Origin of the sequence: Pseudomonas sp. 58 R 12, from assembly GCF_900005865.1 — a bacterium.
GTDB lineage: Bacteria > Pseudomonadota > Gammaproteobacteria > Pseudomonadales > Pseudomonadaceae > Aquipseudomonas > Aquipseudomonas tritici.
This window is the reverse complement of the sequence record NZ_CVTP01000003.1, coordinates 1-56416: the sequence shown is the minus strand read 5'-3', so window position 1 is coordinate 56416 and position 56416 is coordinate 1. Positions and strand designations below refer to the sequence as shown.

Below are 56416 nucleotides of genomic sequence, written 5' to 3'. Positions count from 1 at the left end.
TTGGTATTTTTCTGAGTGCCGTAATTAGTTATAAGTTTTTTGTGTTTTTAAAGTGTTAGAGCAAGTTTCACGCTCAGGAATTTTGTCATTTTATCTAGCAGTTTCAAATTTCCCGACATTCGAGTTCGTTCAAGCGCCCACAAAAAAGCCGATGCAATGCATCGGCTTTTTTAGCTCGGTATAAACCGCAGGCAGCACTTACACGTTGAAGCGGAAGTGCATCACATCGCCATCTTTAACGATGTATTCCTTACCTTCCAAGCGCCACTTACCGGCTTCCTTGGTACCGGCTTCGCCCTTGTACTGGATGAAGTCGTTGTAGGCGATCACTTCGGCGCGGATGAAGCCCTTCTCGAAGTCGGTGTGGATCACGCCGGCAGCCTGTGGCGCGGTGGCGCCGACTTTGACGGTCCAGGCGCGGACTTCTTCGACACCGGCGGTGAAGTAAGTCTGCAGGTGCAGCATTTCGTAGCCAGCGCGGATCACACGGTTCAAGCCAGGCTCTTCCAGGCCCAGGGCCTCGAGGAACATGTCTTTTTCTTCGCCGTCATCCAGCTCGGCGATTTCTGCTTCGATCTTGTTGCACACCGGAACCACGATCGCGCCTTCTTCGTCGGCAATGGCCTTGACCACGTCCAGCAGCGGGTTGTTCTCGAAGCCGTCTTCAGCAACGTTGGCGATGTACATCACAGGCTTGGTCGTCAGCAAATGGAAGCCCTTGATCACCGCTTTTTCGTCGGTGCTCATGTTCTTCATCAGGCTGCGCGCAGGCTTGCCTTCGGTGAAGTGAGCAATCAACTGCTCCAGCAGGCCTTTCTGGACCACTGCGTCCTTGTCGCCGCCCTTGGCGTTACGCGCGACTTTTTGCAGTTGCTTTTCGCAGCTGTCGAGGTCGGCGAAGATCAGTTCCAGGTCGATGATCTCGATGTCACGCTTCGGGTCAACGCTGTTGGAGACGTGAATCACGTTCTCGTCTTCGAAGCAGCGGACCACGTGGGCGATCGCATCGGTTTCGCGGATGTTGGCCAGGAACTTGTTACCCAGGCCTTCACCTTTCGACGCACCGGCTACCAGGCCGGCGATGTCGACGAATTCCATGGTGGTCGGCAGGATGCGCTTGGGATTGACGATGGCCGCCAATGCCGCCAGGCGCGGGTCCGGCATAGCCACGATGCCGCTGTTGGGCTCGATGGTGCAGAAGGGGAAGTTCTCCGCTGCAATACCGGACTTGGTCAGGGCGTTGAACAGGGTGGATTTGCCGACGTTGGGCAGGCCGACGATGCCGCAATTGAATCCCATGGTGTTTCCCCTCGGTAAGAGTCAAGCCTTCTGGCTGTGCAGGTTTTTCATCGCGCGGTTCCATTCACCGGCGAAGATATCCGGCAGCACGCCGAGGGCAAAATCGATGCTGGCATCGAGTTTTTCCTGTTCGGCGCGTGGCGCACGACCCAGGACGAAATTTGAAACCATACTGGCAACGCCTGGGTGGCCAATGCCGAGCCGCAGACGGTAGAAATTATTCTGATTACCCAGCTGCGCGATGATGTCGCGCAGGCCATTGTGCCCGCCATGCCCGCCGCCGAGCTTGAGCTTGGCAACGCCGGGTGGCAGGTCCAGTTCGTCATGGGCCACCAGGATTTCCTCGGGTTTGATCCGGAAGAAGCCCGCAAGCGCCGCGACAGACTGGCCGCTGCGGTTCATGTAGGTGGTGGGAATCAGCAGACGAACATCCTGACCCTGATGCGAGAAGCGCCCGGTCAGGCCAAAATATTTGCGATCGGCCGCAAGGTTTACACCTTGTGCGTGGGCGATGCGCTCAACAAAAAGGGCCCCCGCGTTATGCCGGGTCTGTTCGTATTCGGCGCCTGGATTTCCCAGGCCAACGATCAGTTTAATGGCAGTCACGACAGGGGCCCTTCCTTTGGAGTTGTGGATAACATCGCCGCAACCTGGTTGCGGCGAAAGTGGACGACAGAAGCTAACTTATCCAGAGATAAACTTCGCGTTATCGCCCGCTTTCTCGCTACGTTTCGGTCCGCGATGTTTCCTCAAGCTCCGACGTTACAGAGCAAATTACTCTGCAGCGGTTTCGCCTTCTTCATCTTCTGCTACTACACGTGGCGCGTGGACGTTGGCAACAGCCTTGTCGTCGTCGTGAGCCAGTGCTACGAACTCAACGCCTTTAGGGGCTTTGAGGTCGGACAGGTGGATGATGGTGCCGATTTCAGCAGCCGACAGGTCGACTTCGATGAACTCAGGCAGGTCTTTCGGCAGGCAGCTTACTTCCAGCTCGGTGGCGGTGTGGGAAACAACGCCGCCTTTCTTGACTGGAGCTTCTTCACCGATGAAGTGCACAGGCACGATAGCGGTCAGCTTTTGACCGGCTACAACGCGGATGAAGTCAGCGTGCAGCACGTGGCCTTTGGCTGGGTGGCGTTGCAGAGCCTTGATGATGACGTTCTGCTTTTTGCCACCGACGTTCAGCTCGATGATGTGGCTGTAGGCCGCATCGTTTTCGAGCAGTTTGGCAATTTCTTTAGCCAGCATGCTGATGGATTCAGGGGCTTTTTCGCCACCGTAAACTACAGCTGGAACCAGGCTTGCGAGACGACGCAGGCGGCGGCTCGCACCTTTCCCCAGGTCGGAACGCACTTCAGCATTCAGAGTAAAATCGTTCATGTTGTATCTCCAAAATAACCACATTCGCCCCAGCGTTTGCGACCAGCGCTAAAGGCGATATGGGCAAAAAAGCCCCGCCCCAACAGTATGCTGAGGCGGGGCGCTTTTCGTCAGTGAGGTGTACCGAAGGTTTGACCCTTAACGGAACATCGCGCTGATCGATTCTTCGTTGCTGATACGGCGAACCGCTTCGGCAACTACCGGTGCGATATCCAGTTGACGGATACGCGAACAGGCTTGAGCAGCAGCGGACAACGGGATGGTGTTAGTCACCACCAGTTCGTCCAGCATGGAATTCTCGATGTTCTCGATCGCTCGGCCCGACAGCACAGGGTGTGTGCAGTAGGCGAAGACTTTAGCTGCACCGTGCTCTTTCAAGGCTTTGGCCGCGTGGCACAGGGTGCCGGCGGTGTCGACCATGTCATCAACCAGAATACAGGTACGCCCTTCGACATCACCGATGATATGCATCACTTCAGAGTGATTGGCTTTCTCGCGGCGTTTGTCGATGATCCCGAGGTCAACGCCCAGGGATTTGGCAACAGCCCGTGCGCGCACGACGCCACCAATGTCCGGGGACACGATCATCAGGTTTTCAAAGCGCTGGTCTTCAATGTCATCCACCAATACTGGGGAGCCGTAGATGTTATCTACCGGAATATCGAAGAAGCCCTGGATTTGGTCAGCGTGCAGGTCAACCGTGAGAACACGGTCGATACCTACCACGGTCAGCATGTCAGCAACGACTTTCGCGCTGATAGCCACACGTGCGGAACGCGGACGGCGATCCTGACGGGCATAACCAAAGTAAGGGATTACAGCTGTGATTCGAGTCGCTGAGGAGCGGCGGAAGGCATCAGCCATCACGACGAGTTCCATCAGGTTATCGTTGGTCGGAGCGCAGGTCGGCTGAATAATGAAGACGTCTTTACCGCGGACATTTTCATTGATCTCGGCTGTAATTTCGCCGTCGGAGAATTTACCGACAGAGATGTCACCGAGAGGGATATGCAGCTGACGTACGACACGTCGAGCCAGATCGGGGTTGGCGTTCCCCGTAAAGACCATCATCTTGGACACGCGCAGTACCTAGAGGCTGAGGGTAACCTGGATGAGTATAGGAAAATGGCAGGGGCGGCTGGATTCGAACCAACGCATGGCAGGATCAAAACCTGCTGCCTTACCGCTTGGCGACGCCCCTGTATCTGTTGCAACGAGTGCCTAACACTCGATTCCTTTTAGAGCAGACTTTGCAGCTTGCGATGCAACATCGAAACGTTGCTTCCTTTTGCTACAAACCCTGTAAGGGTCTCTGTAAGAAGGGCCGAGACTTTATCAGCTTCAGCTTTGCTTGGGAAGCCCCCAAACACACAACTTCCAGTTCCGGTTAATTTTGCTTCGGTAAATTTACCTAACAAATTCAAAGCGTTACGTACCTCTGGATAACGCCTTGCTACAACCGGTAAGCAGTCATTTCGACTGTTTCCCTTGGGAACGGGGCGCACTTTAATGGGAGGAGAGTTACGTGTCAACAGCGGATCTGAAAAAATTTCTGCTGTACTTACAGATACTTGCGGAACAAGCACAACGTACCACGGCTCTTCGGGGTATTCCGGGCTGAGTTTCTCCCCCACACCCTCGGCGAAAGCCGCGTGCCCGCGCACGAAAACCGGGACATCAGCACCCAGCGTCAAACCCAGCGCAGCCAGGCGATCATGGTCCCAACCCAGTTGCCACAAATGATTCAGGCCCAGCAATGTGGTTGCGGCATTCGAGCTGCCGCCACCGATACCACCGCCCATGGGCAGGATTTTATCGATCCAGATATCGATGCCGAGCGGGCAGCCGGATTGTTCCTTTATTTTTTTGGCGGCCTTCACAATCAGGTTGCTGTCGTGAGGAACGCCGTCGAACTCGGTGTGCAACTGGATCACGCCGTCGTCGCGCACGGCAAAAGTCAGCTCATCGCCGTAGTCGAGAAATTGAAACAGCGTCTGCAACTCGTGATAACCGTCTTCGCGGCGACCCAGAATATGCAGCATCAAATTGAGTTTGGCCGGGGAGGGCAAGGTCAGCGTTTGTACGGTCACGTTATTGCCCCAGCTTGCGCGGTTGCCAGTCCTTGATCACCAGCGTGACGTCAAGGTCGGTACCGTGCAGTTTGATGCGCTCGGGCAACCAGTAACCGCTTTGTTCTACGTAGCTTAGGTATTCGACTTGCCAGCCATCCTGTTCCAGGGTAGCCAGGCGGCTGTCGCCATTCAGGCTCAGACGGCTTTTGCTGTCAGGCGCTGGCAGGCCGCGTACCCACCATACCAGGTGGGAAACCGGCAGCTTCCAGCCAATCTGTTCTTCAAGCAGTACTTCCGGCGAGGTCGCCTCATAGCGCCCCTGGTTGGCCACTTCAAGGCTGACTTGCCCCGGTCTGCCGGTCAGGCGTGCGGCACCCCGGCCCAGCGGGCCGGAGAGACGAATGTCGTAGTAATCCTGGCGTTGCAGCCAGAACAACGTGCCGCTGCCGGAATCTTTGGGGGCGCGAACCCCGACTTTGCCTTCGATCTGCCAGCCATCGATGCTGCTGAGCTGGTCTTTGTGTTGTTTCCATTGCGCCGGGTTGCCCTGGCCCTCAACGGATTCACGGGCACCGAAACCCGCGCAACCGGCGAGCAGGGCGATAAAACTGAACACTACGATGTGGCGCAAGAACATAAGCTTAAAGGGTCTCGGAACCGGTCAGGCGCTTGATGGTGCTGCGCAGGATGGGGCTTTCGGGTTGTTCCTTGAGGAATTTTTCCCAGATTTGACGTGCTTCGCGCTGTTTGCCATTGGCCCACAGCACTTCGCCCAGGTGCGCGGCGACTTCCTGGTCGGGGAAGCGTTCCAGCGCCAGGCGCAGCAAGCGTTCGGCTTCGTCCAGGTTGCCCAGGCGGTAATTCACCCAGCCCAGGCTGTCGAGTACGGCCGGGTCTTCCGGGTTGAGCTTGTGGGCTTGTTCGATCAGTGCCTTGGCTTCGTCGTAACGCGTAGTACGGTCGGACAAGGTGTAGCCCAAGGCATTGAGGGCCATCGCATTGTCCGGGTCGCGCTTGATGATCAGGCGCAGGTCTTTTTCCATCTGCGCCAAGTCATTGCGTTTTTCCGCTTGCATGGCGCGGGTGTACAGCAGGTTCAAATCGTCAGGGAATTGCAGCAACGCTTGTTGCAGCAATTTCCAGGCGCGCTCACCCTGATTGTTGGCCGACAAAGTCTCGGCCTGGATCAGGTACAGCTGGATCGCATAGTCCGGCTCGGCATCGCGGGCGGCGGTCAGGCGTTTTTCCGCCTCATCGGTGCGGCCGTTGCTCATCAGGATATCGGCCTGGCGCAATTGGGCTGGCAGGTAGTCATTGCCGGGGCCGACCTGGGCATATTCGAGCAAGGCGGCCTGTGGGTCGTTGCGTTCTTCGGCGATACGGCCGAGGTTCAGGTGCGCCGAATCCACATGGCTTTCGCGCTGGATCAGCTCTTCCAGATAACCCTTGGCCTCGTCCCACGCCTTGGCTTCCAGGCATACCAGCGCCAGGGAGTAACGCAGCTCGTCGTCGTCCGGGTATTGCTGCACCAGGTTGGCGAACTGCACCTTGGCGTCTTCCATGCGGTCCTGTTCGACCAGCATGCGTGCGTAGGTCAGGCGCAGGCGCTTGTCATCCGGATACTTCTTGATACTTTTTTCCAGCAGAGGAATGGCTTCCTTGCCGCGATTGAGGTTCTGCAGCAGGCGTGCGCGCAGCAGGATCGGGGCGATTTCGCCTTCTTCCGACGGGTTCTGCTCCAGCAGCCTCAGCGCTGCGTCGGCTTCGTCATCCTGCTGCAGCAACAAGGCCTTGCCGAAAATCAGCTGGCTGTTCTTTGGATGTTTTTGCAGCAGGCGGTCGAAACTCTTCATCAGGCCATTGCGCGTGTCCTGGTCGGTGTCGGCAGCTGACAGCGCGAGGAAGTCGAAATGGGTGTCGCCTTTGCCCTGCAGGACTTTCTCCATGTAGACCATGGAGTCGTCATAGCGCCCGGCGCGCGCCAGTTGGATCGCCGCGGCTCGCTGTGCTTCCAGGTCGTCCGGTGCGTTTTTCGCCCAGATCAGCGACGTGTCCAGCGCAGCCTGGTCGGCGCCCAGGTACTCGGCGATGCGAAACGCCCGCTCGGAAATCCCCGGATCCTGGGTGTTGATGGCCTGGGTCACGTAATTGTCCAGCGCAATATCGAAGCGATTGCGCTGGCCGGCCAGCTCCGCGCTCAGCAGGCTGAACACCGTTTCTTCACTGAACGAGGAATAAACCTTGGGCTTTTCAGGGGCGGGGGTGCTGTCTTCTACGGGCGGTGTACCGTCCGGCGACACGGGTGCCATGGCCTGGCAGCCGCTGAGGAAGACAAAAGCAAGGAGCAACGCGGAAGATCTATTCATATAGGAAGAGGACGACTAACCTGCGGTCGGATCATCATGACACAAGCCTTCGGCCAAACATAACCGAGACTCAGCGGACGCCTTTCATAGGCACAACATATAGGGACAATAGACGACGGTGGTTGTTCTGAATCTTTCGAAGTAGGACAATTGTCGGCTTCCCGACATCATCAGCGATCTTGAATGGCCTTCCTCGCACTCGGTATTAACCACAAGACTGCCTCCGTAGACGTGCGCGAGCGCGTGGCGTTTACGCCAGAGCAGTTGGTTGAGGCCTTGCAGCAGCTCTGCCGGCTCACCGACAGTCGCGAAGCTGCGATCCTTTCAACCTGCAATCGCACCGAGCTTTATATAGAGCAGGAACATCTTTCAGCGGATGTAGTGCTGCGCTGGCTGGCCGATTTTCACCATTTGAGCCTCGATGACCTGCGTGCCTGCGCTTATGTGCATGAAGAGGATGCGGCAGTTCGTCACATGATGCGTGTGGCGTCCGGTCTCGATTCGCTGGTGTTGGGTGAACCGCAGATCCTCGGCCAGATGAAGTCCGCCTACGCCGTAGCGCGCGAGGCCGGAACCGTCGGCCCGCTGCTGGGGCGCTTGTTCCAGGCCACGTTCAATTCCGCCAAGCAGGTACGCACCGACACCGCCATTGGTGAAAACCCGGTGTCCGTGGCGTTTGCTGCGGTCAGCCTGGCCAAGCAGATTTTCAGTGATTTGCAACGCAGCCAGGCCTTGTTGATCGGCGCGGGGGAGACCATTACCCTGGTCGCCCGTCACCTGCATGACCTGGGGGTCAAGCGGATCGTGGTCGCCAACCGCACGCTTGAGCGCGCCAGCATCCTCGCCGAACAGTTCGGCGCGCATGCCGTGTTGCTGTCTGACATCCCGGCCGAACTGGTGCGCAGCGATATCGTCATCAGCTCTACCGCCAGCCAGTTGCCGATCCTTGGCAAGGGCGCGGTCGAAAGCGCATTGAAGCTGCGCAAGCACAAACCGATCTTTATGGTGGATATCGCCGTTCCCCGCGATATCGAACCCGAAGTCGGCGAGTTGGACGACGTTTACCTCTATAGCGTTGACGATCTGCACGAAGTGGTCGCCGAAAATCTCAAGAGCCGCCAGGGTGCAGCCCAGGCTGCTGAGGAAATGGTCAGCACCGGCGCCGAAGATTTCATGGTGCGCCTGCGTGAATTGGCGGCGGTGGATGTGCTCAAGGCGTATCGTCAGCAAGGCGAACGCCTGCGCGACGAGGAGCTGGTCAAAGCCCAGCGCTTGCTGGCCAATGGCAGCAGCGCTGAAGAGGTGCTGATGCAACTGGCCCGGGGCCTCACCAACAAGTTGCTCCACGCCCCCAGCGTACAATTAAAAAAGCTTACTGCCGAAGGCCGCCTCGATGCGCTGGCCATGGCCCAGGAACTCTTTGCCCTCGGTGAGGGCGCGTCAGAAAGCTCTTCGGATAAAAAACCGCAATGAAAGCGTCACTGCTCAATAAACTGGACGTGCTCCAGGACCGTTTCGAAGAACTGACCGCCTTGCTCGGCGATGGCGAGGTCATTTCCGATCAGACCAAGTTCCGCGCCTATTCCAAGGAATACGCCGAAGTTGAGCCGGTTGTGGCCACCTATAAAAACTTGCTGAAAGTGCAGGCCGATCTTGAAGGCGCCCAGGCGCTGCTCAAGGACAGCGACCCGGACATGCGTGAAATGGCCGTGGAAGAGGTCCGCGAGGCCAAGGAAAAGCTGGCCGAGCTGGAAGGCGACCTGCAACGCATGTTGCTGCCCAAGGACCCGAACGATGGGCGCAACGTGTTCCTTGAAATCCGTGCCGGCACTGGCGGTGACGAGGCGGCGATCTTTTCCGGCGACCTGTTCCGCATGTATTCGCGTTATGCCGAGCGTCGCGGCTGGCGGGTCGAAATCCTATCCGAGAACGAAGGTGAACACGGCGGCTATAAAGAAGTCATCGCGCGGGTTGAAGGCGATAACGTCTACGGCAAGCTCAAGTTTGAGTCCGGTGCACACCGCGTGCAGCGCGTTCCGGCGACTGAATCCCAAGGCCGCATCCACACCTCGGCGTGCACCGTCGCCGTGTTGCCTGAGCCGGACGAGCAGGAAGCCATCGAGATCAACCCGGCTGACTTGCGTGTCGATACTTACCGCTCGTCGGGCGCCGGTGGTCAGCACGTCAACAAGACTGATTCGGCGATCCGTATCACCCACTTGCCGTCGGGTATCGTGGTGGAGTGCCAGGAAGAGCGTTCCCAGCATAAAAACCGTGCGCGGGCGATGTCGTGGCTGTCGGCCAAGCTCAATGACCAGCAGACCAGCGCCGCCGCGAACGCGATTGCCAGCGAGCGCAAGTTGCTCGTGGGTTCGGGCGACCGTTCCGAGCGTATCCGTACCTACAACTTTGCCCAGGGCCGGGTCACCGACCACCGGGTTAACCTCACCCTTTATTCCCTTGACGAAATTCTCGCGGGTGGCGTCGACGCGGTGATCGAGCCGTTACTCGCCGAGTATCAGGCCGATCAATTAGCGGCGATAGGTGAATAAATGACCATCATTGCCAGCCTGCTGCGCGCCGCTGATCTGCCCGACTCGCCCACCGCGCGCCTGGATGCCGAATTGCTGCTGGCGGCTGCGCTGGGCAAGTCCCGCAGCTACCTGCACACCTGGCCGGAAAAAATTGTCAGCAGTGAAGACGCGTTGACCTTTGCCGGCTACCTGCAACGCCGTCGCGGCGGTGAGCCGGTGGCGTATATCCTCGGCCAGCAAGGCTTCTGGAAGCTGGACCTGGAGGTCGCGCCGCACACGCTGATCCCGCGTCCGGACACCGAACTGCTGGTGGAAGCCGCCCTGGAATTGTTGCCAGCCACGCCCGCCAAGGTCCTCGACCTGGGGACCGGCAGCGGGGCCATCGCGTTAGCCCTGGCCAGCGAGCGCCCAGCCTGGCAGATCACCGCTGTCGACCGTGTATTGGAAGCTGTGGCCCTGGCCGAGCGCAATCGCCAGCGCCTGCACCTCGATAACGCAGCGGTGCTGAACAGCCACTGGTTCAGCGCGTTGCAGGGTCATACCTATGACCTGATCATCAGTAACCCGCCGTATATTGCCGACAATGATCCACACCTGGTGGCCGGTGACGTGCGCTTCGAGCCGGCCAGCGCATTGGTGGCCGGTCATGATGGCTTGGACGACCTGCGCTTGATCATCAAAGAAGCCCCCGCTCACCTGAACGTCGGTGGCCGGCTGTTGCTGGAGCACGGTTACGACCAGGCCCCGGCTGTGCGCGATCTGCTGCTGAGTGAAGGCTTTGAAGAGGTACACAGCCGTATCGATCTCGGCGGACACGAGCGCATCACGCTGGGACGCCGGCCGTGCTGACCGATCAGGAGCTGTTGCGCTATAGCCGACAGATTCTGTTGCAACATGTCGACATCGACGGCCAGTTGCGCCTGAAAAACGGCCGTGCATTGATCGTGGGGCTTGGTGGCCTGGGCGCACCCGTTGCGCTTTACCTGGCGGCCGCGGGCGTGGGCGAGTTGCATCTGGCGGACTTCGACACGGTCGACCTGACCAACCTGCAACGCCAGATTATCCATGACACCGACAGCGTCGGGCAGACCAAGGTCGATTCAGCCCTGCGCCGCCTGAGCGCCATCAACCCCGAAATCAAGCTGATTGCCCACCGCACGGCGCTGGATGCCGACTCCTTGGCTGCCGCGGTAGGTGCGGTCGATGTTGTGCTCGATTGCAGCGACAACTTCTCCACGCGCGAGGCGGTCAACGCTGCTTGCGTTGCCGCCGGAAAGCCATTGATCAGCGGCGCGGCGATTCGCCTTGAAGGCCAATTGTCTGTGTTCGACCCGCGTCGCGCCGAAAGCCCGTGTTACCACTGTTTATATGGGCACGGCAGCGACACCGAACTTACCTGCAGCGAAGCCGGCGTGGCCGGCCCGCTGGTGGGGGTGGTGGGCAGCCTGCAGGCGCTGGAGGCCTTGAAGCTGCTGGCCGGTTTCGGCGAACCCTTGGTAGGCCGCCTGTTGCTTATCGATGCCTTGACCACGCGTTTTCGCGAGCTACGCGTCAAGCGTGACCCTGGCTGCAGCGTGTGCGGGACCCAACATGGTTAAGGGCGCGCCAATCGGTGTGTTCGATTCCGGTGTTGGCGGCTTGTCGGTACTGGCCGAAATCCAGCAATTGCTGCCCCATGAGTCGCTGCTGTACGTGGCCGACTGCGGGCATATCCCCTATGGCGAGAAAACCCCGGCGTTTATTCGTGAGCGCTCGCGGCAGGTCGCGGCGTTTCTCCGCGACAAGGGCGCCAAGGCATTTGTGATTGCCTGCAACACCGCGACCGTCGCGGCCGTCGCCGACTTGCGCCAGGACTATCCCGACTGGCCACTGGTGGGCATGGAGCCCGCTGTCAAACCTGCTGCCGCCGCCACCCGCAGCGGCGTGGTCGGTGTGCTTGCCACCACCGGCACGCTGCAAAGCGCCAAGTTCGCTGCGCTGCTGGACCGCTTCGCCACTGATGTTCGGGTCATCACCCAACCCTGCCCGGGCCTGGTGGAGCTGATTGAAACCGGCGACCTGAACAGCCCCGCCCTGCGCCAGTTATTGCAGGGTTACATCGAACCGCTGCTCAGCGCCGGTTGCGACACCATCATCCTCGGCTGCACCCACTATCCCTTCCTCAAGCCGCTCCTGGCGCAGATGCTGCCCCCCAGCATCATCCTTATCGACACCGGTGCCGCCGTGGCCCGCCAGCTCAAGCGTTTACTGAGTGAGCGCGATCTTCTGGCCGTCGGCGACCCTGAACCTGCACCTGCACAGTTCTGGACCAGTGGCGATCTGCAACATTTCAGAAACATCCTACCTACACTATGGAAATCTTCCGGAAATGTGAGTAATTTCAGTTTGTGAAAAAATCGTGAAAAAATCACGGTTTTTGACTGAACTTCTGCATTAATGGCGACTTCTATAGCACGTTAGCCTGTACATAAAATCTTACAACGTCGTTTGAAGGGATGTTTCATATGAAGCGTTTTCTCTGTTTGGCTGCGCTTGCGGCCGCGGTAATGGGGCACTCTTTTTCGGCGCAAGCCGCCGGGTTGGAGTTTGGTCTGGGGGCAACCAGTGATTCAACGCTGACCTATCGGTTGGGGTTGACGTCGGATTGGGACAAGAGCTGGATGCAGAGCGATACCGGTCGCCTGACGGGCTATTGGAGCGGCGCTTACACTTACTGGGAAGGTGACGATCGCGCTGGCGCCAGTAGCCTGTCGTTCTCGCCCGTGTTTGTGTATGAGTTTGCCGGGCAGTCGGTCAAACCCTACATCGAAGCCGGGATCGGCGTAGCGGTGTTCTCCCGTACCAAGTTGGAAGACAACAACATTGGCCAGGCCTTTCAGTTCGAAGACCGCCTGGGTTTTGGTCTGCGGTTTACCGGTGGGCATGAAGTGGGCATTCGTGCCACGCACTATTCCAACGCCGGGATCAGCAGCAATAACGATGGGGTAGAGAGCTACTCGCTGCATTACACCATGCCGCTGTAGTCTTCAGGCCGCTGAAGATATCCCCTGTGGGAGCGAGCAAGCCCGCTCCCACATTTAGATCCCCACTCATTTCACGATCAGCGATACGCCGTCGCAATCCCTTCGCGTTCGGTCAAGCACTCCGGAGCGCCCATCTCGAACTCCCGGCAAATCAACGGCCGTCGCTCATAGATCGTGCACATCATCGTGTCCCGATCCAGCGCTGCGCACCAGCCGTCGTCCAGGCGCAGCATCACTTCGCCGCCCCAATCGTCGGTATCGATATAGCGCTCCGGCACGCCGGTGTCGGTAATCAGCATGACTTCCAGCTGGCAGCAGCAGGCCGCGCACGTCGAGCAGGTGACGGCGGGTTCAGCGATTTGGGTGTGGGGGATGTTGGTCATAGGTGCGCAGTGTAAGGCAAGCGGGTCACGCAGATGTGAAACGGCTGACGGACGTCAACGCGCCAAACGGTGTAACCCCACGAAAACCAAGGCCCACAACAGCGCCAACGCAATCAGGGTGGGCGCCACACTAAAACCAAACTGCACGCCCGCCAATTGGCTGCCTGCGTAATAAGAGAGCGGCCCGCCCCCTGCACCGAGCACGGCCGCCCGCCACCAGGGGCGTGCACTCCAGGCCAGGCAGTGGCGCAATGTGGTGGCCAGCAGGGCCCATAGCATGATTAGCCAGAGGGGAATCAGCGGGCCAGGCTCAGTAAACTGAAATACCCCCAGCGCGCGCAACGCGGTATCCAGTAGTGTGCCCAGGATTGTAACGCTGAGGATCAGCTTGCCCTCACTGGCCCATGAACTTATCCACAGCAGATGAATGCCCAATACAGCCAGCCCTACCAGTAACCATAAGCTGTCACCGCCGAGCACGCAGGCGAACCAGCCGCACTGAAAAAGCACGGCATTGGCCAATGTCTTAAGCACTGAAGCGTCCGAGCAGCGGCGGGTTAATCGCTGACGGTTTGGCCAGCAGCAATTGCGCCGTGCCAATGGTGCGCTCCATAAAGCCGCCTTCGCAGTAACACAGGTAAAACTCCCACAGCCGCAGGAAGTATTCGTCGTAGCCCAATTCGGCGAGGCGGCCATGGGCGCGGCGAAAATTCTCATGCCACAGGCGCAAGGTTCGCGCGTAGTGCAGGCCGAAATCCTCCATGTGCAGCAGGTTCATATCGGTGTCTCGGCTGACGATGTGCAGCATGTTTTGCACACTGGGCAAAGCGCCGCCGGGGAAGATATAGCGCTGGATGAAATCCACGCTGCGCTTGGCCTGTTCAAAGCGTTGCTCACGAATGGTGATGGCTTGCAGCAACATCAGGCCGTCACTTTTGAGCAGGTGCGCGCACTGTTTGAAGTAGGTCGGCAGAAAACGATGGCCCACTGCTTCGATCATCTCGATGGACACCAGCTTGTCGTACTGGCCGGTCAGGTCGCGGTAGTCCTTCAGCAACAGGGTGACCTGGCTTTGCAGCCCCAGGGCCTCTATGCGTTTTTCGGTGTAGGCAAACTGTTCCTTGGACAAGGTCGTGGTGGTGACCTTGCAACCGTAATGCTGCGCCGCATACAGCGCCATGCTGCCCCAGCCGGTGCCGATTTCTAGCAGGTGGTCGCTGGGTTTGAGCGCAAGCTTCTGGCAGATGCGCTCAAGCTTGTTCAGTTGTGCTTGCTCCAGGGTGTCGTCGGGGGTCAGGAATTGCGCCGCCGAGTACATCATGGTGGGGTCGAGGAATTCTTCGAACAGGTCGTTGCCGAGGTCGTAATGGGCGGCGATGTTTTTTTGCGAACCCTTGCGTGTGTTGCGATTGAGCCAGTGCAGGCCCTGGGTGAACGGCCGGGCCAAGCGTGCCAGGCCGCCTTCCATCGCATCCAGCACATCCAGGTTGCTGACCATCACGCGCACCACGGCGGTCAGGTCCGGGCTGCTCCAGTAACCGTGAATAAATGCCTCGCCAGCGCCAATAGAACCGCTGGCCGCCACCAGGCCCCACACGGCGGGGTCGAGGATCTGGATCTCCCCCAACAAGTGCGCTTCGCGTGCGCCGAATACTTGCCGCTCGCCATCCTCGATCACCACCAATTGGCCATGGCGCAATTGGCTGAGTTGGCGCAGCACGCCTTTGCGCAACAGTGCGGTGGTCATGCCGTTGACGTTCAGGCGGTTGGCCTTGACCGATACGTTAGGGGATTTCATGGCGGCGATCCTTGGAATAACCGACTGCGGTGCGGGAGGCGCCATCGGCGGCCCGGTGGGGAAAAATCGGTGTGCGTTTGAGCAACAGGCGCATGGCTTGCCAGTAGATCGCCAAGCAAGTCTTGGCAGTCATCCAGGGGAAGCGCCATAGGTATCGATGCAAACTGGTGCGGTTCAGCGTTTCCTTGTGCAGGCTCAAGGTGGCGTCGAACACTTTCAACTCGCCCTGCCAGTCGGCCATGTGCACGCCGAGTTTGTCGGCGGGTGGGCTGAAGCTCATGCGGTATTCCAGGTCGCGCGGCAAAAACGGCGACACATGGAAGGCCTTGGCCACGGCGAAGTGCTGGTGTTCATCCGCGCCGAGGGCCTGGGCGGGCAGCACGTAGTGATAGCGCTCGCGCCATGGGGTGTTGGTCACTTCACACAGGATCGCGGCCAGACGTCCGTCGGCCTCGAAGCAGTAGAAGAAACTCACAGGGTTAAAAGCCAGGCCCCAACTGCGGGCCTGGGTCAGTAGGCAGATAACGCCCTGGGGCGTACGCCCCAGCGCCTTGCCGACTTCCTGGCGCACGGCATCGCTCAAGCTCATGCCGGTACGCGTCAATTCACGCAGGTAATCCTGTTGGCGAAAACCAAAGGGCGCCAGCCAGCTGCGCCCGGCCAAGGGCGACAGCCCTAGCACTTCGTGTTCTTCGCTCAGATCCAGGTACAACAGGCCGATGCGGTAGCGAAAGGCGTGGGCCTTGGGCGCAAATCGGCGATGGGCAATCCAGCCGCTGTACAGGGCGCTGTTCACAGGGTTTCCCCAAACGCTTGGGCCACGCGCAAGGCGCTGACCACGCCGTCTTCGTGGAAACCGTTGGCCCAGTAGGCACCGCAATAGAAGGTGTTACGCACGCCAGAAACTTCTTCCCAACGGCCTTGGGCCGCGACCGCTGCCAGGCTGTATTGCGGATGGGCGTAGGTGTAGCGGGCCAGCACCTTCAGCGGGTTGATCATCGACGTCTGGTTCAGGCTCACGCAAAAGGTCGTGGCGCTGTCGATGCCTTGCAGGATGTTCATGTCATAAGTCACCGCCGCCGGCGCCTGCCCATTGCCGGTCAGCCGATAATTCCAGCTGGCCCAGGCCAGTTTGCGGTCGGGCAGCAGGCGGGTGTCGGTGTGCAGCACCACTTCGTTATCGGCATAAGGCAGGGCGCCGAGGACCGCTTGTTCGGCTGGGCTTGGATCGGCCAGCAGCGCCAGGGCCTGGTCGCTGTGGCAGGCGAAGACCACCCGATCAAATGCCTCGCTGCCGGCCGGGCTGTGGATAACCACGCCGTCGTCGGTACGCTCAACGTTATGCACAGGGCAATTGAGGCGGATCTGTTCGCGGAAGCTGCGGGTCAGCGGTTCGATATAACGGCTGGAGCCTCCCTCGATCACGCACCATTGCGGGCGGTTACTCACCGAGAGCAAGCCGTGATTCTTGAAGAAGCGCACAAAGAACTGCAACGGGAAGCCAAGCATGTCGGCCAGGGACATCGACCAGATCGCCGCGCCCATGGGCACGATGTAGTGCCGGATAAACCGCTCGCCGTAGTGACCGGCGTTGAGATAGTCACCCAGGGTCATTTCGGCGCTGATGCGTTGGTCTTGCAGGTCCAGCGGTGCCTGGCGATTGAAGCGCAAGATGTCGCGCAACATGCCCCAGAAGCCCGGCGAAAGGATATTGCGACGCTGGGCAAACAGGCTGTTGAGGTTGTTGCCGTTGTACTCGAACCCCGTCTGCTCATCGCACACCGAAAAGCTCATCTCGGTGGGCTTGAACGTTACTCCTATCTGCCCCAGCAGGCGGATGAAGTTGGGGTAGGTCCAGTCGTTAAACACGATGAAGCCGGTGTCTACCGCGTAGCTTTTGCCCTCGACGGTCACGTTGACCGTGTGGGTATGCCCGCCAATACGGTCACTCGCTTCGAACAGCGTAATTTCATGCTGGCGGCTGAGCAGGTAAGCACTGGTCAGTCCCGCGATGCCGCTGCCGATGATGGCGATCTTCACAGGTCGTCCTTTTTCGGCGGCGGGCTGCGCAACATGCGTTTACCGATGATCAGCTGCGCGCGGTTTGGCAGTTTCGACAGCGGCCAGAGGGTGGCGATAAACAGTGCAGGAAAGGCGATTTCCAGCGGGCGTTTTTCCAGCTTGGCGAAGATGTGCCGCGCGGCTTTGTCCGCCGACCAACTGAGGGGCATGGGGAAGTCGTTGCGTTCGGTCAGCGGCGTGTCGACAAAGCCTGGGCTGATCACGGTAACGTCGATGTTTTCCGGCGAAAGGCTGATGCGCAGGGCCTCGAACAGGTAGCGCAAGCCGGCCTTGGACGCGCCATAGGCTTCGGCGCGAGGCATCGGCAGATAAGTCACGGCGCTGGCGACACCCACCAAGTGGGGGGTGCGCCCGGCCCGCAAAAGCGGCAGGGCTGCTTCGATGCAATAGCTGCTCGCCAGCAGGTTGGTGCGCACCACGTGCTCGATGATCGATGAATCAAACTGCTTGGCGTCCACATATTCACAGGTGCCGGCATTGAGGATCACCGTGTCCAGGGAACCCCAGACCACGCCGATGTGCTCGCCGATCTCGCGCACGGTCTGGCTGTTGGTCAGGTCGCCGGCCACCACCAGCACTTGGCCGGGGTAACGTTGCGCGAGCGCTTCCAAAGGCCCCTTGGTGCGGGAGCTGAGTGCGACGTGGGCGCCGCTGTTGAGCAACTCCACGGCCAGCGCGGCACCGATACCACTGCTGGCGCCGGTCAGCCAATAACGACGGGGCGGTACTGCGTTCATCCCACTCTCCTTTTCAGCCAACTCACGACGCTGCCCAGCACGGGCACGTGTTCGTACAGCATGGCGCCGGCATCGAAATAGTCACGGTGGCGGTACACCTTGTCACGCCACATCAAGTGCGAGCAGCCTTCCACGCGAATCACCTTGCCGTTGGCCAGGCGCGGGTGGCTGAAACTCATCTTCCAGCGCAGGTAACCTTCGCCTTCGGCCACTTGGTCGAAACCGTGGAAGTCGAAGCGTAGCTGGCTGACGTTGCTGTACAACTCGCCGAAGTAGCGGTGCAGGGCGGGCAGCCCATGCACTTCGTGGAGCGGGTCGGTAAAGGCGATGTCCTTGCTGTACAAGCTGTCGAGCAGGTGCAGGTTGTGCTTGTCCAGCGTGGCGAAGGCCTGGGCGAAGCGTCGCAGGAAGTCACTCATATTCACCCCCTGCGGCGTGTCGCGAGGGCAGGCTGCGGAAAGCGGCCAGGGCGCGTTCGCGGGATTTCTTCAGGTCGACAATCGAGCGTGGGTAGTCGGCCACGCCGAACAAACCACCGGCGGCTTCGGGGTTGTGCACATCCTTTTTATTCAGCGTGGCGAGTTCCGGCAGCCAGTGCTTGATAAAGACGCCTTCGCTGTCGAATTTTTCCGACTGGCTCAGAGGGCTGAAAATCCGGAAGTACGGCGCCGAGTCGGTGCCGGTGGATGAGCTCCACTGCCAGCCGCCGTTGTTGGCGGCCAGGTCGCCATCGATCAGGTGACGCATGAAGAAGCGCTCGCCTTCACGCCAGTCGATCAGCAGGTTCTTGGTCAGGAACATCGCCACGACCATACGCAGGCGGTTGTGCATCCAGCCGGTCTCCAGCAGTTGGCGCATGGCGGCGTCGATGATCGGCAGGCCGGTGCGCGCTTCCTGCCACGCGGCGAGATCCTTGGGCGCGTTGCGCCAGGCCACGGCTTCGGTTTCGGGGCGGAACGCACGGTGGCGCGACACCCGTGGGTAACCCACCAGGATGTGCTTGTAGAACTCGCGCCACAGCAATTCATTGATCCAGGTGATGGCGCCCATGTCGCCACTCTCGAACTCGCCACCGTTGGTTTGTAACGCGGCGTGCAGGCATTGGCGCGGCGAAATGACCCCCGCAGCGAGGTAGGCAGAGAGCTGGCTGGTGCCGGGCTTGGCCGGGAAGTCACGCTCGTCCTTGTAGTAGCTGATCTGCTGGTCGGCGAAGGCGTCGAGGCGGCGCCGGGCTTCGTCTTCACAGGCGGGCCAGAGGGCGCGCAGCGTGTCGCTGGGCGGCTCGAAACCTTCGACCGTCTTCGGGATGGGGTCGCTTTTCAGCTTGAGCGCAGCCTGGGCCTTTGGCGCTGCCACCATCTGCGGTAACGCGCTGTGCAGGCGGGTGTAGCAGACCTTGCGGAACTGGCTGTAGACCTGAAAGTAAGTGCCGGTCTTGGTGAGCACACTGCCAGGCTGGAAGAACAGTTGATCCAGATAGCTGTGGAAAGTGACGCCTGCCGCTTGCAATGCCTTGGACACTGCCGCATCGCGACGGCTTTCATGAATGCCGTATTCCTCGTTGACGTGCACCGACTCCACCGAGAGTTCGCGGCACAGCATGCTCAGCACGCTGGGCGCCTGGTCCCAGGTGGCTGCGGTGCGAATCAGCAGGGGAATGTTCAACTCGCCCAGCGTTTTACTAAGCGCCTGCAGGTTGCGCAGCCAGAAATCCACTTTGCACGGCGCATCGTCGTGGGCCAGCCACTGCTCGGGTGTAATCAGATACACGGCCGCCATCGGACCCCGCTGGCTCGCGGCGGTCAGGGCGGTGTTGTCGTGTAGGCGCAAGTCGGTGCGCAGCCAGATCAGATGCATTTAAAGAAGTCCACGCTGGATCAGTAGCTGATGGGCCGACAACGGCTCTTCGGCGACGAGCAACTCAGGGATGTCATGGGTTAATACCGCCAACTCCGCCTGGTGGATGCACACCGTTGGTCCGACGATCAACTTAGGGCAACTGATGCCGCCCAGCAGCTTCGCGAACGTCGACAACTGCAGCGCCTTGCTCGAATACAGCAACACGGCGCGCGGTCGCAGGTGTTCCACCGCCAGGGCCAGCTCGCCGACGGGCAGTGGCCAATCGAACACTTCCACCGGGCAGTCGGCACTGCTGGCCAGCCAGGCGCTGAGCCACAAATGCGGTTCCAGCGGCAGGGCGGACTGGTTGACCAGCAGCAATGGCGCACCCTGCAATTGGCGATTGTTGTGGTAGATGCGCGCACCAAACTTGCTGCGCAGCCAGGACAAGAAAAATACCCGTTCCATCTGCGCGCCGAATTGACCTTGCCAACGCTGTTCCAGCTCCTGCAACAGCGGTAACAGCAGTTGCTCGCACAAGGTGCGTGGCGGGTACAGTGCCATGGCCTGGTTGAAGGCGTCGTCGACCCGGCGCTCAGTCAATTCACTGATGGCGTGCACCAGGTTCTGGCGCAGGGTTTGCCATTCATTTTCCACGGCATCGGGACTGGCCTGGGCGGAGTCGATCAGGCCTTTGACTTGGCTGACCGGCACGCCACGATTGAGCCAGGTGAGAATGGTGTGGATGCGTTGCACATGCTCGGCGCTGAACAGCCGGTGGCCCTTGGGCGTGCGCTGAGGCACGATCAGGCCGTAGCGGCGCTCCCAGGCGCGAAGGGTCACGGCATTGACGCCGGTCTGGCGCGCCACTTCGCGGATCGGCAGCCAGCCGTCCTGGAGGGCTTGGGCGATGTCTTCGCCGGGTTCGTCTAGCAGGGCAGCTCTCATGGTCTAGATCGCATTTCGCAGGCTGAGGTTTTCCGGGTGCGGTTGCAGGTAGGCCTGCTGAGCGATGTAGCGGTCCGGGTGTTGGCGAAAGTGGTGCTTTAGCAGGGTCAACGGCACCACCAACGGTACGATGCCGTGGCGGTATTGGCCGATGACGGTTTGCATTTCCTGTTTGTCATCGGCGCTGATGGCCTGCTTGAGGTAGCCGCTGATGTGTTGCAACACATTGGTGTGGGTGCCACGGGTCGCGCATTTGCTCAGGCCGGTCATCAGGTCGCTGAAGTAACAGCTGGCCAATTCGTCGAGGTTGGCGCCCTTGGTCATGCTGCCCAGCAGGTGCCCAAGGCTTTTGTAATGCGCCGGGCTGTGGGCCATCAACAAGTATTTATAGCGCGAATGGAAGGCCAGCAAACGGTGGCGGGTCAGACCTTCGGCCAGCAGTTGTTGCCAACTGGCGTAGACGAACACACGGGCCAGGAAATTTTCCCGCAGCACGGGATCATTCAGCCGACCGTCTTCTTCCACCGGCAGGTCGGGGTGGCGTGCACAAAATGCCTGTGCGTAGATGCCACGCCCGCCGCCGTCCACCGGGGTGCCGTTGTCGCGGTACACCTTGACCCGCTCCAGGCCACAGGACGGCGACTTCTGCATAAAGATGTAGCCACACAGGTCGGTGTGTTCCGCGGCCATTTGCTGGCCGTAGTCGTCCAGCGGTCGGGTCACATTCAGTGCGCGATTAACGGTGCCGACGGCTTCCGGATGGGCCGGGTCGCCCACCAGGCGGATCGGTTCGCGGGGGATACCCAGGCCGATCGCCACTTCAGGGCACAACGGCACAAAGTCGAAATAGTCAGCGAGGGTCTGACTGCACAGCAGCGATTGTTTATGGCCGCCGTTGAAGCGCACGTTTTCGCCCAACAGGCAGGCGCTGATGGCGATCTTCGGTTTGGTGGTGCTGGACATAAACCAACCCTCTGCAAGATTCCTGTACAAGATATAAATCTTGTACAACTAAATTTCATCATAGGTTCGATGCTGTACAAGTACAAATTATTTGTACAAGTTTCGCGTGCGGTCTATTTCCAGCCGATTTTCCAGGCGTCGATATCTTGCAGGGTTTGCCAGGGCAGGCGTTCGCTGCGCCGGGTCATGACGGCTTGCAGTTCGATTTCCAGTACGGTGCCCTCATCGTCGCGAAACAACTCGGTGACCAGAAAGTGTTTTTCTTTGTTTCGGGGGCGCGCTGCTGTCCACTTCGACAGCAGCAATTTGGCGGGATTGATACGGTTCATTGCAGGTGTTCGATCAAGCGTCGCGCGGCTTCCTGGCCGCTGAGCCATGCGCCCTCGACGCGGCCCGACAGGCACCAGTCGCCACACACATACAGGCCCAGGTCTGCATCCGCCAGCACGCCGAATTCGTGGCTGCTGGACGGTCGTGCGTAGAGCCAGCGGTGCGCCAGGCTGAACGACGGCGCGGGCATGGCACTGTGCAACAGTTCGGCGAAAGCACCGTGCAGGTGCTCGATCACGTCCTCTTTGGACAGGTCCAGGTGGGCCTTGCTCCAGGCACTGGTGGCGTGCAGTACCCAGGTGTCGAGTGTGGCGTCGCGCCCTGGTTTGCTGCGGTTGCGCGCCAGCCAATCGAGGGGGCTGTCTTGTACAAAGCAGCCTTCCATGGGCGTATCCAGGGGTTTGTCGAACGCCAGGGCGATGGCCCAGGTCGGGTCCATTTTCACCCCGGCGGCGGCGCTCGCCAGCTTGGGAGCGGCGGCCAGCAGCGCGGTGGCTTGCGGAGCCGGGGTGGCGATGATCACGTGGCTGAACGGGCCGTGGTTCTCGCCGTCGGCGTCCAACAGGTTCCAGTGTTGTTTGCCCTGGAACACTTCGGTGATGCGGCAACCAAACTCCACCGGCAGGTCGTCGAGCAGCGCGCGGGTGATCGCGCTCATGCGGGGTGTGCCGACCCAGCGGATCTGTTCATCGGGGGAGGGTGTGAGTTGGCCGGACTTGAAGTTGTACAGCTGGGGCTTCCATTGCTCGGCCCAACCGTTACTTTGCCAGCGCTGGACTTCGTTGACGAAGCGCCGGTCGCGGGCGGTGAAGTACTGCGCACCCATGTCCAGGGCACCGGCATCGCTGCGCTTGCTGGACATGCGGCCACCGCTGCCGCGGCTTTTATCGAAGAGTTGCACAACGTGCCCCGCGTCTTGTAACGCTCGGGCGGCGGAGAGACCGGCGATGCCGGTGCCGATGATCGCGATGGGAACAGTCATGGGAGGCCTCGTTTTACCGTTGGGTACAGACTACGCCGACACTAATAGCTGTACAATATTGTTTTTTGGTATAAGTTTTGGCTTACCTGTTCTTACGGCGTGACCTATGGTTAAACCAGAGGCTTAATCCAACGTTACGCCCGTTCAAATTGATCCCTGCTTATAAAATAGACCAGTGATCGGCGGCGAACGTTACATGAGGAGCGTCCCATGCATATTTTGCTGACCGGCGGTACTGGCCTGATCGGCCGCCAACTCTGCCAACACTGGCTTGCACAGGGCCATCGCCTGACCGTGTGGAGTCGTCATCCGGACCAGGTCGCCAAGTTATGTGGCGACCAAGTGTCTGGGGTTGGTCGCCTGCAAGAGGTTATCGGCCCGGTGGATGCGGTCATTAATCTCGCCGGCGCCGCCATCGCCGATCGCCCCTGGACCCACAAGCGCAAGGCGTTGCTGTGGAGCAGTCGTATCAGCCTCACCGAAACCTTGCTGGCGTGGCTTGAAGGCCTGGCGCAAAAACCAGCGGTGTTGATTTCCGGTTCGGCGGTGGGCTGGTATGGCGATGGCGGTGAACGCGAATTGACCGAAGCCAGCGGCCCGGTGCAGGACGATTTCCCCAGCCAGCTGTGCATCGCCTGGGAAGAAACCGCCCAGCGCGCTGAAGCCTTGGGCATTCGCGTAGTGCTGGTGCGTACCGGGCTGGTGCTGGCGGCTGAGGGCGGCTTTTTGTCGCGGCTGTTGCTGCCGTTCAAACTGGCGCTGGGCGGGCCTATCGGTAATGGTCGGCAGTGGATGCCGTGGGTCCATATAAAGGATCAAATCGCCCTGATTGATTTTCTTCTGCACAAGCCTGACGCGAGCGGTCCTTATAATGCCTGCGCGCCACACCCGGTGCGCAATCGCGAATTTGCGAAAACCCTGGGCCAGGTGCTGCACCGCCCGGCGTTCATGCCGATGCCGGCCTTTGCGTTGAAGGTGGGCCTGGGCGAGTTGTCCGGCCTGTTGCTGGGTGGGCAGAAGGCGGTGCCCGAACGGTTACTGGCCGCTGGTTTCACTTTCCAGTTCACTGAGTTGCGCGCGGCTTTGGACGACTTGTCCAGCCGCCTCTAGAGATAGGATGTTGCATGACGGATCACGCGTTGTTACTGGTCAATCTGGGCTCGCCAAAGTCCACTTCGGTGGCCGATGTGCGCAGCTACCTCAATCAGTTCCTGATGGACCCTTATGTGATCGACCTGCCGTGGCCGGTGCGGCGCTTGCTGGTGTCGCTGATCCTGATCAAGCGCCCCGAGCAGTCGGCGCACGCCTACGCCTCCATCTGGTGGGACGAGGGCTCGCCGCTGGTGGTGCTCAGCCGCCGTCTGCAACAGCAGATGACCACGCAGTGGACCCAAGGGCCGGTGGAGTTGGCGATGCGCTACGGCGAGCCGTCCATTGAAACGGTGCTGACGCGCCTCGCCGCCCAAGGCATCCGCAAAGTGACCTTGGCGCCGTTGTATCCGCAGTTTGCCGACAGCACCGTGACCACGGTGATTGAAGAGGCCAAGCGGGTTGTGCGCGATAAAAAGTTGGACGTGCAATTCTCGATCTTGCCGCCGTTCTACGATCAGCCGGAATACCTTGATGCTCTCGCGGCGAGCGTCCGCTCCTATGTGGAGCAGGATTACGATCACCTGCTGCTGAGTTTCCACGGCCTGCCTGAGCGCCATCTGACCAAGCTCGACCCGACGGGCCAGCATTGCTTCAAGGACGCCGATTGTTGCAAGAACGCATCGGCTGAGGTGCTGAAGACGTGCTACCGCGCGCAATGCTTCAGCGTCGCCCGCGATTTCGCCGAACGGCTGGGCTTGCCGGAGGGCAAATGGTCGGTGGCCTTCCAATCGCGCCTGGGCCGGGCGAAGTGGATCGAACCCTACACCGAAGCCCGCCTGGAAGCCTTGGCCCAGCAAGGTGTGAAAAAGCTGCTGGTGATGTGCCCGGCGTTTGTCGCCGATTGCATCGAGACGCTGGAAGAGATCGGCGATCGCGGGCTGGAGCAGTTCCGCGAGGCCGGGGGCGAGGAGTTGGTGCTGGTTCCGTGCCTGAATGATGATCCGCAGTGGGCGGCGGCGCTTAATACCTTGTGCGAACGCGCGCCGGTTGCGCTGTAACTGAACCTTACACGCTCCAAATGTGGGAGCGGGCTTGCCCGCGATAACGGTGTATCTGTCAACGAATGTATTGACTGACACGCCCTCATCGCGGGCAAGCCCGCTCCCACATTTTTATCGTGTTTACAGGTTAAGGGTCAGGCTAACCGTGAGATTGCGCGGTTCACCGGGGTTGATCCAATAGCTGCTGTAGGACCGCTCGTAGTACTTTTCATCAAACAAGTTGTTGAGGTTCAAGCCCACGGTGACGTTCTTCGTAGCCTTGTAATGGGCCAGCAAATCGACGGTGTGGTAGGCGGGTAGCTCGAAACGCGTACCTGCCTCACCAGAGCGATCCCCTACATAAGTGAACGCCGCACCAAGGTCCGAACCCCGCAACGCGCCATCCTGAAACTCATACACCCCCAACAAACTGCCGCTGCGCTTGGCCACGCCGAGAATCCGGCTGCCGGCTGGAATGGCTTTGTCGCCCTTGGTGACTTCGGCGTCGATGTAGGCAAAGGCGCCGATCACGCGTACGGCATCGGTCACCTGCCCGGTCAGTTGCAGGTCAAGGCCCTGGCTGCGCGCTTTGCCCATGGCGCGATTCAGGTTGGTGGCAGGGTCCAGGGCCAGCACGTTTTCCTTTTCGATATGGAACGCGGCGAGGGTGGCGCTGAGGCGGTCGTCGAACAGCTCGCTCTTGATCCCCACTTCATAACCCACGCCTTCTTCCGGCTTGAAGGTTCTGCCGTTGGCATCCAGGCCGCTGTTGGGTTTGAACGAAGTAGAGGCGTTGGCGAACACGCCGACTTCGGGCGTTAGCTGGTAGAGCAGGCCAGCGCGTTGGGTAAATGCGTCGTGGGTTTGCCGGCTCTTGGCGTGATTGCGTGTGAAGTCGTCGGTGCTTTGTTCGAAATGCTCGAAGCGCGCGCCAACCATACCGCGCAAGCGATCGGTGAAGATGATCTGGTCTTGCAGGTTCAATGCCTGGCTTTTGGTCTGTTCGAAGAAGTCGGTGCCGGAGCGCACGCCGTTGGGTTTGGTCTTGCCGTAGACCGGGTTATAGATATCGATGGCATAGTCGCTGCCGCCGATAGCCGTCACGCGCTCCTTCTTGCGGTAGTCCTCGTATTCAGTGCCGACCAGCAGCTCATGCTGCCAGCTGCCAATGTCGAACAACCCACGCAGTTCAAGCTGGGTAATGCTGTCGTGCCAACCCATGGAGCGTTCGCGATAGCGGCGGTTGATAGTGTGGCCGTCGGGATTCAGTGTGCGGTTTTCCGAAGCGTCGCCCCACAGGCTGCCTTGTTTGTAGTGGCTGGCCAGGCGCAGTTTCCAGGCATCGCTGAGGTGATGTTCCAGCGTGGCCTGGATGCGGTTGTTGTGGTTGTCGATGTCGCCATCGTTGGGCTCGCCGAGGAAGGTGGAGCGCGATACGCCACTGGCGTCGACGATGCCGCGGTCGAAGGTAGAGCTGTGGCGGACGAATTCGCTTTCCACCAGCAAGCTCGTGTCCGGGTCCAGTTGCCAACTGAACGAGGGCGCGACGAATACCCGCTTGCTGTGCACGTGATCGCGGAAGCTGTGGTTGTCTTCCACGGCCAAGTTGACCCGCGATAGCACGTTGGCTTCGCTGTCCAGCGGGGTGTTCACATCCACGGCGGTGCGGTAGCGGTCCCAACTGCCGGCGCTGGTTTGCACGGTGGTGAAGGCTTCCGGTTGGGGCTTCTTGGTGACGATATTCACTGTGCCGCCGGGGTCGCCACGCCCATACAGGCTGGCGGCGGGACCCTTGAGCACTTCAATGCGTTCGATATTGGCCGTATCCGGTGTGCTCGGGTAGCCGCGATTGGCGCTGAAGCCGTCCTGGTAGAACTCTGACGTGGTGAAGCCGCGCACGCTGTATTCGTAGAGGGTGAGGCCGCCGAAGTTGTTTTGCTTGGACACGCCGCCGGCGAATTCCAAGGCGCGCTCCACGTTGTTGCTGCCCAGGTCCTTGAGCACTGTGGCTGGAATCACGCTGATGGATTGTGGGATGTCACGAATGGCAGTGTCGGTTTTTGTCGCGCTGGCGGAGCGGGTGGCGCGGTAGCCTTTGACCGGGCCGGTGGCGGATTCATAGGCGTCGGTGGTGATACTGATGGTGTCGAGTTCCAGGGTGTTTTCTTCAGCGAAAGCGGGGTCGAGCAGCAAGCCTAAGGCCAGGCCAGCCAAGGGCACGATTTTTCGAGACGGCATGATAGAGCGTTCCAATAGCGATATTGAAACAATATAACATGACCAATGAGAATGGATTGCTTTGAAACATAAGCTTACAGGTGCCCGCGAACGGACACCCGGATGAGTCGGCTTATTCCTCTTCTTTAACCGGCGCGGGCGGTGGGCGCAGGCCTATTTCTGCCAGCAGCTTGATCTCTTTGCCGTTGCGCATCACCTGGATCGCCACCTTGTCGGTCGGCTTGATCCGCGCGACCTGGTTCATCGACTTGCGGCCATCGCCTGCCGGTTCGCCGTTGATGCTGAGAATCACATCGCCCAGCTGCAGGCCGGCTTTCTGCGCCGGGCCATCGCGGAAGATCCCCGCGACCACGATGCCTGGGCGCCCGGTCAAGCCAAACGACTCGGCCAGTTCCTTGGTCAATGGCTGTACTTCAATGCCCAACCACCCGCGAATCACTTGGCCGTGTTCGATGATTGACTTCATCACTTCCATCGCCAGCTTCACCGGGATCGCAAACCCGATGCCCTGTGAACCGCCAGACTTGGAGAAAATCGCCGTGTTGATGCCGGTCAGGTTGCCATTGGCATCCACCAGTGCACCGCCGGAGTTGCCCGGGTTGATCGCGGCGTCGGTCTGGATGAAGTCTTCGTAACTGTTAAGCCCCAACTGGTTTCGCCCGGTGGCGCTGATAATGCCCATGGTCACGGTCTGGCCCACCCCGAACGGGTTGCCGATGGCCAGCGCCACGTCACCTACCCGCAAGCCGTCGGAACGGCCGAGGGTGATGGAGGGCAGGCTTTTCAAATCGATCTTCAGGACCGCGAGGTCGGTTTCCGGGTCGCTGCCCACCACGCGCGCCAGGGTTTCACGGCCGTCACGCAGGGCCACGACGATCTGGTCGGCGCCGGTGGTCACGTGGTTGTTGGTGAGGATGTAGCCTTCCGGGCTCATGATCACCCCGGAACCCAGGCTGGATTCCATGCGGCGTTGCTTGGGCCCGTTGTCACCGAAATAGCGGCGGAACTGTGGGTCTTCAAACAGTGGATGCGCCGGTTTGTTGATGACCTTGGTGGTGTACAGGTTAACCACGGCAGGGGCGGCAATAACCACCGCATCGGCATAAGTCACCGGACCTTGCACAACCGCGTTGGTTTGCGGCGCCTGTTGCAGGTTCACATCAAGGCTGGGTAGACCCACCAGCTCGGGGAAACGCTGAATAATCAGCATCGCGATCAGCACGCCAGCCAACAATGGCCATCCAAAAAAACGCAGCGCCTTGAGCATCAAGTAAGTCCTGACAGGTTGCAGGGGGCGGGAGAGCGCCCATAATGTCGCGCATTATACGAGGCTGCGAGCGCCTTCGAACGGGATATTTAGGAGTCTTTTATGGCCGTCCCCCTTACCACCCTCGTCGAGGAAGCAGACCGCTACCTCGGCAGCGCAAAAATTGCCGATTATTGCCCCAATGGCCTCCAGGTCGAGGGCCGCCCGCAGGTGATGCGCATCGTCAGCGGCGTGACCGCAAGCCAAGCCCTGCTGGACGCGGCGGTCGAAGCCCAAGCCGACCTGATCCTGGTGCATCACGGCTATTTCTGGAAAGGCGAAAACCCTTGTATCACCGGCATGAAACAGCGCCGCTTGAAGACGCTGCTCAAGCACGATATCAGCCTGTTGGCCTACCACCTGCCACTGGACCTGCACCCCGACGTCGGCAACAACGTGCAGTTGGCGCGTCAGCTCGACATCACCGTCGAAGGCCCACTGGACCCGAACAACCCCAAAGTCGTCGGCCTGGTCGGCTCCCTTGCCGAGCCCCTGTCGGCCCGCGACTTTGCCCGCCGGGTGCAAGAAGTCATGGGGCGCGAGCCGCTGTTGATCGAAGGCAGCGAAATGATCCGCCGCGTCGGCTGGTGCACCGGTGGTGGCCAGGGCTATATCGACAACGCGATTGCTGTCGGCGTCGATCTGTTCCTGAGCGGCGAGGCCTCGGAACAAACCTTCCACAGCGCCCGCGAAAACGACATCAGCTTCATCGCCGCGGGCCACCATGCGACTGAGCGCTATGGTGTACAGGCGCTGGGCGATTACCTGGCGCGGCGCTTCGCGTTGGAACATCTCTTCATCGATTGCCCCAATCCGATCTGAAGAATGCCGCTAAACAAATGTGGGAGCTGGCGGGCCTGCGATAGCATCGCTGCGGTTTACCTGACTGACCGCGGTGCCCGCATCGCAGGCAAGCCAGCTCCCACACTTGGCCGCATTCCAAGCCAAACTATGGGGCATATTCATATACCGTTTCGATCTAGCTGGCGCCCTGAATAGAAGCAGGTGCTGTGCTAGCATGCCCCGCTCGAACACGGCCCGCTGGCCGTCCACAAGATCGTTTTTCCGTGAGTAACCATGGTCGACAAACTGACGCATCTGAAACAGCTGGAGGCGGAAAGCATCCACATCATCCGCGAGGTCGCCGCCGAGTTCGACAACCCGGTGATGCTCTACTCGATCGGTAAAGACTCCGCCGTGATGCTGCACCTGGCACGCAAGGCCTTCTTCCCGGGCAAACTGCCATTCCCAGTGATGCACGTCGACACCCGCTGGAAATTCCAGGAAATGTACACGTTCCGCGACAAAATGGTCGAAGAGCTTGGCCTGGACCTGATCACCCACATCAACCCGGATGGCGTGGCGCAGGGCATCAACCCGTTCACCCACGGCAGCGCCAAGCACACCGACATCATGAAGACCGAAGGCCTCAAGCAGGCCCTGGACAAGCATGGTTTCGACGCAGCGTTCGGCGGTGCCCGTCGCGATGAAGAGAAATCCCGTGCCAAAGAGCGCGTGTACTCGTTCCGCGACAGCAAGCACCGCTGGGACCCGAAAAACCAGCGCCCGGAGCTGTGGAACGTCTACAACGGCAACGTCAACAAGGGCGAGTCCATCCGCGTGTTCCCGCTGTCCAACTGGACCGAGCTGGACATCTGGCAGTACATCTACCTGGAAGGCATCCCGATCGTACCGCTGTACTTCGCCGCCGAGCGCGACGTGATCGAGAAGAACGGCACGTTGATCATGATCGACGACGACCGCATCCTCGAGCACCTTTCCGACGAAGACAAAGCCCGAATCGTCAAAAAGAAAGTCCGTTTCCGTACCCTTGGCTGCTACCCGTTGACGGGCGCGGTGGAGTCCGAAGCCGAGACGCTGACGGACATCATTCAGGAAATGCTCCTGACGCGAACTTCCGAGCGCCAGGGCCGTGTCATCGACCACGATGGCGCAGGCTCGATGGAAGATAAAAAACGTCAAGGCTATTTCTAAGGGGCTGTCATGTCGCATCAATCTGATTTGATCAGCGAGGACATCCTCGCTTACCTGGGCCAGCACGAGCGCAAGGAAATGTTGCGCTTCCTGACCTGCGGCAACGTCGACGACGGCAAGAGCACCCTGATCGGGCGCCTGCTGCACGACTCCAAGATGATCTACGAAGATCACCTGGAAGCCATCACCCGCGATTCGAAGAAGTCCGGCACCACCGGTGACGACGTCGACCTGGCGTTGCTGGTCGACGGCCTGCAGGCTGAGCGTGAGCAAGGCATCACCATTGATGTCGCCTACCGCTACTTCTCTACCGCCAAGCGCAAATTCATCATCGCCGACACCCCCGGCCATGAGCAGTACACCCGCAACATGGCCACCGGTGCGTCCACCTGTGACTTGGCGATCATCCTGATCGACGCCCGCTACGGCGTGCAGACCCAGACCCGTCGCCATAGCTATATCGCCTCGTTGCTGGGCATCAAGCACATCGTGATCGCCGTCAACAAGATGGACATCAATGGCTTTGACCAAAGCGTATTCGAGTCGATCAAGGCCGATTACCTGAAGTTTGCCGATGGCATCGCCTTCAAGCCGAGCACCATGGCCTTCGTGCCGATGTCGGCGCTCAAGGGCGATAACGTGGTCAACAAGAGCGAGCGTTCGCCCTGGTACACCGGGCAGTCGCTGATGGAGATCCTCGAAACCGTCGAGATCGCCAACGACCGCAACTACACCGACCTGCGTTTCCCGGTGCAGTACGTCAACCGGCCGAACCTGAACTTCCGTGGTTTCGCCGGCACCCTGGCCAGCGGCATCGTGCACAAGGGCGACGAAGTCGTGGTGTTGCCGTCGGGCAAGAGCAGCCGCGTCAAATCCATCGTCACCTTTGAAGGTGAGCTGGAACACGCCGGCCCTGGTCAAGCGGTGACGCTGACCATGGAAGACGAGATCGATATCTCCCGTGGCGACCTGCTGGTACATGCCGACAACGTGCCGCAAGTGACCGACGCTTTCGACGCCATGCTGGTGTGGATGGCCGAAGAACCGATGCTGCCGGGCAAGAAATACGACATCAAGCGCGCCACCAGCTACGTGCCGGGTTCCATCACCAGCATCGTGCACCGTGTGGATGTGAACACCCTGGCCGAAGGCCCGGCGAGTTCGCTGCAGTTGAACGAGATTGGCCGGGTCAAGGTCAGCCTCGACGCGGCCATCGCCCTGGACGGTTACGACAGCAACCGCACGACCGGTGCGTTCATCGTCATCGACCGCTTGACCAACGGCACTGTGGCCGCGGGCATGATCATCGCACCGCCAGTCACTCACGGCAGCGCGTCGCAGCACGGCAAGCTGGCCCACGTGGCCACCGAAGAACGTGCCCTGCGCTTCGGCCAGCAGCCGGCCACCGTGTTGTTCAGCGGCCTGTCCGGCGCCGGCAAGAGCACCTTGGCCTACGCGGTTGAGCGCAAGCTGTTCGACATGGGCCGTGCGGTGTTTGTACTGGACGGCCAGAACCTGCGTCACGACCTGAACAAGGGCTTGCCGCAGGACCGTGCCGGGCGCACCGAGAACTGGCGTCGTGCCGCTCACGTGGCGCGTCAGTTCAACGAAGCGGGCCTGCTGACCCTGGCCGCGTTTGTGGCACCGGATGCCGAAGGCCGTGAACAGGCCAAGGCGCTGATCGGTGGCGACCGTCTGCTGACGGTCTACGTGCAAGCGTCACCGCTGGTGTGCGCCGAGCGTGACCCGCAAGGCTTGTACGCGGCGGGCGGGGATAACATCCCTGGCGAGTCGTTCCCGTATGACGTGCCGTTGAATGCCGATCTGGTCATCGACACCCAGGCCCTGTCGCTGGAAGACAGCGTCAAGCAAGTGCTGGAGTTGTTGCGTCAGCGCGGCGCGATCTAAGCCTCGCCGCCACAAAAAAGCCCGCCACCGAGCAATCGGTGGCGGGCTTTTTACATTCTTCAGTCGGAGTGCGGTCAAAAATGTGGGAGCGGGCTTGCTCGCGAATGCGGAGTGTCAGCCAATACATAGGTAACTGATCCACCGCCTTCGCGAGCAAGCCCGCTCCCACATTTTGATCATCGGTTGTCTGGGAAATCTGTGTGCAATTTAGCGAGCAACTGATCCTTCTCTTCCCACAACCGATTGATCCACCCCTGGAACGCCAACCGATACTCCCCATCCTGCTCATAATTCTTTCCAATGAACTCAGCCGGGATCTGCACCTCTTCAAACTGCACCACCACGTCCTTCACATTCCCGCACAGCAAATCCCAATACCCAGGGCGTCCGGCAGGGTAGTGAATGGTCACGTTGACCAATGACTTCAACTGCTCACCCATCGCGTCCAGCACAAACGCGATGCCACCGGCCTTGGGTTTGAGCAGGTAGCGAAACGGCGAGTTCTGCTGCGCATGCTTGCCGGGGGTAAACCGCGTGCCTTCGGCAAAGTTGAAAATTCCCACCGGGTTGTCGCGAAACTTCGCACAGGTCTTGCGCGTAGTTTCCAGGTCCTTGCCCTTTTTCTCCGGGTGTTTTTCCAGATAAGCCTTGGTGTAGCGTTTCATGAACGGAAAGCCCAGCGCCCACCACGCCAGGCCGATTACCGGCACCCAGATCAGCTCCTGCTTGAGGAAGAACTTCAGCGGGCGGATCCGACGGTTCAGCACATATTGCAGCACCATGATGTCGACCCAGCTCTGGTGGTTGCTGGTCACCAGGTACGAGTGCTGGTAATCCAAGCTTTCCAGGCCTTTAAGGTGCCAGCGCGTGCGCCGGACCAGGTTCATCCAGCCCTTGTTGTTGGTGACCCAGGCCTCATGCGTGTGGTTCATCAGCCATTCGCTGAAACCCTTGGCAAACGGCAGCGCCTTGAACAGCGCGACGATAAACAAGAACGAGCACAGCAGGATCGTGTTCAGCGCCAGCAACAGCGATGCGATCACCCCGCGCACGGCGGCAGGTAGAAAATCCAGCATTTAGATATCCATAGGTCGGTTGGCGGCTTGGATCGCGGTGAGCGCGATGGTGTACACAATGTCGTCCACCTGAGCGCCACGCGGCAGGTCGTTGACCGGTTTGCGCAGGCCTTGGAGCATCGGCCCCAGGCTCACGCAATCGGCGCTGCGTTGTACCGCTTTGTGGGTGGTGTTGCCGGTGTTCAGGTCGGGGAACACGAACACCGTGGCCTTGCCGGCAACCAGGCTGTCGGGGGCCAGTTGGCGGGCCACGGTTTCGTTAGCCGCGGCATCGTATTGCAGTGGGCCGTCGATCAGCAGCGAGCTTTGTTGCTCATGGGCGAGCAGGGTGGCTTCACGGACTTTCTCCACTTCCTCGCCGCTGGCGGAGTCGCCGCTGGAATAGCTGATCATCGCCACGCGCGGCGTGATGCCAAAAGCAGCGGCCGAATCAGCGCTTTGCAGGGCGATCTCCGCCAGTTCGGCAGCGCTCGGGTGCGGGTTCATCACACAGTCGCCGTACACCAGCACCTGCTCAGGGAACAGCATGAAAAACACCGACGACACCAGCGTGCAACCCGGTGCGGTCTTGATCAGCTGCAGGGCAGGGCGGATGGTATTGGCGGTGGAGTGGATAACGCCGGAAACCAGGCCGTCCACTTCATCCAGAGCGAGCATCATGGTAGCGATCACCACGGTGTCTTCCAGTTGCTGCTCGGCCATCGGCGCGTTGAGGCTCTTGCTCTTGCGCAGCGCGACCATCGGTTCCACGTAGCGCTGGCGGATCAGGTCCGGGTCGAGAATCTCCAGGCCTTCGGGCAATTCGATGCCTTGGGCGCGGGCGACCGCTTCCACATCCGCCGGCTTGGCCAGCAACACGCAGCGAGCAATGCCGCGTGCCTGGCAGATAGCGGCGGCTTGTACGGTCAGCGGTTCGCTGCCTTCCGGCAACACAATGCGTTTGTTGGCGGCCTGGGCGCGCTGGATCAACTGGTAGCGGAACACCGCCGGCGACAGGCGCATCTCCCGCGGCGTGCCGCAACGCTGGTGCAGCCAGCGCGCATCGAGGTGACTGGCGACGAAATCGGTGATGATTTCCGCGCGCTCGCGGTCATCGATGGGAATTTCTTTATTGAGGCTGTTGAGCTGGTTGGCAGTGTCATAGGAACCGGTGCTCACCGACAGCACCGGCAGGCCGGCCTGGAACGCACCTCGGCATAAATCCATGATGCGCGGGTCGGGCAGGGTGTCGCTGGTGAGCAACAGGCCGGCCAGCGGTACGCCGTTGATCGCGGCCAGGCTGACGGCGAGGATGATGTCGTCGCGGTCGCCGGGGGTTACCACCAGCACGCCGGGCTTGAGCAGCTCCACGGTATTTCGCATGGTGCGGGCGCAGATGATGATCTTGGTCATGCGGCGGGTTTCGTAGTCGCCGGCGTTGAGGATCTGCGCGCCCATCAGGTCGGCCACGTCGCGGGTGCGTGGGGCGTTGAGTTCCGGCTGGTAGGGGATGCAGCCGAGCAGGCGGAAATCACCGCTGCGCAGCAGGGGCGAATGTTCCTTGAGGCGCGCGGAGAAGGCTTGCATGCTTTCGTCGGTGCGCACCTTGTTAAGGATCACGCCGAGTACTTTCGGGTCTTTCGGGCCGCCGAACAGTTGGGCCTGCAATTCCACGCGGCCGGAGAGTTCGGTGAGCACTTCGTTTTCCGGGGCGGAGACCAGGATCACTTCCGCATCCAGGCTCTTGGCCAGGTGCAGGTTGACCCGCGCGGCATAGCTGGCGCTGCGGGTCGGCACCATGCCTTCGACGATCAGCACGTCCTTGCCCACTGCGGCCTGTTGGTACAGCGTGATGATTTCTTCCAGCAACTCGTCGAGCTGGCCGTCGCCGAGCATCCGCTCGACATGGGCCAGGCCCAGGGGTTGTGGTGGCTTGAGGCCGTGGGTGCGCGCTATCAGTTCGGTGGAGCGCTCAGGGCCAGTGTCGCCCGGGTGTGGTTGGGCAATCGGTTTGAAAAAGCCGACTTTCAGCCCGGCTCGCTCAAGGGTGCGCACCAGCCCAAGGCTGATGGAGGTCAGACCCACACCAAAATCGGTGGGCGCGATAAAAAAAGTTTGCATGCGAATTCTCTGGAGTTGCATGGCTTGGGTGGCGCTCTATGGCTGAGCGTCTACCGGGAATCAGATGCCAAGGTTATCGTTATTCGTGCACTTGCGCACACCAGCCGCAGGCAAAGGGCTGGCCTATTTTTTCAATACGTTGCGCGCGGTCAAGCACCCACGCGCGCGACTGCCAGGGCGGCTGGTGGCGCAGGTGCTGGGTGTGGCCGCAGGACAGCTCGGCAACCCAGTGCCGGTCTTCATCCTGATGAAAACCGGTGATCGTCGAGTGGCTTGTCTGACCCCGTCCGTCCGGGTTCTGTTCGCTTTCGGGCAAATCCTTGTTTAGACTTGTCCGTTCTTCATTCTTATGCAAAAGGTCTCGCCCCATGACGATCGCCGCTAACAAGGCTGTCTCCATCGACTATACCCTGACCAACGACGCTGGTGAGGTCATCGACAGCTCCGCCGGCGGCGCGCCGCTGGTCTACCTGCAAGGCGCAGGTAACATCATCCCAGGCCTGGAAAAGGCCCTGGAAGGCAAACAAGTTGGTGATGAGCTGACCGTTGCCGTAGAACCTGAAGATGCCTACGGCGAATACTCGGCCGAGTTGGTCAGCACGCTGAGCCGCAGCATGTTCGAAGGCGTTGACGAACTGGAAGTAGGCATGCAGTTCCACGCCTCCGCGCCGGACGGCCAAATGCAGATCGTCACCATCCGTGACCTGGACGGCGACGACGTTACCGTCGACGGCAACCACCCTCTGGCTGGCCAGCGCCTGAACTTCCAAGTGAAGATCGTTGCCATCCGCGACGCTTCCCAGGAAGAAGTGGCTCACGGCCATGTCCACGGTGAAGGTGGTCATCACCACTGATTGATGCATTGATCAGCTGGTAGCAAAAACGCCCCGACTGGTTCGGGGCGTTTTTTTTGTGCTCGAAAATACACTGCTCCCACATTTTGATCTGCGCACTCCACATATCGGGCGCAAACAAAAATGCCCCGGACCTTTCGGTACGGGGCATTTCTTAACTGTTTCACAACCTGGGTTGCGTTGCAGTTGTTACCACTTAGGCTGCAGCAGGAACGCTCAGAGCCTTGATGTGGCCATTCAGGCGGCTCTTATGACGAGCGGCCTTGTTCTTGTGGATGATGCCTTTATCGGCCATACGGTCGATAACTGGCACAGCCAGAACGTAAGCAGCTTGGGCTTTTTCAGCGTCTTTGGTGTCGATGGCCTTAACTACATTCTTGATGTAGGTACGAACCATGGAACGCAGGCTGGCGTTGTGGCTGCGACGCTTCTCAGCCTGTTTTGCACGTTTTTTGGCGGAAGGTGTGTTGGCCACCGTCGAGCTCCTCGAAAGACTTTTTAGGAAATAGCAAACAAAATAGGCCGCGAATCATGCCGATGACTTGATGTGTTGTCAAGAGCGGCTGATGCGAACTGCTGAGTGGTCGATCTGAAGAGGCGGGTGATTTATTTCCGGCGCTTGACCTGTAAACTCGCGAGCTTTGGCTCTGTGCTGTTGCAGGCGCGCAGTATCGCATAAGTGGGCGCTTCTTTCGCCTGCTGTTTATCTATAGGCGCAAACTCTTTCAATGAATCTGCTCAAATCGCTGGCCGCCGTCAGCTCTATCACAATGATCTCCCGGGTTTTGGGGTTTGTGCGTGACACCCTGCTGGCGCGCATTTTCGGCGCCAGCATGGCCACGGATGCCTTCTTTATTGCCTTTAAATTGCCCAACCTGCTGCGGCGGATCTTCGCCGAGGGCGCGTTTTCCCAAGCGTTCGTGCCCATCCTGGCGGAATACAAGACCCAGCAGGGTGAGGAAGCGACGCGCACTTTTATCGCCTATGTCTCGGGCCTGTTGACCCTGGTGCTGATGCTGGTGACCGTGCTCGGCATGCTTGCTGCTCCCTGGGTCATCTGGGCCACAGCCCCGGGTTTCGCCAATACACCAGAAAAATTCGCGCTGACCACTGACCTGCTGCGGGTGACCTTTCCTTATATATTGCTGATCTCCCTTTCATCGCTGGCCGGGGCGATCCTCAATACCTGGAACCGCTTCTCGGTGCCGGCCTTCGTGCCGACCCTGCTGAACGTCAGCATGATCATCTTCGCGCTGTTCCTCACGCCGTACTTCGATCCTCCGGTGATGGCGTTGGGCTGGGCAGTGCTGGCCGGCGGCCTGGCGCAATTGCTCTACCAACTGCCGCACCTGAAAAAAATCGGCATGCTCGTATTGCCGCGCCTGAACCTCAAGGACACCGGCGTCTGGCGCGTGATGCGCAATATGCTGCCGGCGATCCTCGGCGTCTCAGTCAGCCAGATTTCCCTGATTATCAACACGGCGTTCGCTTCGCTGCTGGTGTCCGGCTCGGTGTCGTGGATGTACTACGCCGATCGTCTGATGGAATTGCCGTCCGGCGTGCTGGGCGTGGCGCTGGGCACGATTTTGCTGCCAACCCTGGCGCGCACTTACGCCAGCAAGGACCGCCAGGAATACTCGCGCATCCTCGATTGGGGCCTGCGCCTGTGTTTTGTACTAGTGCTGCCATGTGCCCTGGCCCTGGGGATTCTGGCGGAGCCGCTGACCGTGTCGCTGTTTCAATACGGCCAATTCGATGCCCATGATGCATTGATGACGCAGTACGCACTGGTCGCCTATTCCGTAGGGTTGCTCGGCATTATCGTGATCAAGGTGCTGGCACCAGGCTTCTACGCCCAGCAAAACATCCGTACACCGGTCAAAATCGCCATTTTTACCTTGGTCGTAACGCAGCTGCTCAACCTGGTGTTCATCGGTCCGTTGGCCCATGCCGGCCTGGCACTGGCTATCAGCGTCGGTGCGTGCATCAACGCCGGGCTGTTGTTTTACCAGCTGCGCAAGCAGCAAATGTTCCAGCCGCAGCCCGGTTGGGGCCTGTTTGCGCTAAAGCTGCTGGTAGCGGTGGCGGTGATGTCGGCCGTGCTGCTGGGCTTGATGCACTATATGCCCGCCTGGGACGAGGGCCACATGCTGCAGCGCTTTATGCGCCTTGGCGTGCTGGTAGTCGCCGGCGTGGTGGTGTACTTCGGGATGTTGCTGCTGCAAGGCTTCCGCTTGCGGGATTTCAATCGCAAGTCATTGAGCTAGAGAGTTTGCCGCGATAAAACGGTTGTTTTATCGATTCGATCCATTTGGCTTGTGCTGTTGCCTGTCGTCCGGGGCCGGGTGTGGTTATAATCGACCACTTTATGAGCAAGAAGCGCGTTATGCAGCTGGTTCGAGGTCTCCACAACCTGCGCCCTGAACATCGGGGCTGCGTCGCCACTATTGGCAACTTTGACGGTGTTCACCGTGGCCACCAGGCTATCCTGGCCCGGCTGCGCGAGCGCGCAGTCGAGTTGGGCGTGCCCAGCTGCGTGGTGATTTTTGAGCCGCAGCCGCGGGAATACTTTACCCCCGAGACAGCGCCGGCGCGTCTTGCCCGCTTGCGAGACAAGCTGCAATTGCTGGCTGAAGAAGGCGTGGACCGCGTCCTCTGCCTGGCTTTCAACCAGCGCTTGCAAAGCCTGAGCGCTGCCGAGTTTGTCGACCGCATCCTGGTCGATGGCCTGGGCGTGCAGCATTTGGAGGTCGGTGACGACTTCCGCTTTGGTTGCGACCGCGTCGGGGATTTCGATTTCCTGCAACAGGCCGGCGCCAACCAGGGGTTTACCGTCGAAGCCGCGCAAACCGTCGAACTGGACGGCCTGCGCGTGAGCAGTACCCAGGTGCGTAACGCCCTGGCCGCTGCCGACTTCGCCTTGGCCGAGCGTTTGCTCGGTCGCCCGTTCCGCATTGCCGGTCGGGTCCTGCACGGTCAGAAGCTGGCGCGCCAATTGGGCACGCCAACCGCCAACGTGCAACTCAAGCGCCGTCGCGTGCCGCTGACCGGGGTGTATCTGGTGAGCGTCGATATCGACGGCCAAGCGTGGCCGGGAGTCGCCAACATAGGCGTCAGGCCCACGGTTGCAGGTGATGGCAAGGCCCACCTGGAAGTACACCTGCTGGATTTTGCCGGTGATCTGTATGACCGGCGTTTGACGGTGGTTTTCCACCAGAAGCTGCGTGAAGAGCAGCGTTTCGCCTCCCTTGAGGCGTTGAAAACGGCGATCAATGCGGATGTCGCCGCCGCCCGTGCACTAGCCGCACCTAGCGCCCATCGCTAACCGAAGAGCCTTAAATGACCGACTATAAAGCCACGCTAAACCTTCCGGACACCGCCTTCCCAATGAAGGCCGGCCTGCCACAGCGCGAACCGCAGATCCTGCAGCGCTGGGACAGTATTGGCCTGTACGGAAAGTTGCGCGAAATTGGCAAGGATCGTCCGAAGTTCGTCCTGCACGACGGCCCTCCTTATGCCAACGGCACGATTCACATCGGTCATGCGCTGAACAAAATTCTCAAGGACATGATCCTGCGCTCGAAGACCCTGTCGGGCTTCGACGCGCCGTACGTCCCGGGTTGGGACTGCCACGGCCTGCCGATCGAACACAAAGTCGAAGTGACCTACGGCAAGAACCTGGGCGCGGATAAAACCCGTGAACTGTGCCGTGCCTACGCCACCGAGCAGATCGAAGGGCAGAAGTCCGAATTCATCCGCCTGGGCGTGTTGGGCGAGTGGGACAACCCGTACAAGACCATGAACTTCAAGAACGAGGCCGGTGAAATCCGCGCCTTGGCCGAAATCGTCAAGGGCGGTTTCGTGTTCAAGGGCCTCAAGCCCGTGAACTGGTGCTTCGATTGCGGTTCGGCCCTGGCTGAGGCGGAAGTCGAGTACGAAGACAAGAAGTCCTCGACCATCGACGTGGCCTTCCCGATCGCCGACGACGCCAAGTTGGCCCAGGCTTTTGGCCTGGCAAGCCTGAGCAAGCCGGCTGCCATCGTGATCTGGACCACCACCCCGTGGACCATCCCGGCTAACCAGGCGCTGAACGTGCACCCGGAATTTACCTACGCCCTGGTAGATGTCGGTGACCGCCTGCTCGTGCTGGCTGAAGAAATGGTCGAAGCCTGCCTGGCGCGTTACGAACTGCAAGGTTCGGTGATCGCCACCACCACCGGCGCAGCGCTGGAACTGATCAACTTCCGTCACCCGTTCTATGACCGCCTGTCGCCGGTGTACCTGGCTGACTACGTCGAACTGGGTTCGGGTACGGGCGTTGTTCACTGCTCGCCTGCCTACGGCGTGGACGACTTCGTGATCTGCAAGAAGTACGGCCTGGTCAACGACGACATCATCAACCCGGTGCAAAGCAACGGCGTCTACGTGCCGTCGCTGGAGTTCTTCGGCGGCCAGTTCATCTTCAAGGCCGACCAAGCGATCATCGAAAAGCTGCGTGAAGTCGGTGCGCTGATGCAAACCGCCACCATCCAGCACAGCTATATGCATTGCTGGCGCCACAAGACTCCGCTGATCTACCGCGCCACCGCGCAGTGGTTCATCGGCATGGACAAAGAGCCGACCCGCGGCGACACCCTGCGTAATCGCGCGATCAAGGCTATCGAAGAAACCAAGTTCGTCCCGGCCTGGGGCCAGGCGCGCCTGCACTCGATGATCGCCAATCGTCCGGACTGGTGCATCTCCCGCCAGCGTAACTGGGGCGTGCCAATCCCGTTCTTCCTGAACAAGGAAAGCGGCGAGCTGCACCCACGTACCGTTGAACTGATGGAAATCGTTGCCCAGCGCGTTGAACAGGAAGGCATCGAAGCCTGGTTCAAAATGGACGCCGCCGAACTGCTGGGCGATGAAGCGCCGCAGTACGACAAGATCAGCGATACCCTCGACGTGTGGTTCGACTCCGGCACCACCCATTGGCACGTCCTGCGCGGTTCGCACCCGATGGGCCACGAGACCGGCCCACGTGCCGACTTGTACCTGGAAGGCTCGGACCAACACCGTGGCTGGTTCCACTCGTCGCTGCTGACCGGTTGCGCCATCGACGACCACGCGCCGTACCGCGAACTGCTGACCCACGGCTTCACCGTCGACGAGACGGGCCGCAAGATGTCCAAGTCGCTGAAAAACGTGATCGAACCGAAAAAGATCAACGACACCTTGGGCGCCGACATCATGCGCCTGTGGGTAGCGTCGACCGATTATTCGGGCGAGATTGCCGTGTCGGATCAGATCCTGGCTCGTAGCGCCGATGCCTACCGCCGTATCCGTAATACCGCACGCTTCCTGCTGTCGAACCTGACCGGCTTCAACCCGGCCACCGACATCCTGCCGGCCGAGGACATGCTCGCCCTGGACCGTTGGGCTGTGGACCGTACCCTGTTGCTGCAGCGTGAATTGCAGGAGAGCTACGGCGAATACCGCTTCTGGAACGTCTACTCGAAGATCCACAACTTCTGCGTTCAGGAGCTGGGTGGTTTCTACCTCGACATCATCAAGGATCGCCAGTACACCACCGGCGCCAACAGCAAGGCACGCCGCTCGGCGCAGACTGCGCTGTACCACATCAGCGAAGCGCTGGTGCGCTGGATCGCGCCGATCCTGGCGTTCACCGCCGACGAACTGTGGGAATACCTGCCGGGCGAGCGTAACGAGTCCGTGATGCTCAACACCTGGTACGAAGGCCTGACCGAACTGCCGGCCGACTTCGAACTGGGCCGCGAGTACTGGGAAGGCGTAATGGCCGTCAAGGTTGCGGTGAACAAGGAGCTGGAAGTGCAACGTGCGGCCAAGGCCGTCGGTGGCAACCTGCAAGCCGAAGTCACCCTGTTCGCCGAAGAAGGCCTGACCGCCGACCTGGCCAAGCTGAGCAACGAGCTGCGCTTCGTGCTGATCACCTCCACCGCGAGCCTGGCACCGTTTGCCCAGGCTCCGGCGGACGCGGTTGCCACCGAAGTACCGGGCCTCAAGCTCAAAGTGGTCAAGTCGGCCTTCCCTAAGTGCGCCCGTTGCTGGCACTGCCGCGAAGATGTTGGCGTGAACCCTGAGCATCCGGAAATCTGTGGTCGTTGTGTCGACAACATCTCGGGTGCTGGTGAGGTTCGCCACTATGCCTAATGCCGGTCGTTTCGGACGTCTGGGCTGGCTCGTACTGAGCTTGCTGGTGCTGGTCATTGACCAGGTCAGCAAGGCTCATTTCGAGGGCACTCTGGAAATGTTCCAGCAGATCGTAGTCATCCCGGATTACTTCAGCTGGACCCTGGCCTACAACACTGGCGCGGCCTTCAGCTTCCTCGCTGATGGAGGCGGCTGGCAGCGCTGGCTGTTCGCCGTGATCGCGGTGGTGGTCAGTGCGGTGCTGGTCGTGTGGCTCAAGCGTCTTGGTCGCGATGACACCTGGTTGGCGATCGCCTTGGCTCTGGTGTTGGGTGGCGCGCTGGGCAACCTGTACGATCGCATTGCCCTGGGCCATGTGATTGACTTCATCTTGGTGCATTGGCAGAACCGTTGGTACTTCCCGGCGTTCAATTTTGCCGACAGTGCCATCACCGTCGGTGCAATCATGCTGGCGTTGGACATGTTCAAAAGTAAGAAAACCGGAGAGACCGTCAATGACTGATCAGGTATTGGCTGAGCAACGCATCGGCCAGAACACGGAAGTCACCTTGCATTTCGCACTGCGCCTTGAGAACGGCGACACGGTCGACAGCACGTTCGACAAAGCCCCGGCTACCTTCAAGGTGGGCGACGGCAACCTGCTGCCGGGTTTCGAAGCGGCCCTGTTCGGCTTCAAGGCGGGTGACAAGCGTACCCTGCAGATCCTGCCGGAAAACGCCTTTGGCCAGCCCAACCCGCAAAACGTGCAAATCATCCCGCGTTCGCAGTTCCAGGACATGGACCTGTCGGAAGGCCTGCTGGTGATCTTCAACGATGCGGCGAATACCGAGCTGCCCGGCGTGGTGAAAACCTTTGATGACGCGCAAGTGACCATCGACTTCAACCACCCGCTGTCCGGTAAAACCTTGACCTTTGACGTTGAAATCTTCAGCGTTAAAGCGCTTTAAACTGACAGAAGCGGTTCCTGTGTGAGCTGGCTTGTGTGGGAGCTGGCTTGCCTGCGATGCAGACGACTCGGTGTATCGACTACACCGCGGTGATGCTATCGCAGGCAAGCCAGCTCCCCAGGAGTCGGTTTCCCCAAGGGCTGTGTTGATCTAATTTCTTGCAGGGCAAGACACGAGGCACAGCATGCAAATCAAACTCGCCAACCCCCGTGGCTTCTGCGCCGGTGTGGACCGGGCGATCGAAATCGTCAATCGCGCCCTGGAAGTCTTCGGGCCGCCGATTTACGTGCGCCATGAAGTCGTCCACAACAAATTCGTGGTCGAGGACCTGCGCGCGCGCGGTGCCATCTTTGTCGAAGAGCTGGACCAGGTGCCGGACGACGTAATCGTCATCTTCAGCGCCCACGGTGTTTCCCAGGCCGTGCGTACCGAAGCGGCAGGCCGTGGCCTGAAAGTCTTCGATGCCACCTGCCCGTTGGTCACCAAGGTGCACATCGAAGTCGCGCGCTACAGCCGTGACGGTCGAGAGTGCATCCTGATCGGCCATGCCGGCCACCCGGAAGTTGAAGGCACCATGGGCCAGTACGATGCCAGCAATGGCGGGGCTATCTACCTGGTCGAAGACGAAAAGGATGTTGCCAATCTTCAGGTGCAAAACCCTGAACGCCTGGCATTCGTGACCCAGACCACCTTGTCTATGGACGACACCAGCCGCGTTATCGACGCGCTGCGTAGTCGCTTCCCGGCCATCGGCGGGCCGCGCAAGGACGACATCTGCTACGCCACCCAAAACCGGCAGGACGCGGTCAAGCAACTGGCCGATGAATGTGACGTGGTCCTGGTGGTCGGCAGCCCTAACAGCTCCAACTCCAACCGCCTGCGTGAGCTGGCTGAGCGCATGGCAACCCCTGCATACCTGATCGACGGCGCCGAAGACATGCAGCGCAGCTGGTTCGATGGCGTCGAGCGCATTGGTATCACGGCGGGTGCTTCGGCCCCGGAAGTGCTGGTGCGCGGCGTTATCCAGCAGTTGCATGCGTGGGGTGCCACCGGTGCGGACGAACTGGCGGGTCGCGAAGAAAACATCACGTTCTCCATGCCCAAGGAGCTGCGGGTTCGCTCGCTGCTCTGATTGTCCGGGTGCCGGATTAGCTCCGGCACAATGCCTGCTCGGCACGGTCGCTGCGCAGGCTGATGCGCCCGCTGGGCGCCAGTACGACCTGATACAGGCTCTGTGGCTGCTCCGAGTCGCACACATGCACAGTACCTGCACGAAACCCTCCCCCTGAAAATATCGGCTCGCCCAGCCCGCTGAAGCGCACCTGGTTCTTGAGCGGCCCATTGCCGACGATCGGGACCTTCCCGCTGTCCTGGTGCTCCAGCAATACCGGGTTTTTATCGTCCAAGTGGCCGCGTCCGCTCTCATCCACGATCACCCGCCAACCCCGGCTCCAGTCTTCGTCCAGCGCGTGAATGACCACCGCCCGATTGCGTGCGACGGCTTCGGTGCGTGCGTAGCGCAGTCCTCCCGCCAAGGACTGTGCCGCGCTATGTCGTTGCTGTGATTCCAGCAGGCTCTTGAAACTGGGCACTGCCAGGTTAGCCAGGACGCTGCTCACGATCAGTCCGAGTAGCAGTTCAATCAGGGTGAAACCTCGTTGTTGCATATGCCATCCCTCCATGGATTTGAGTACAGCCATAGGTATAGCGCCCGTGCTGTGGCGCTGGATGGTGGCCTTTATGTCCAAAGTATTTCGCTTTGTTCCGGGAGCAGCGCGGGTGAAAAACCGACGCTAGTCTTGGGCCGTACAGCAGATTTCAGCTGCTTTTTTCTGGCCTTCGACACGGATGACGACGGTAATGCTTGCCTGCCCAAACACCAGTTTTCCCCACGCCTTACTCCGGCACCAACGCGGCATGACGCTGATCGAGGTGTTGGTTGCGGTGCTGATTCTCACCATCGGGCTGTTGGGCGCGGCGGTGATCCAGCTCAATGCGCTGAAATACACCGACAGTGCCAGGATGACCAGCCAGGCCAGTTTCATTGCCTACGACATGCTCGACCGAATCCGCGCCAATTCCGCTGCCGACTACGCATGGGAGCGGTCCGAGCGTGCTCCGGCGAGCAGCGCTACCGCTAGCGTGCGCGACCAGGACCTGCATGATTTCGAGGCGAATATTCTCGGCTTCGCCGGGGAGAGCGCCAAAGGCGCGGTGTCGATCAGTGCAAACGAAGCCACTGTCAGTATCAGTTGGGATGACAGTCGAGGCGCTAACAGCCCGGGTGCTCGGGAAACATTCATTCTGACCAGTCGCGTCAGTGATGAGCCGGGGGTGACGCAATGAGGCGTCGCACTCGGGGTTTCAGCTTGGTGGAATTGCTGTTGGCTTTGGCGATGGGCTTGGTGCTGGTGCTAGGGGTCAGCCAGGTGGCGATCAATTCCAGGACCACCCACGACAGCCAGCAGGCCGCCATGATGCTGCAGGATGATGCGCGGTTCGTGCTGGGCAAGATGACCCAGGATATCCGTCAGGCGGGCATGTTTGGCTGTTTGGCCACGGAGTTTATCGACAACGCTCCTCCGGCCTTTGATCGGCCTGTCAGTTGGAGTGCTGGGGCGGGTGCAAGGTCGCTCACACTGGTGACCGCGGATGTCGGCAATGAGAGTGGCAAACCCGATTGGACGGTGCTGTCTGACTGCACAGGCAGCGCCCAAGCGTATGCCGGAAATTCCCCTGTGCCTGCACCCGGACAGATCCGTTTTGCACTGCGCCAACTCACGTACATCTTCGAAGCGGGCCAATTGAAGGTCAGCACGCCTGCGGCCCCCGCCAAGGCAGTGCTGGTGGATAACGTGCAGGCATTCGATATCAGCTTTGGCGTGGCTGCCAAAGCCGCATCAACAGAGGTCGTGCGCTATGACTCGAGTCCCGCCGATGTGTCCCTGATACGCAGTGTACGCATTCTGATGACGCTGCGAGATCCGACCGAGCGGGTTAAAGATCAAACCTACAGCGTCGTGGCGGCGCTGCGAAACCGTCTGGGATAAGCCGCCATGATGCTCACGGAAGGCATTCGTTTGCGCCAGGCGGGCATGGTTCTGCTGATCAGCCTGGTGTTCCTGTTGCTGGTGTCGCTGATCGGTTTGTCGTCGATGCAAGGCGCAGTCATCCAGCAAAAGATCGCCGGTAGTCTCTGGCAGCGCAATCAGTCGCTGCAAAGTGCCGAGAGTGGCTTGAGGCGCGGTGAACAGGCCATACAGCGGTCATTCGCGACGTTGCCGTTGTGCCAGTCGATGGTTGCCTGTGCGCCGCCGCAAGCAGCATTTTCAGTGGTCGGAGCGGGAGTGGACCCCGTTTCTGGCGTCACCTGGGTTGTGCTTAAGGGCGGGGTATACGGCATTCAATTCCTGGGCCCCGCAGTAGGGGTGGCCCATTTACCCCCGCAAACCCACGCTGCGTTGTACCGAGTGACAGCTGTCGGGCTGAGCGGCCAACTGCGCACGGTGCTGGAGAGCGTCTACGCACGGGTGGACGAGGAGGGAGGCTCGCGTTTTCGGCGTGTCGCATGGCGGCAACTTCAATAAGGAGCAATGTAATGGGCATGGATAGCCAGGGTTTCACCCTGATCGAGTTACTGATCGCTGTAGCGCTTATCGCGGTTCTCGCTGGGATCGCTTATCCCGGATACACCGGCCATATGAAAAAAGTGTATCGCGCTGAAATCGTCGCGTTGTTGACCGAGCAAGCTCAACACCTGGAGCGCTTTTATACGAGGAACGGCACTTTTATTGACGCAAGCGGCGTCAGTGCGGGCAATGATCGCTATAGAATCAGCGCTGCATTGAACCCTCAGGATTTCCAGCTGGTGGCTACGCCTGCTGTCGACTCGATAATGGTCGGCGACCCTTGCGGCGACTTCAGCCTGACCAGCACCGCTGCGCGGTCCAATCCGGGCGCGGCGCCAGACATGTCGCGCAAGCTGTGCTGGGGGCAATAATGAGGGTGCTGGATGATTGGGCGCCGGGTGCGCTTGTTCCTATTTATCGGCTGGATCAAATGATGGCAGAGCAACAGCAGGTAGTGATAGTCGGTGGCGGGGTCATCGGTTTGTTGACGGCGTTCAACCTGGCGACCCAAGGGCAAGCGGTGGTACTGCTGGAGCGCGCGGGGTTGGGGCAGGAGTCTTCCTGGGCGGGCGGCGGGATTGTTTCGCCGCTGTATCCGTGGCGCTATAGCCCGGCAGTCACCGCGCTGGCGCATTGGTCCCAGGATTTTTATCCGCAGCTGGCAGAGCGCTTGTTTGCTGCGACGGGTGTCGACCCTGAGGTGCACACCACAGGGCTGTACTGGCTGGACCTGGACGACGAAGTCGAAGCCCTGGCTTGGGCTGTGCGTGAAGGCCGGCCATTGAGCAAAGTGGACGTGTCAGCCGCCCATGATGCCGTTCCGGTGCTGGGCAGTGGGTACTCCCAGGCGATCTATATGGCCAACGTCGCCAATGTGCGCAACCCGCGCTTGGTCAAATCCCTCAAGGCTGCACTGCTGGCGCTGCCCGGTGTGACCATTCATGAACAGTGCGAAGTGACCGGGTTTGCCCTGGACGCTGGCAATGTGGTGGGCGTGAAGACGGCCGACGGCCCGATCTTCGGCGATCATGTCGTTCTTGCGGCGGGCGCCTGGAGCGGTGAGTTGCTTGGCACACTCGGCTTGGCGCTACCGGTGGAGCCGGTCAAAGGCCAGATGATCCTGTACAAATGCGCCTCTGACTTCCTGTCGAGCATGGTCCTGGCCAAGGGGCGCTATGCGATCCCTCGGCGTGACGGGCACATCCTGGTCGGCAGTACGCTGGAGCATGAAGGCTTCGACAAGACTCCCACTGAAACAGCGTTGGAAAGCCTCAAGGCGTCAGCGGTGGAGTTGATTCCTGCCTTGGCGGACGCCGAGGTTGTTGGGCACTGGGCCGGATTGCGCCCAGGTTCGCCGGAAGGTATCCCTTACATCGGCCGCGTGCCGGGATTCAAAGGGTTGTGGCTCAATTGCGGGCATTACCGCAATGGCCTGGTGCTTGCGCCGGCGTCCTGCCAATTATTTACCGACTTGCTGCTGGCGCGTACGCCAATTATCGACCCGGCGCCTTATGCGCCCGAGGGTCGGATCAACGCTGGATAGACTTCGGCCCCTGCTCCAGATGCGCCTGGGTGCAATACCACTCCTGGCGCGAGCCCAAGGCACGATCCTGCGGTAGGTGCACGCCGCAGTGGGCGCAACGCACCATCAAGGCGGCGTCGGGCTCACTGGCGCGTTGCTGTTTGGCGGCCGGGCTTTTGAATTTGCGCCAGAACCATACTGCAGCGGCAATGACGGCAATCCAGAACAGTAGACGAAGCATGATGGGCAGTTTCTCGACAAGGAATGCGCCAGTTTAGCCAAGGACGTGCCAGGCGCACAGCGCAATAATATCGCTCACAAAAAAGGAGCCTCGAAAGGCTCCTTCTTGATGACGCAGGGTGCAATCAGTCAAACACACCAAAGGTCATGTAGCTGAACCACGAACGGTCCTGGTTGTTGCCCAGGGCCTGTGGCTCTTCCTCTTCGATCACGTCGCCGTTCTCGTCATGCGGCTTGAGGTCCGAAGGGATAGCGTCCTTGGCGTCCTGGTACTGCTTGATCACGTCCTGGTTGGCGCGGGTTTCGCCCGGCGGCAGCGGTGGACGGGACTCGATCAGGCCCAGGGTGTACTTGCTCAGCCACGAACGGTTGTCGGCTTCGGCAACCTGAGGCACGAACTGGCCATCTTTCAGGCTAGGGTGGTCAGGGTAGTTGAGCTTCAGGGTTTCCAGGCTGGTGCTGGCCAGGTCGTCCAGGTGCAGACGCTGGTAAGCCTCGGTCATCACTGCCAGGCCGTCACCCACGGAAGGGGTTTCCTGGAAGTTCTCGACGACATAACGGCCACGGTTGGCGGCCGCTACATAGGCCTGACGGGTCAGGTAGTAGTGAGCCACGTGGATCTCGTAGGACGCCAGCAGGTTGCGCAGGTAGATCATGCGCTGCTTGGCGTCCGGCGCGTAGCGGCTGTTGGGATAGCGGCTGGTCAGTTGCGCGAACTCGTTGTAGGAGTCGCGGGCAGCGCCCGGGTCACGCTTGGTCATGTCCAGCGGCAGGAAGCGCGCCAACAGGCCAACGTCCTGGTCGAACGAGGTCAGGCCCTTCATGTAGTAGGCGTAGTCGACGTTCGGGTGCTGCGGATGCAGGCGGATGAAACGCTCGGCGGCGGACTTGGCAGCTTCCGGTTCGGCGTTCTTGTAGTTGGCGTAGATCAGCTCGAGCTGGGCCTGGTCGGCGTAGCGCCCGAACGGATAACGCGACTCCAGTGCCTTCAGCTTCGCTGTGGCGCTGGTGTAGCTATTATTGTCCAAGTCTTTCTGAGCCAGTTGGTACAACTCGACTTCGCTCAGGTTTTCGTCGACGACTTCCTTTGTTGACGAGCAAGCAGCAGTCATGGCGAGGATGGCGATCAGCAGCAGGTGTTTCACTTGCATGGCGGCTTGCGTCCCTATGACGGCCGCTGTCTTGGGCGGGGCCGTCCTGTTATGATGAGCGCCCCGTTGAAAGCCTCGGGGCAAAAGACGCCGTATTTAACCACAAGCGCGCAGCCGAAACCAAAGGCTGTGCCACGCCTAGTCTGAGCATGTCCGATAAAATTGAACTTCGCGCAGAGGTGCCGTCCGAATTGGGCGGCCAACGCCTCGATCAAGTCGCCGCACAATTATTCGCTGAGCACTCGCGCTCGCGCCTTTCCGCCTGGATCAAAGACGGCCGCCTGACTGTGGATGGAGCGGTTATCCGCCCGCGAGACACAGTCCATGGCGGTGCGATTCTTGAGCTGACTGCCGAGCAGGAAGCCCAGGGAGAATGGGTTGCCCAGGACATTGAGCTGGACATCGTCTATGAAGACGACGACATCCTGGTCATCAACAAACCCGCAGGCCTGGTGGTTCACCCGGCCGCCGGGCACGCTGATGGCACTTTGCTTAATGCCTTGCTGCACCACGTGCCGGACATCATCAACGTCCCGCGCTGCGGCATCGTGCACCGTCTGGACAAGGACACCACCGGCTTGATGGTGGTGGCCAAGACCATTCAGGCGCAGACGCAGTTGGTCACACAATTGCAAAGCCGCAGCGTCAGCCGGATCTACGAATGCATCGTGATTGGCGTGGTGGTGGCAGGTGGCAAGATCAACGCCCCGATCGGTCGTCACGGCCAGCAGCGCCAGCGTATGGCGGTGATGGAGGGCGGTAAGCAAGCCGTCAGCCACTACCGTGTACTCGAGCGTTTCCGCTCCCACACGCATGTGCGGGTCAAGCTGGAAACCGGCCGTACGCACCAGATTCGCGTGCACATGGCGCACATTAACTTCCCGTTGGTCGGAGATCCGGCCTACGGCGGTCGCTTCCGTATTCCGCCGGCGGCCAGTGTGACCATGGTTGAATCGCTGAAATCCTTCCCGCGCCAAGCACTGCATGCACGCTTCCTCGAGCTGGATCATCCGACGAGCGGTAAGCGGATGAGCTGGGAATCGCCTCTTCCAGACGATTTGGTCTGGTTGTTGTCGCTGCTCAAGCAGGATCGCGAGGCATTTATCGGATGAGTGACTGGCTGATTCCTGACTGGCCTGCGCCGGCTCAGGTGAAAGCCTGCGTCACCACCCGTGCGGGCGGCGTCAGTCTGGCGCCGTTCGACAGCCTCAACCTGGGCGATCATGTCGAGGACAGCCTGGACGCCGTCCTGGAAAATCGCCGTCGGCTTACCGATGCCTTCGTTATACAGCCGGCCTGGCTGCGCCAAGTCCACGGTATCAAGGTGGTCGAGGCCGATCCTGGTCAGACTGTCGAAGCCGATGGCAGTTGGACCAGCACTCCAGGCATTGCCTGTACCTCAATGACTGCCGATTGCCTGCCCGCGTTGTTCTGCAACCGCGCCGGCACCCGTGTGGCGGCTGCCCATGCCGGTTGGCGCGGGTTGGCGGCAGGCGTGTTGGAGGCTGCTTTCGACAGCCTGGACGCCGAACCCGCTGACGTGTTGGTCTGGCTCGGCCCGGCCATTGGCCCACAGGCATTCGAAGTCGGCCCTGAAGTGCGTGAAGCCTTCATGCAGCAACTGCCGATTACCGCCGAAGCCTTTGTGCCCAGCCGCAATCCCGGCAAGTTCATGGCCGACATCTATCAGTTGGCCCGTTTGCGCCTTGCCGCGCGGGGTGTCACGGCTGTTTACGGTGGCGGTTTCTGCACCGTGACCGATCCACGCTTCTTTTCTTACCGCCGCAGCTCTCGCACCGGTCGGTTCGCCTCCCTTATCTGGCTCGAGCGCTAGACTCTTCTGATCTGCGTCAACTGTCCGTAGCTTGAATCTCCCAGAATCGACCACATCTATAGGGGTATCTGGCAGGTTTCTTCATTCAGGATGTTTTATAGCTCCGGCCTGCTCAAAAGGAAGGTGACTAATGCGTATTGATCGTTTAACCAGCAAATTGCAGTTGGCCTTATCAGACTCCCAATCGTTGGCGGTGGGCCTTGACCACCCGGCCATCGAGCCTGCGCACTTGATGCAGGCGCTCCTAGAACAGCAAGGTGGTTCTATCAAACCCTTGCTGATGCAGGTGGGCTTTGACGTCAACAGCCTGCGCAAGGAGTTGAGCAAAGAGCTCGACCAACTGCCGAAAATCCAAAACCCGACCGGCGACGTGAATATGTCGCAGGATTTGGCGCGCCTGCTGAATCAGGCTGACCGTCTGGCCCAGCAGAAGGGTGACCAGTTCATTTCCAGTGAACTGGTACTGCTCGCCGCGATGGACGAGAACAGTAAGCTTGGCAAATTGTTGCTGGGCCAAGGCGTGAGCAAGAAAGCCCTGGAAAACGCCATCAACAACCTGCGTGGCGGTGACGCGGTAAACGACCCCAACCATGAGGAGTCGCGTCAAGCACTGGATAAATACACGGTCGACCTGACCAAGCGCGCCGAAGAGGGCAAGCTTGATCCGGTGATCGGCCGTGACGATGAAATTCGTCGCACTATCCAGGTGCTGCAACGTCGCACCAAAAACAACCCGGTGCTGATCGGTGAGCCTGGTGTGGGTAAGACCGCGATTGCCGAAGGCCTGGCCCAGCGCATCATTAATGGTGAAGTGCCAGACGGCCTGAAAGGCAAGCGCCTGCTGTCCCTGGACATGGGTTCGCTGATCGCCGGTGCCAAGTTTCGTGGCGAGTTCGAAGAGCGTCTGAAATCCCTGCTGAATGAATTGTCGAAGCAGGAAGGGCAGATCATTCTGTTTATCGACGAACTGCACACCATGGTAGGCGCCGGCAAAGGCGAGGGCTCCATGGACGCCGGCAACATGCTCAAGCCAGCCTTGGCGCGGGGTGAGTTGCACTGCGTCGGTGCTACCACGCTCAACGAATATCGCCAGTACATCGAAAAAGACGCCGCCCTTGAGCGTCGCTTCCAGAAAGTGCTGGTGGAGGAGCCGAGCGAAGAAGACACCATCGCGATCCTGCGAGGCTTGAAAGAACGTTATGAGGTCCACCACAAGGTGGCGATCACCGACGGTGCGATCATTGCGGCGGCCAAGTTGAGCCATCGCTATATCACTGACCGTCAGTTGCCGGACAAGGCCATCGACTTGATCGACGAAGCGGCCAGCCGTATCCGCATGGAAATCGATTCCAAGCCGGAAGTACTCGACCGTCTGGATCGGCGCCTGATTCAACTGAAAGTTGAGTCCCAGGCCCTTAAGAAAGAAGAAGACGAAGCGGCGAAGAAACGTCTGGAAAAACTCCAGGAAGAAATCGTCCGTCTGGAGCGCGAGTATTCCGACCTGGAAGAAATCTGGACCTCGGAGAAAGCTGAAGTGCAGGGTTCTGCGCAGATTCAGCAAAAGATCGAGCAGTCCCGCCAGGAACTGGAAGCCGCACGCCGTAAAGGCGACCTGAACCGCATGGCCGAGTTGCAATACGGGGTGATCCCGGACTTGGAGCGCAGCCTGCAGATGGTCGATCAGCACGGTAAAAGCGAGAACCAGTTGTTGCGCAGCAAAGTGACCGAGGAAGAAATTGCCGAAGTTGTTTCCAAGTGGACCGGCATTCCGGTGTCGAAAATGCTCGAAGGTGAGCGCGACAAGCTGCTGAAGATGGAAAGCCTGTTGCACCAGCGCGTCATTGGCCAAGAAGAGGCTGTGGTGGCGGTGTCCAACGCAGTACGGCGTTCCCGTGCCGGTTTGTCCGACCCGAATCGCCCAAGTGGTTCGTTCATGTTCCTCGGCCCGACCGGCGTGGGTAAGACCGAGCTGTGCAAAGCCTTGGCCGAGTTCCTCTTTGATACTGAAGAGGCCATGGTGCGGATCGATATGTCCGAATTCATGGAGAAACACTCGGTGGCTCGCTTGATCGGCGCGCCACCAGGCTATGTGGGCTACGAGGAGGGCGGTTACCTGACCGAAGCCGTGAGGCGTAAGCCTTACTCGGTGATCTTGCTGGATGAGGTCGAGAAGGCGCATCCGGATGTGTTCAACATCCTGTTGCAAGTGCTGGAAGATGGCCGCCTGACGGACAGTCACGGGCGCACCGTGGACTTCCGCAACACGGTGATCGTGATGACCTCCAACCTGGGCTCGGCGCAGATCCAGGAGCTGGTAGGTGATCGTGAGGGCCAGCGTGCTGCTGTAATGGATGCGTTGACCACGCACTTCCGTCCGGAATTCATTAACCGGGTCGACGAAGTGGTGATCTTTGAGCCTCTGGCACGTGACCAGATCGCGGGTATCACCGAGATCCAGCTGGGCCGTCTGCGCAGTCGTCTGGCCGAACGCGAACTGTCGCTGGAGCTGGGCAGTGACGCGTTGGAGAAATTGATCGCGGTCGGTTATGACCCGGTGTATGGCGCACGGCCGTTGAAACGTGCGATCCAGCGCTGGATCGAAAACCCGCTGGCCCAGTTGATTTTGTCGGGCAGTTTCATGCCGGGCACCAGCGTCACGGCGACCGTGGAAAACGACGAAATCGTCTTCCACTGAGCCCAGGCTGTAGGCGGATAAGACAAGGCCCCGCATTACGGGGCCTTTTTTTTCGATAGGGCGTTGAACTGTAAGGCAAAGGCTTGTAAAGTGCGCCCCGCAGCAACGTCAGCCCACGGGTTTCTTCTCCCCAAGAAGAAATCAGAAACAAGCGCAAATCATTGTCTTAAAAGCAATTTAAAGGGTTGACAGGGGTTTTTAAGATTGTAGAATAGCGCGCCTCAGACACATGAACGTAGCGATACGGGCAAGTCGAAGAGAAGGTTACACAGCAGTAAAAGTTGTACATTTGAAATATGTAGTTCCGTGATAGCTCAGTCGGTAGAGCAAATGACTGTTAATCATTGGGTCCCAGGTTCGAGTCCTGGTCACGGAGCCAATTTCAAAACCGGGGTATAGCGCAGTCCGGTAGCGCGCCTGCTTTGGGAGCAGGATGTCAGGAGTTCGAATCCCCTTACCCCGACCATATTTGGGTCGTTAGCTCAGTTGGTAGAGCAGTTGGCTTTTAACCAATTGGTCGTAGGTTCGAATCCCACACGACCCACCATTTTTGAGACCAGTTAACGCTGGAATCAGATCTTAAGATCAGAGGCCAAAAGCACTGATCGAAGAAGGCGACTGAAAGGTCGCCTTTTTATTACCGGGGTATAGCGCAGTCCGGTAGCGCGCCTGCTTTGGGAGCAGGATGTCAGGAGTTCGAATCCCCTTACCCCGACCATATTAAAAATCCTCGTATCGAAAGATACGGGGATTTTTTTTTGTGCTGAAAATCTCAAATGCAACGCAAAAAAATGTGGGAGCGGGCTTGCCTGCGATAGCGGATTGTCAGCCAGCCTATGTGCTGCTGTTCCACCGCTATCGCGGGCAAGCCCGCTTGTGTCTTGAACCAGGCTTAAACTGAAGGTGAGAGCGGTGAGTGACAAGCTGAATGCCCGAAGTGCTTAAAGCACGTGTGGGAGCCCATGCTGTCACTCACCTCTCCACTCTGGTCATTGAGCCCGAACAGTTGAACGAGCCCACCTCGAACAGTTACAAGCGTGGGCCAAGCCAGAGCGCTCTCACCTTGAGTGTAAGAGGATTTGGCTATGTTTTCCTATCCAGCAGGTATTGATGTCTCCAGCGGTAGCCTCGAGATTCGGGTTGATCAACTGGATGTAGCGATGAGTTGTTCCAATTCGCAGAGTGATTTTCCTGGGTTAATTGGATGGCTAACCCTGCATCGCGTGGGTCGAGTGTTGCTGGAGGCCACTGGCGGTTACGAGCGCAAAGTCATGAAAGCGCTTCAAGCTGCGGGCTTTGAAGTCATACGGATCAACCCTTGCCGAGCCAAAAGCTTTGCCCGGGCTATGGGGCAACAAGCCAAAACCGATCCGATAGATGCACGCCTTCTTGCGCAGTTCGCAGCGGTCATCAAATCGCCCGATAGCCGGGTTACCAGCGCCGAGCAGGATGATTTGCGCGCCCTAGTCCAACAGCGAGAGCACTTTGTTCAGCAAAGAGATGACGACAAACGGCGGCTTAAAACGGCCTCCTCTGACGTGGTCAAGCCTGCGCTGCAGAGTCATATCGACTATTTGCAAAAAGTGCTGAAGGAGCTGGAAAGCCTGATCCGCCAAAGTACAGAACGTCTGGATCGTAAAAAAGTAGCCCTTCTGTGCTCAGTCAAAGGCATAGGACTTGTTACAGCGGCCAGCTTGATGTCCTATCTTCCGGAGCTAGGCGAGGTGGGTAGACATCAGATTGCAGCATTGAGCGGCACTGCGCCCTACAACGACGATAGCGGCAAGCACAAAGGCAAGCGTCATATCAGCGGCGGCAGGTTCGCCGCGAGGCGCTCACTGTATATGGCCTGTTGGTCAGTGATCCGGTTTCAGCCTGAGTT

The 56416-nt window shown here is 59.8% G+C and carries 54 protein-coding genes, 5 tRNA genes and 1 pseudogene; 31 read left to right on the top strand and 29 right to left on the bottom strand.

The window, feature by feature from the left end; all coding sequences use genetic code 11:
- Window positions 1-198: 198 nt before the first annotated feature.
- From ychF to BFP95_RS01630, 8 genes are all read right to left on the bottom strand, one after another.
- On the bottom strand, window positions 199-1299 hold the full coding sequence (ychF, locus tag BFP95_RS01665; protein ID WP_049710111.1) for a redox-regulated ATPase YchF: 1101 nt from the start codon (window positions 1297-1299) through the stop codon (window positions 199-201).
- A 21-nt stretch (window positions 1300-1320) separates the two neighbouring features.
- A complete protein-coding gene (pth, locus tag BFP95_RS01660) occupies window positions 1321-1905 on the bottom strand; it encodes an aminoacyl-tRNA hydrolase (protein WP_017529915.1) in 585 nt (194 codons plus the stop codon).
- A gap of 168 nt (window positions 1906-2073) precedes the next feature.
- The gene (locus BFP95_RS01655) at window positions 2074-2679 is read right to left on the bottom strand and encodes a 50S ribosomal protein L25/general stress protein Ctc (RefSeq protein ID WP_065875203.1); all 606 of its coding nucleotides are present in this window, start codon (window positions 2677-2679) and stop codon (window positions 2074-2076) included.
- Window positions 2680-2817: 138 nt separating this feature from the next.
- Complete coding sequence (locus BFP95_RS01650; protein ID WP_003208392.1) at window positions 2818-3759, bottom strand: ribose-phosphate pyrophosphokinase; 942 nt, start codon at window positions 3757-3759, stop codon at window positions 2818-2820.
- Window positions 3760-3805: 46 nt separating this feature from the next.
- Window positions 3806-3880: transfer RNA gene (locus BFP95_RS01645), tRNA-Gln, on the bottom strand.
- Window positions 3881-3917: 37 nt separating this feature from the next.
- Window positions 3918-4721 carry a 4-(cytidine 5'-diphospho)-2-C-methyl-D-erythritol kinase gene (gene ispE, locus BFP95_RS01640; protein WP_189683732.1) on the bottom strand — a complete coding sequence of 268 codons (804 nt, stop codon included), beginning with the start codon at window positions 4719-4721 and terminating at the stop codon, window positions 3918-3920.
- A gap of 49 nt (window positions 4722-4770) precedes the next feature.
- A complete protein-coding gene (gene lolB, locus BFP95_RS01635; RefSeq protein ID WP_049710107.1) occupies window positions 4771-5388 on the bottom strand; it encodes a lipoprotein insertase outer membrane protein LolB in 618 nt (205 codons plus the stop codon).
- A 4-nt stretch (window positions 5389-5392) separates the two neighbouring features.
- Window positions 5393-7117 (bottom strand): tetratricopeptide repeat protein, encoded by a 1725-nt coding sequence (locus tag BFP95_RS01630; RefSeq protein ID WP_065909056.1) that lies wholly within the window; start codon window positions 7115-7117, stop codon window positions 5393-5395.
- A 183-nt stretch (window positions 7118-7300) separates the two neighbouring features.
- On the opposite strand from BFP95_RS01630, the gene hemA reads away from it, so the two are divergent.
- The 6 genes from hemA to BFP95_RS01600 all read left to right on the top strand — a co-directional run bounded on the left by hemA (window position 7301) and on the right by BFP95_RS01600 (window position 12674).
- Window positions 7301-8590, top strand: a complete 1290-nt coding sequence (hemA, locus tag BFP95_RS01625) for a glutamyl-tRNA reductase (protein WP_065875200.1) — start codon at window positions 7301-7303, stop codon at window positions 8588-8590.
- Window positions 8587-9669: a peptide chain release factor 1 gene (gene prfA, locus BFP95_RS01620; RefSeq protein ID WP_010565625.1), complete on the top strand. Its 1083-nt coding sequence runs from the start codon at window positions 8587-8589 to the stop codon at window positions 9667-9669. Before hemA ends, prfA begins: the two co-directional genes overlap by 4 nt.
- The gene (prmC, locus tag BFP95_RS01615; protein WP_065875198.1) at window positions 9670-10500 is read left to right on the top strand and encodes a peptide chain release factor N(5)-glutamine methyltransferase; all 831 of its coding nucleotides are present in this window, start codon (window positions 9670-9672) and stop codon (window positions 10498-10500) included. It begins immediately after the preceding gene.
- Complete coding sequence (locus BFP95_RS01610; RefSeq protein ID WP_065875197.1) at window positions 10494-11249, top strand: molybdopterin-synthase adenylyltransferase MoeB; 756 nt, start codon at window positions 10494-10496, stop codon at window positions 11247-11249. Before prmC ends, BFP95_RS01610 begins: the two co-directional genes overlap by 7 nt.
- Complete coding sequence (murI, locus tag BFP95_RS01605) at window positions 11242-12042, top strand: glutamate racemase (RefSeq protein WP_065875196.1); 801 nt, start codon at window positions 11242-11244, stop codon at window positions 12040-12042. The genes BFP95_RS01610 and murI overlap by 8 nt, the downstream gene beginning before the upstream one ends.
- 113 nt (window positions 12043-12155) lie before the next feature.
- Window positions 12156-12674: an acyloxyacyl hydrolase gene (locus BFP95_RS01600; protein WP_065875195.1), complete on the top strand. Its 519-nt coding sequence runs from the start codon at window positions 12156-12158 to the stop codon at window positions 12672-12674.
- Window positions 12675-12751: 77 nt separating this feature from the next.
- Here BFP95_RS01600 and BFP95_RS01595 read toward each other — a convergent pair whose 3' ends face one another.
- The 12 genes from BFP95_RS01595 to BFP95_RS01540 form a co-directional block, all read right to left on the bottom strand.
- Complete coding sequence (locus BFP95_RS01595; protein WP_065875194.1) at window positions 12752-13057, bottom strand: YkgJ family cysteine cluster protein; 306 nt, start codon at window positions 13055-13057, stop codon at window positions 12752-12754.
- A 54-nt stretch (window positions 13058-13111) separates the two neighbouring features.
- Complete coding sequence (locus tag BFP95_RS01590) at window positions 13112-13591, bottom strand: DUF2878 domain-containing protein (protein WP_065875193.1); 480 nt, start codon at window positions 13589-13591, stop codon at window positions 13112-13114.
- Window positions 13584-14855, bottom strand: a complete 1272-nt coding sequence (locus BFP95_RS01585; RefSeq protein ID WP_065909054.1) for an SAM-dependent methyltransferase — start codon at window positions 14853-14855, stop codon at window positions 13584-13586. The genes BFP95_RS01590 and BFP95_RS01585 overlap by 8 nt, the downstream gene beginning before the upstream one ends.
- Window positions 14842-15651, bottom strand: coding sequence for a DUF1365 domain-containing protein (locus BFP95_RS01580; protein WP_065875191.1), 810 nt, complete (start codon window positions 15649-15651; stop codon window positions 14842-14844). The genes BFP95_RS01585 and BFP95_RS01580 overlap by 14 nt, the downstream gene beginning before the upstream one ends.
- Window positions 15648-16895 (bottom strand): NAD(P)/FAD-dependent oxidoreductase, encoded by a 1248-nt coding sequence (locus BFP95_RS01575; RefSeq protein ID WP_065875190.1) that lies wholly within the window; start codon window positions 16893-16895, stop codon window positions 15648-15650. Before BFP95_RS01575 ends, BFP95_RS01580 begins: the two co-directional genes overlap by 4 nt.
- On the bottom strand, window positions 16892-17674 hold the full coding sequence (locus tag BFP95_RS01570; RefSeq protein ID WP_065875189.1) for an SDR family NAD(P)-dependent oxidoreductase: 783 nt from the start codon (window positions 17672-17674) through the stop codon (window positions 16892-16894). The genes BFP95_RS01575 and BFP95_RS01570 overlap by 4 nt, the downstream gene beginning before the upstream one ends.
- The gene (locus tag BFP95_RS01565; protein ID WP_065875188.1) at window positions 17671-18093 is read right to left on the bottom strand and encodes a nuclear transport factor 2 family protein; all 423 of its coding nucleotides are present in this window, start codon (window positions 18091-18093) and stop codon (window positions 17671-17673) included. The genes BFP95_RS01570 and BFP95_RS01565 overlap by 4 nt, the downstream gene beginning before the upstream one ends.
- Entirely contained in the window at window positions 18086-19531 is a 1446-nt protein-coding gene (gene phrB, locus BFP95_RS01560; protein ID WP_065875187.1) for a deoxyribodipyrimidine photo-lyase, read from the bottom strand. Before phrB ends, BFP95_RS01565 begins: the two co-directional genes overlap by 8 nt.
- Complete coding sequence (locus BFP95_RS01555) at window positions 19532-20461, bottom strand: MerR family transcriptional regulator (protein WP_065875186.1); 930 nt, start codon at window positions 20459-20461, stop codon at window positions 19532-19534.
- A gap of 3 nt (window positions 20462-20464) precedes the next feature.
- Entirely contained in the window at window positions 20465-21424 is a 960-nt protein-coding gene (locus BFP95_RS01550; RefSeq protein WP_065909051.1) for a YbgA family protein, read from the bottom strand.
- A 113-nt stretch (window positions 21425-21537) separates the two neighbouring features.
- Window positions 21538-21753: a TIGR02450 family Trp-rich protein gene (locus BFP95_RS01545; protein ID WP_049710090.1), complete on the bottom strand. Its 216-nt coding sequence runs from the start codon at window positions 21751-21753 to the stop codon at window positions 21538-21540.
- Complete coding sequence (locus BFP95_RS01540; RefSeq protein WP_065879649.1) at window positions 21750-22736, bottom strand: NAD(P)/FAD-dependent oxidoreductase; 987 nt, start codon at window positions 22734-22736, stop codon at window positions 21750-21752. Before BFP95_RS01540 ends, BFP95_RS01545 begins: the two co-directional genes overlap by 4 nt.
- Before the next feature lie 210 nt (window positions 22737-22946).
- Between BFP95_RS01540 and BFP95_RS01535 the strand changes: the two genes are divergently transcribed.
- Both BFP95_RS01535 and hemH read left to right on the top strand, forming a co-directional pair.
- Window positions 22947-23846, top strand: a complete 900-nt coding sequence (locus tag BFP95_RS01535; protein ID WP_065875183.1) for a TIGR01777 family oxidoreductase — start codon at window positions 22947-22949, stop codon at window positions 23844-23846.
- A gap of 14 nt (window positions 23847-23860) precedes the next feature.
- The gene (gene hemH, locus BFP95_RS01530; RefSeq protein ID WP_065909048.1) at window positions 23861-24886 is read left to right on the top strand and encodes a ferrochelatase; all 1026 of its coding nucleotides are present in this window, start codon (window positions 23861-23863) and stop codon (window positions 24884-24886) included.
- 123 nt (window positions 24887-25009) lie between these two features.
- Here hemH and BFP95_RS01525 read toward each other — a convergent pair whose 3' ends face one another.
- On the bottom strand, window positions 25010-27106 hold the full coding sequence (locus BFP95_RS01525; protein ID WP_065909046.1) for a TonB-dependent siderophore receptor: 2097 nt from the start codon (window positions 27104-27106) through the stop codon (window positions 25010-25012).
- Window positions 27107-27218: 112 nt separating this feature from the next.
- Complete coding sequence (gene algW / locus BFP95_RS01520; RefSeq protein WP_065875180.1) at window positions 27219-28373, bottom strand: Do family serine endopeptidase AlgW; 1155 nt, start codon at window positions 28371-28373, stop codon at window positions 27219-27221.
- A 102-nt stretch (window positions 28374-28475) separates the two neighbouring features.
- On the opposite strand from algW, the gene BFP95_RS01515 reads away from it, so the two are divergent.
- The 3 genes from BFP95_RS01515 (at window position 28476) to cysN (ending at window position 32315) form a co-directional block, all read left to right on the top strand.
- A complete protein-coding gene (locus tag BFP95_RS01515; protein WP_065875179.1) occupies window positions 28476-29234 on the top strand; it encodes a Nif3-like dinuclear metal center hexameric protein in 759 nt (252 codons plus the stop codon).
- Window positions 29235-29489: 255 nt separating this feature from the next.
- Complete coding sequence (gene cysD / locus BFP95_RS01510; RefSeq protein ID WP_065875178.1) at window positions 29490-30407, top strand: sulfate adenylyltransferase subunit CysD; 918 nt, start codon at window positions 29490-29492, stop codon at window positions 30405-30407.
- A 9-nt stretch (window positions 30408-30416) separates the two neighbouring features.
- Window positions 30417-32315 carry a sulfate adenylyltransferase subunit CysN gene (cysN, locus tag BFP95_RS01505; RefSeq protein ID WP_065875177.1) on the top strand — a complete coding sequence of 633 codons (1899 nt, stop codon included), beginning with the start codon at window positions 30417-30419 and terminating at the stop codon, window positions 32313-32315.
- 176 nt (window positions 32316-32491) lie between these two features.
- Here the strand turns inward: cysN and BFP95_RS01500 are convergent, their stop codons facing one another.
- From BFP95_RS01500 to BFP95_RS01490, 3 genes are all read right to left on the bottom strand, one after another.
- Window positions 32492-33391, bottom strand: coding sequence for an acyltransferase (locus BFP95_RS01500; protein ID WP_065909043.1), 900 nt, complete (start codon window positions 33389-33391; stop codon window positions 32492-32494).
- Window positions 33392-35491: a phosphate acetyltransferase gene (gene pta / locus BFP95_RS01495; protein WP_065875175.1), complete on the bottom strand. Its 2100-nt coding sequence runs from the start codon at window positions 35489-35491 to the stop codon at window positions 33392-33394.
- A 79-nt stretch (window positions 35492-35570) separates the two neighbouring features.
- A complete protein-coding gene (locus tag BFP95_RS01490; protein WP_139114552.1) occupies window positions 35571-35861 on the bottom strand; it encodes a DUF3565 domain-containing protein in 291 nt (96 codons plus the stop codon).
- Between BFP95_RS01490 and BFP95_RS01485 the strand changes: the two genes are divergently transcribed.
- Window positions 35860-36345 carry an FKBP-type peptidyl-prolyl cis-trans isomerase gene (locus tag BFP95_RS01485; protein WP_012722137.1) on the top strand — a complete coding sequence of 162 codons (486 nt, stop codon included), beginning with the start codon at window positions 35860-35862 and terminating at the stop codon, window positions 36343-36345. The genes BFP95_RS01490 and BFP95_RS01485 overlap by 2 nt on opposite strands.
- Before the next feature lie 196 nt (window positions 36346-36541).
- Here BFP95_RS01485 and rpsT read toward each other — a convergent pair whose 3' ends face one another.
- Entirely contained in the window at window positions 36542-36820 is a 279-nt protein-coding gene (rpsT, locus tag BFP95_RS01480) for a 30S ribosomal protein S20 (RefSeq protein ID WP_003188401.1), read from the bottom strand.
- Between the two features lie 253 nt (window positions 36821-37073).
- Here rpsT and murJ point away from each other — a divergent pair, with 253 nt between their 5' ends.
- The 6 genes from murJ (at window position 37074) to ispH (ending at window position 44595) form a co-directional block, all read left to right on the top strand.
- Window positions 37074-38612, top strand: coding sequence for a murein biosynthesis integral membrane protein MurJ (murJ, locus tag BFP95_RS01475; protein ID WP_065909040.1), 1539 nt, complete (start codon window positions 37074-37076; stop codon window positions 38610-38612).
- Window positions 38613-38731: 119 nt separating this feature from the next.
- A complete protein-coding gene (gene ribF, locus BFP95_RS01470) occupies window positions 38732-39670 on the top strand; it encodes a bifunctional riboflavin kinase/FAD synthetase (RefSeq protein WP_049710077.1) in 939 nt (312 codons plus the stop codon).
- A 14-nt stretch (window positions 39671-39684) separates the two neighbouring features.
- A complete protein-coding gene (gene ileS / locus BFP95_RS01465; RefSeq protein ID WP_065909037.1) occupies window positions 39685-42516 on the top strand; it encodes an isoleucine--tRNA ligase in 2832 nt (943 codons plus the stop codon).
- Window positions 42509-43018 carry a signal peptidase II gene (lspA, locus tag BFP95_RS01460; protein WP_065890544.1) on the top strand — a complete coding sequence of 170 codons (510 nt, stop codon included), beginning with the start codon at window positions 42509-42511 and terminating at the stop codon, window positions 43016-43018. Before ileS ends, lspA begins: the two co-directional genes overlap by 8 nt.
- 7 nt (window positions 43019-43025) lie before the next feature.
- A complete protein-coding gene (locus BFP95_RS01455; protein ID WP_175403053.1) occupies window positions 43026-43463 on the top strand; it encodes an FKBP-type peptidyl-prolyl cis-trans isomerase in 438 nt (145 codons plus the stop codon).
- A 184-nt stretch (window positions 43464-43647) separates the two neighbouring features.
- Window positions 43648-44595, top strand: a complete 948-nt coding sequence (gene ispH, locus BFP95_RS01450; protein ID WP_012722142.1) for a 4-hydroxy-3-methylbut-2-enyl diphosphate reductase — start codon at window positions 43648-43650, stop codon at window positions 44593-44595.
- A 19-nt stretch (window positions 44596-44614) separates the two neighbouring features.
- Here ispH and BFP95_RS01445 read toward each other — a convergent pair.
- Window positions 44615-45130, bottom strand: a pseudogene (locus tag BFP95_RS01445) (GspH/FimT family pseudopilin); the annotation flags it as partial.
- A gap of 193 nt (window positions 45131-45323) precedes the next feature.
- On the opposite strand from BFP95_RS01445, the gene pilV reads away from it, so the two are divergent.
- The 5 genes from pilV (at window position 45324) to thiO (ending at window position 48635) form a co-directional block, all read left to right on the top strand.
- Window positions 45324-45809 (top strand): type IV pilus modification protein PilV, encoded by a 486-nt coding sequence (pilV, locus tag BFP95_RS01440; RefSeq protein WP_065879642.1) that lies wholly within the window; start codon window positions 45324-45326, stop codon window positions 45807-45809.
- Entirely contained in the window at window positions 45806-46513 is a 708-nt protein-coding gene (locus BFP95_RS01435) for a PilW family protein (protein ID WP_065909034.1), read from the top strand. The genes pilV and BFP95_RS01435 overlap by 4 nt, the downstream gene beginning before the upstream one ends.
- 6 nt (window positions 46514-46519) lie before the next feature.
- Window positions 46520-47050, top strand: a complete 531-nt coding sequence (locus BFP95_RS01430; RefSeq protein ID WP_065909031.1) for a pilus assembly PilX family protein — start codon at window positions 46520-46522, stop codon at window positions 47048-47050.
- 11 nt (window positions 47051-47061) lie between these two features.
- Window positions 47062-47463, top strand: a complete 402-nt coding sequence (locus BFP95_RS01425) for a type IV pilin protein (RefSeq protein ID WP_065875166.1) — start codon at window positions 47062-47064, stop codon at window positions 47461-47463.
- 62 nt (window positions 47464-47525) lie between these two features.
- The gene (gene thiO / locus BFP95_RS01420) at window positions 47526-48635 is read left to right on the top strand and encodes a glycine oxidase ThiO (RefSeq protein WP_065875165.1); all 1110 of its coding nucleotides are present in this window, start codon (window positions 47526-47528) and stop codon (window positions 48633-48635) included.
- Here the strand turns inward: thiO and BFP95_RS01415 are convergent.
- A complete protein-coding gene (locus tag BFP95_RS01415) occupies window positions 48622-48855 on the bottom strand; it encodes a PP0621 family protein (RefSeq protein WP_065875164.1) in 234 nt (77 codons plus the stop codon). The genes thiO and BFP95_RS01415 overlap by 14 nt on opposite strands.
- Before the next feature lie 124 nt (window positions 48856-48979).
- On the bottom strand, window positions 48980-50005 hold the full coding sequence (locus tag BFP95_RS01410) for an outer membrane protein assembly factor BamD (protein WP_049710065.1): 1026 nt from the start codon (window positions 50003-50005) through the stop codon (window positions 48980-48982).
- A 149-nt stretch (window positions 50006-50154) separates the two neighbouring features.
- Between BFP95_RS01410 and rluD the strand changes: the two genes are divergently transcribed.
- The 8 genes from rluD to BFP95_RS01370 all read left to right on the top strand — a co-directional run.
- Window positions 50155-51117 carry a 23S rRNA pseudouridine(1911/1915/1917) synthase RluD gene (gene rluD / locus BFP95_RS01405; protein WP_049710064.1) on the top strand — a complete coding sequence of 321 codons (963 nt, stop codon included), beginning with the start codon at window positions 50155-50157 and terminating at the stop codon, window positions 51115-51117.
- Entirely contained in the window at window positions 51114-51839 is a 726-nt protein-coding gene (gene pgeF, locus BFP95_RS01400; protein WP_065875162.1) for a peptidoglycan editing factor PgeF, read from the top strand. Before rluD ends, pgeF begins: the two co-directional genes overlap by 4 nt.
- 130 nt (window positions 51840-51969) lie before the next feature.
- On the top strand, window positions 51970-54534 hold the full coding sequence (gene clpB / locus BFP95_RS01395) for an ATP-dependent chaperone ClpB (protein WP_065875161.1): 2565 nt from the start codon (window positions 51970-51972) through the stop codon (window positions 54532-54534).
- A 303-nt stretch (window positions 54535-54837) separates the two neighbouring features.
- Window positions 54838-54913 (top strand) — tRNA-Asn (locus BFP95_RS01390).
- 10 nt (window positions 54914-54923) lie between these two features.
- Window positions 54924-55000, top strand: a tRNA-Pro gene (locus BFP95_RS01385).
- Between the two features lie 5 nt (window positions 55001-55005).
- Window positions 55006-55081: transfer RNA gene (locus BFP95_RS01380), tRNA-Lys, on the top strand.
- 94 nt (window positions 55082-55175) lie between these two features.
- Window positions 55176-55252: transfer RNA gene (locus BFP95_RS01375), tRNA-Pro, on the top strand.
- A gap of 367 nt (window positions 55253-55619) precedes the next feature.
- A partial coding sequence (locus BFP95_RS01370) for an IS110 family transposase (RefSeq protein ID WP_065909028.1) occupies window positions 55620-56416 on the top strand: 797 nt, incomplete at its 3' end.

Coding starts and splice junctions, on each gene's coding strand:
- ychF (WP_049710111.1), bottom strand. CDS start 1,299: ATGGGATTCAATTGCGGCATCGTCGGCCTGCCCAACGTCGGCAAATCC.
- BFP95_RS01655 (WP_065875203.1), bottom strand. CDS start 2,679: ATGAACGATTTTACTCTGAATGCTGAAGTGCGTTCCGACCTGGGGAAA.
- ispE (WP_189683732.1), bottom strand. CDS start 4,721: ATGCTGCATATTCTGGGTCGCCGCGAAGACGGTTATCACGAGTTGCAG.
- lolB (WP_049710107.1), bottom strand. CDS start 5,388: ATGTTCTTGCGCCACATCGTAGTGTTCAGTTTTATCGCCCTGCTCGCC.
- BFP95_RS01630 (WP_065909056.1), bottom strand. CDS start 7,117: ATGAATAGATCTTCCGCGTTGCTCCTTGCTTTTGTCTTCCTCAGCGGC.
- hemA (WP_065875200.1), top strand. CDS start 7,301: ATGGCCTTCCTCGCACTCGGTATTAACCACAAGACTGCCTCCGTAGAC.
- prfA (WP_010565625.1), top strand. CDS start 8,587: ATGAAAGCGTCACTGCTCAATAAACTGGACGTGCTCCAGGACCGTTTC.
- prmC (WP_065875198.1), top strand. CDS start 9,670: ATGACCATCATTGCCAGCCTGCTGCGCGCCGCTGATCTGCCCGACTCG.
- murI (WP_065875196.1), top strand. CDS start 11,242: ATGGTTAAGGGCGCGCCAATCGGTGTGTTCGATTCCGGTGTTGGCGGC.
- BFP95_RS01600 (WP_065875195.1), top strand. CDS start 12,156: ATGAAGCGTTTTCTCTGTTTGGCTGCGCTTGCGGCCGCGGTAATGGGG.
- BFP95_RS01595 (WP_065875194.1), bottom strand. CDS start 13,057: ATGACCAACATCCCCCACACCCAAATCGCTGAACCCGCCGTCACCTGC.
- BFP95_RS01585 (WP_065909054.1), bottom strand. CDS start 14,855: ATGAAATCCCCTAACGTATCGGTCAAGGCCAACCGCCTGAACGTCAAC.
- BFP95_RS01570 (WP_065875189.1), bottom strand. CDS start 17,674: ATGAACGCAGTACCGCCCCGTCGTTATTGGCTGACCGGCGCCAGCAGT.
- BFP95_RS01565 (WP_065875188.1), bottom strand. CDS start 18,093: ATGAGTGACTTCCTGCGACGCTTCGCCCAGGCCTTCGCCACGCTGGAC.
- phrB (WP_065875187.1), bottom strand. CDS start 19,531: ATGCATCTGATCTGGCTGCGCACCGACTTGCGCCTACACGACAACACC.
- BFP95_RS01555 (WP_065875186.1), bottom strand. CDS start 20,461: ATGAGAGCTGCCCTGCTAGACGAACCCGGCGAAGACATCGCCCAAGCC.
- BFP95_RS01550 (WP_065909051.1), bottom strand. CDS start 21,424: ATGTCCAGCACCACCAAACCGAAGATCGCCATCAGCGCCTGCCTGTTG.
- BFP95_RS01545 (WP_049710090.1), bottom strand. CDS start 21,753: ATGAACCGTATCAATCCCGCCAAATTGCTGCTGTCGAAGTGGACAGCA.
- BFP95_RS01540 (WP_065879649.1), bottom strand. CDS start 22,736: ATGACTGTTCCCATCGCGATCATCGGCACCGGCATCGCCGGTCTCTCC.
- BFP95_RS01535 (WP_065875183.1), top strand. CDS start 22,947: ATGCATATTTTGCTGACCGGCGGTACTGGCCTGATCGGCCGCCAACTC.
- hemH (WP_065909048.1), top strand. CDS start 23,861: ATGACGGATCACGCGTTGTTACTGGTCAATCTGGGCTCGCCAAAGTCC.
- BFP95_RS01525 (WP_065909046.1), bottom strand. CDS start 27,106: ATGCCGTCTCGAAAAATCGTGCCCTTGGCTGGCCTGGCCTTAGGCTTG.
- algW (WP_065875180.1), bottom strand. CDS start 28,373: ATGCTCAAGGCGCTGCGTTTTTTTGGATGGCCATTGTTGGCTGGCGTG.
- BFP95_RS01515 (WP_065875179.1), top strand. CDS start 28,476: ATGGCCGTCCCCCTTACCACCCTCGTCGAGGAAGCAGACCGCTACCTC.
- cysD (WP_065875178.1), top strand. CDS start 29,490: ATGGTCGACAAACTGACGCATCTGAAACAGCTGGAGGCGGAAAGCATC.
- cysN (WP_065875177.1), top strand. CDS start 30,417: ATGTCGCATCAATCTGATTTGATCAGCGAGGACATCCTCGCTTACCTG.
- BFP95_RS01500 (WP_065909043.1), bottom strand. CDS start 33,391: ATGCTGGATTTTCTACCTGCCGCCGTGCGCGGGGTGATCGCATCGCTG.
- pta (WP_065875175.1), bottom strand. CDS start 35,491: ATGCAAACTTTTTTTATCGCGCCCACCGATTTTGGTGTGGGTCTGACC.
- BFP95_RS01485 (WP_012722137.1), top strand. CDS start 35,860: ATGACGATCGCCGCTAACAAGGCTGTCTCCATCGACTATACCCTGACC.
- BFP95_RS01490 (WP_139114552.1), bottom strand. CDS start 35,861: ATGGGGCGAGACCTTTTGCATAAGAATGAAGAACGGACAAGTCTAAAC.
- murJ (WP_065909040.1), top strand. CDS start 37,074: ATGAATCTGCTCAAATCGCTGGCCGCCGTCAGCTCTATCACAATGATC.
- ribF (WP_049710077.1), top strand. CDS start 38,732: ATGCAGCTGGTTCGAGGTCTCCACAACCTGCGCCCTGAACATCGGGGC.
- ileS (WP_065909037.1), top strand. CDS start 39,685: ATGACCGACTATAAAGCCACGCTAAACCTTCCGGACACCGCCTTCCCA.
- lspA (WP_065890544.1), top strand. CDS start 42,509: ATGCCTAATGCCGGTCGTTTCGGACGTCTGGGCTGGCTCGTACTGAGC.
- ispH (WP_012722142.1), top strand. CDS start 43,648: ATGCAAATCAAACTCGCCAACCCCCGTGGCTTCTGCGCCGGTGTGGAC.
- pilV (WP_065879642.1), top strand. CDS start 45,324: ATGCTTGCCTGCCCAAACACCAGTTTTCCCCACGCCTTACTCCGGCAC.
- BFP95_RS01435 (WP_065909034.1), top strand. CDS start 45,806: ATGAGGCGTCGCACTCGGGGTTTCAGCTTGGTGGAATTGCTGTTGGCT.
- BFP95_RS01430 (WP_065909031.1), top strand. CDS start 46,520: ATGATGCTCACGGAAGGCATTCGTTTGCGCCAGGCGGGCATGGTTCTG.
- BFP95_RS01425 (WP_065875166.1), top strand. CDS start 47,062: ATGGGCATGGATAGCCAGGGTTTCACCCTGATCGAGTTACTGATCGCT.
- thiO (WP_065875165.1), top strand. CDS start 47,526: ATGGCAGAGCAACAGCAGGTAGTGATAGTCGGTGGCGGGGTCATCGGT.
- BFP95_RS01415 (WP_065875164.1), bottom strand. CDS start 48,855: ATGCTTCGTCTACTGTTCTGGATTGCCGTCATTGCCGCTGCAGTATGG.
- BFP95_RS01410 (WP_049710065.1), bottom strand. CDS start 50,005: ATGCAAGTGAAACACCTGCTGCTGATCGCCATCCTCGCCATGACTGCT.
- rluD (WP_049710064.1), top strand. CDS start 50,155: ATGTCCGATAAAATTGAACTTCGCGCAGAGGTGCCGTCCGAATTGGGC.
- pgeF (WP_065875162.1), top strand. CDS start 51,114: ATGAGTGACTGGCTGATTCCTGACTGGCCTGCGCCGGCTCAGGTGAAA.
- clpB (WP_065875161.1), top strand. CDS start 51,970: ATGCGTATTGATCGTTTAACCAGCAAATTGCAGTTGGCCTTATCAGAC.